Annotated in this window: 33 protein-coding genes and 2 tRNA genes; 10 read left to right on the forward strand and 25 right to left on the reverse strand. The window is 38.2% G+C overall.

From position 1 onward, the window contains the following. Positions 1 to 293 precede the first annotated feature (293 nt). The 4 genes from AC4MRQ_RS09230 to AC4MRQ_RS09245 form a co-directional block, all read right to left on the reverse strand. Complete coding sequence (locus tag AC4MRQ_RS09230; RefSeq protein ID WP_491197379.1) at positions 294 to 1,493, reverse strand: glycosyltransferase; 1,200 nt, start codon at positions 1,491 to 1,493, stop codon at positions 294 to 296. Positions 1,494 to 1,582: 89 nt separating this feature from the next. Beyond that, positions 1,583 to 2,695 carry a glycosyltransferase family 4 protein gene (locus tag AC4MRQ_RS09235; RefSeq protein WP_491197380.1) on the reverse strand — a complete coding sequence of 371 codons (1,113 nt, stop codon included), beginning with the start codon at positions 2,693 to 2,695 and terminating at the stop codon, positions 1,583 to 1,585. A 217-nt stretch (positions 2,696 to 2,912) separates the two neighbouring features. Further along, positions 2,913 to 4,115, reverse strand: a complete 1,203-nt coding sequence (locus AC4MRQ_RS09240) for a glycosyltransferase family 2 protein (protein ID WP_491197381.1) — start codon at positions 4,113 to 4,115, stop codon at positions 2,913 to 2,915. Then, entirely contained in the window at positions 4,103 to 5,008 is a 906-nt protein-coding gene (locus AC4MRQ_RS09245) for a glycosyltransferase family 2 protein (RefSeq protein WP_491197382.1), read from the reverse strand. The genes AC4MRQ_RS09240 and AC4MRQ_RS09245 overlap by 13 nt, the downstream gene beginning before the upstream one ends. A gap of 270 nt (positions 5,009 to 5,278) precedes the next feature. Here AC4MRQ_RS09245 and AC4MRQ_RS09250 point away from each other — a divergent pair, with 270 nt between their 5' ends. Beyond that, on the forward strand, positions 5,279 to 6,001 hold the full coding sequence (locus AC4MRQ_RS09250) for a class I SAM-dependent methyltransferase (RefSeq protein ID WP_491197383.1): 723 nt from the start codon (positions 5,279 to 5,281) through the stop codon (positions 5,999 to 6,001). A 245-nt stretch (positions 6,002 to 6,246) separates the two neighbouring features. On the opposite strand, the gene AC4MRQ_RS09255 is transcribed toward AC4MRQ_RS09250, so the two are convergent. From AC4MRQ_RS09255 to AC4MRQ_RS09320, 14 genes are all read right to left on the reverse strand, one after another. Next, a complete protein-coding gene (locus AC4MRQ_RS09255) occupies positions 6,247 to 7,578 on the reverse strand; it encodes an O-antigen ligase family protein (protein WP_491197384.1) in 1,332 nt (443 codons plus the stop codon). 62 nt (positions 7,579 to 7,640) lie between these two features. Continuing rightward, the gene (locus AC4MRQ_RS09260; protein ID WP_491197385.1) at positions 7,641 to 9,005 is read right to left on the reverse strand and encodes an oligosaccharide flippase family protein; all 1,365 of its coding nucleotides are present in this window, start codon (positions 9,003 to 9,005) and stop codon (positions 7,641 to 7,643) included. Position 9,006: 1 nt separating this feature from the next. Next, positions 9,007 to 11,160, reverse strand: a complete 2,154-nt coding sequence (locus tag AC4MRQ_RS09265; RefSeq protein WP_491197386.1) for a GumC family protein — start codon at positions 11,158 to 11,160, stop codon at positions 9,007 to 9,009. Continuing rightward, positions 11,157 to 11,891, reverse strand: coding sequence for a TolC family protein (locus AC4MRQ_RS09270; protein ID WP_491197387.1), 735 nt, complete (start codon positions 11,889 to 11,891; stop codon positions 11,157 to 11,159). Before AC4MRQ_RS09270 ends, AC4MRQ_RS09265 begins: the two co-directional genes overlap by 4 nt. Positions 11,892 to 11,940: 49 nt before the next feature. Next, positions 11,941 to 13,059, reverse strand: a complete 1,119-nt coding sequence (locus AC4MRQ_RS09275; protein ID WP_491197388.1) for a sugar transferase — start codon at positions 13,057 to 13,059, stop codon at positions 11,941 to 11,943. Positions 13,060 to 13,119: 60 nt separating this feature from the next. Next, on the reverse strand, positions 13,120 to 13,491 hold the full coding sequence (locus AC4MRQ_RS09280; protein ID WP_491197389.1) for a response regulator transcription factor: 372 nt from the start codon (positions 13,489 to 13,491) through the stop codon (positions 13,120 to 13,122). Positions 13,492 to 13,605: 114 nt separating this feature from the next. Further along, a complete protein-coding gene (locus AC4MRQ_RS09285) occupies positions 13,606 to 15,708 on the reverse strand; it encodes an LruC domain-containing protein (protein WP_491197390.1) in 2,103 nt (700 codons plus the stop codon). Between the two features lie 1,111 nt (positions 15,709 to 16,819). Beyond that, complete coding sequence (locus AC4MRQ_RS09290; protein ID WP_491197391.1) at positions 16,820 to 18,211, reverse strand: sigma-54-dependent transcriptional regulator; 1,392 nt, start codon at positions 18,209 to 18,211, stop codon at positions 16,820 to 16,822. Between the two features lie 4 nt (positions 18,212 to 18,215). Beyond that, positions 18,216 to 19,313 carry a hybrid sensor histidine kinase/response regulator gene (locus tag AC4MRQ_RS09295; RefSeq protein ID WP_491197392.1) on the reverse strand — a complete coding sequence of 366 codons (1,098 nt, stop codon included), beginning with the start codon at positions 19,311 to 19,313 and terminating at the stop codon, positions 18,216 to 18,218. Between the two features lie 11 nt (positions 19,314 to 19,324). Continuing rightward, positions 19,325 to 21,931: an ATP-binding protein gene (locus AC4MRQ_RS09300; protein WP_491197393.1), complete on the reverse strand. Its 2,607-nt coding sequence runs from the start codon at positions 21,929 to 21,931 to the stop codon at positions 19,325 to 19,327. Continuing rightward, a complete protein-coding gene (locus tag AC4MRQ_RS09305; RefSeq protein ID WP_491197394.1) occupies positions 21,931 to 22,467 on the reverse strand; it encodes a heme NO-binding domain-containing protein in 537 nt (178 codons plus the stop codon). The genes AC4MRQ_RS09300 and AC4MRQ_RS09305 overlap by 1 nt, the downstream gene beginning before the upstream one ends. Positions 22,468 to 22,991: 524 nt before the next feature. Beyond that, positions 22,992 to 25,040, reverse strand: coding sequence for a M3 family metallopeptidase (locus tag AC4MRQ_RS09310; protein WP_491197395.1), 2,049 nt, complete (start codon positions 25,038 to 25,040; stop codon positions 22,992 to 22,994). A 264-nt stretch (positions 25,041 to 25,304) separates the two neighbouring features. After that, positions 25,305 to 25,388: transfer RNA gene (locus tag AC4MRQ_RS09315), tRNA-Leu, on the reverse strand. 92 nt (positions 25,389 to 25,480) lie between these two features. Continuing rightward, positions 25,481 to 26,860: an MFS transporter gene (locus tag AC4MRQ_RS09320; RefSeq protein ID WP_491197396.1), complete on the reverse strand. Its 1,380-nt coding sequence runs from the start codon at positions 26,858 to 26,860 to the stop codon at positions 25,481 to 25,483. Positions 26,861 to 27,069: 209 nt separating this feature from the next. Between AC4MRQ_RS09320 and recO the strand changes: the two genes are divergently transcribed. The 3 genes from recO to AC4MRQ_RS09335 all read left to right on the forward strand — a co-directional run bounded on the left by recO (position 27,070) and on the right by AC4MRQ_RS09335 (position 29,225). Then, complete coding sequence (gene recO, locus AC4MRQ_RS09325) at positions 27,070 to 27,798, forward strand: DNA repair protein RecO (protein ID WP_491197397.1); 729 nt, start codon at positions 27,070 to 27,072, stop codon at positions 27,796 to 27,798. Positions 27,799 to 27,964: 166 nt separating this feature from the next. Then, on the forward strand, positions 27,965 to 29,107 hold the full coding sequence (locus AC4MRQ_RS09330) for a methionine aminotransferase (protein ID WP_491197398.1): 1,143 nt from the start codon (positions 27,965 to 27,967) through the stop codon (positions 29,105 to 29,107). A gap of 46 nt (positions 29,108 to 29,153) precedes the next feature. Continuing rightward, positions 29,154 to 29,225 (forward strand) — tRNA-Arg (locus tag AC4MRQ_RS09335). 53 nt (positions 29,226 to 29,278) lie between these two features. Here the strand turns inward: AC4MRQ_RS09335 and AC4MRQ_RS09340 are convergent. Genes AC4MRQ_RS09340 through AC4MRQ_RS09365 form a run of 6 tightly spaced genes read right to left on the reverse strand, consistent with a single transcriptional unit; the run spans position 29,279 to position 34,403 of the window. After that, the gene (locus AC4MRQ_RS09340; protein WP_491197399.1) at positions 29,279 to 30,118 is read right to left on the reverse strand and encodes a hypothetical protein; all 840 of its coding nucleotides are present in this window, start codon (positions 30,116 to 30,118) and stop codon (positions 29,279 to 29,281) included. A gap of 47 nt (positions 30,119 to 30,165) precedes the next feature. Further along, positions 30,166 to 30,801, reverse strand: coding sequence for a hypothetical protein (locus tag AC4MRQ_RS09345; protein WP_491197400.1), 636 nt, complete (start codon positions 30,799 to 30,801; stop codon positions 30,166 to 30,168). A 4-nt stretch (positions 30,802 to 30,805) separates the two neighbouring features. Next, the gene (locus AC4MRQ_RS09350) at positions 30,806 to 31,993 is read right to left on the reverse strand and encodes a glycosyltransferase family 4 protein (protein WP_491197401.1); all 1,188 of its coding nucleotides are present in this window, start codon (positions 31,991 to 31,993) and stop codon (positions 30,806 to 30,808) included. Beyond that, positions 31,993 to 32,352, reverse strand: a complete 360-nt coding sequence (locus AC4MRQ_RS09355; RefSeq protein WP_491197402.1) for a hypothetical protein — start codon at positions 32,350 to 32,352, stop codon at positions 31,993 to 31,995. The genes AC4MRQ_RS09350 and AC4MRQ_RS09355 overlap by 1 nt, the downstream gene beginning before the upstream one ends. A 22-nt stretch (positions 32,353 to 32,374) precedes the next feature. Continuing rightward, the gene (locus tag AC4MRQ_RS09360) at positions 32,375 to 33,220 is read right to left on the reverse strand and encodes a hypothetical protein (RefSeq protein ID WP_491197403.1); all 846 of its coding nucleotides are present in this window, start codon (positions 33,218 to 33,220) and stop codon (positions 32,375 to 32,377) included. Positions 33,221 to 33,245: 25 nt separating this feature from the next. Next, the gene (locus AC4MRQ_RS09365; RefSeq protein ID WP_491197404.1) at positions 33,246 to 34,403 is read right to left on the reverse strand and encodes a glycosyltransferase; all 1,158 of its coding nucleotides are present in this window, start codon (positions 34,401 to 34,403) and stop codon (positions 33,246 to 33,248) included. A 258-nt stretch (positions 34,404 to 34,661) separates the two neighbouring features. On the opposite strand from AC4MRQ_RS09365, the gene AC4MRQ_RS09370 reads away from it, so the two are divergent. The 3 genes from AC4MRQ_RS09370 to AC4MRQ_RS09380 all read left to right on the forward strand — a co-directional run bounded on the left by AC4MRQ_RS09370 (position 34,662) and on the right by AC4MRQ_RS09380 (position 36,981). Then, complete coding sequence (locus AC4MRQ_RS09370) at positions 34,662 to 35,081, forward strand: hypothetical protein (RefSeq protein WP_491197405.1); 420 nt, start codon at positions 34,662 to 34,664, stop codon at positions 35,079 to 35,081. A gap of 67 nt (positions 35,082 to 35,148) precedes the next feature. Beyond that, a complete protein-coding gene (locus tag AC4MRQ_RS09375; RefSeq protein WP_491197406.1) occupies positions 35,149 to 35,859 on the forward strand; it encodes a hypothetical protein in 711 nt (236 codons plus the stop codon). A gap of 402 nt (positions 35,860 to 36,261) precedes the next feature. Then, entirely contained in the window at positions 36,262 to 36,981 is a 720-nt protein-coding gene (locus AC4MRQ_RS09380; protein ID WP_491197407.1) for a DUF6261 family protein, read from the forward strand. 174 nt (positions 36,982 to 37,155) lie between these two features. Here AC4MRQ_RS09380 and AC4MRQ_RS09385 read toward each other — a convergent pair whose 3' ends face one another. Continuing rightward, positions 37,156 to 38,331, reverse strand: coding sequence for a hypothetical protein (locus tag AC4MRQ_RS09385; protein WP_491197408.1), 1,176 nt, complete (start codon positions 38,329 to 38,331; stop codon positions 37,156 to 37,158). A 149-nt stretch (positions 38,332 to 38,480) separates the two neighbouring features. Here AC4MRQ_RS09385 and AC4MRQ_RS09390 point away from each other — a divergent pair, with 149 nt between their 5' ends. The 3 genes from AC4MRQ_RS09390 to AC4MRQ_RS09400 all read left to right on the forward strand — a co-directional run bounded on the left by AC4MRQ_RS09390 (position 38,481) and on the right by AC4MRQ_RS09400 (position 41,686). Beyond that, positions 38,481 to 38,921: a hypothetical protein gene (locus tag AC4MRQ_RS09390; RefSeq protein WP_491197409.1), complete on the forward strand. Its 441-nt coding sequence runs from the start codon at positions 38,481 to 38,483 to the stop codon at positions 38,919 to 38,921. Between the two features lie 148 nt (positions 38,922 to 39,069). Next, positions 39,070 to 41,325, forward strand: a complete 2,256-nt coding sequence (locus AC4MRQ_RS09395; RefSeq protein WP_491197410.1) for a TonB-dependent receptor — start codon at positions 39,070 to 39,072, stop codon at positions 41,323 to 41,325. A 22-nt stretch (positions 41,326 to 41,347) separates the two neighbouring features. After that, positions 41,348 to 41,686: a heavy-metal-associated domain-containing protein gene (locus AC4MRQ_RS09400; RefSeq protein ID WP_491197411.1), complete on the forward strand. Its 339-nt coding sequence runs from the start codon at positions 41,348 to 41,350 to the stop codon at positions 41,684 to 41,686. Positions 41,687 to 41,808 lie beyond the last annotated feature (122 nt).

The following is a 41,808-nucleotide window of genomic DNA, read 5'->3' on the forward strand; positions in this document are numbered from 1 at the left end:
TTGAATGGTTGCATTTTTTCCCTTTTGCAAAATAAAAGGATGTATCAGCCATTTTATCCAGAATCGCGGACGAGCTTGTCCTTTGGGCATTAACAGGCGTAAAACTAATGCCTTTAAACGTGGACTGTTTTTGATATATTCTTTGAGTTTCATAATGTAAATTTTAAAGTGTTCTAAGATTCGCAAGCTCTTTCTATTTCCCGCGGATTGCGCTGATTTTCGCAGATTTTTATTCATCCAAATGTATGAAGTCATTTTCAGCGTTGATCTGCGTTATCTGCGGGGGCTAAAGTTTAAGATGAAGTGATAACATGATTCAATTCGTTTTCACGTTTTGTAATTCGTTTTCCGATTTCTTTGATATTATTACTCCAGGTATGAAGTGAGGCAAACTGGATTCGTTTTTCTATTACTGACGGATCAGAATTTTCCAACTCTTTTTGGATCAATTGAACCCAATCATTCTTTGTATCGGCCAATGAAACATAGTCAGAGAAATAATCCATAGCCTCTGTTTTTGTGGCAACTACAGCTTTTCCCATTGACAGATATTCGTCAATCTTACGTGGATAGTTACCAATGGTGACATGATTGATGAGTTGCGGGTTGATGGCTACATCAAAAGTATCCAGGTATTTTGGAAGATCTGATTCAGGTTTGGAACCCAGGAAATGGACATTGTGGAACTGGTGCAAACTGCTGTTCTGAAACGCTTCATCCTCGGGACCTACCAAAACAATATTCCAATCGGCACAATGTGTGGCCAGGTGTTCAAGAATACCGATATCAAGCCGTAAAGTGTTTAAACTACCTATGTATCCAATGATCGGGGAACTGAATTGCTTTAATTCTTCCGGCACTTGATAGGTATGATTGGCCTGGTAAGCACTTGTATCGCAACCTTGCCCCACAAAATGGCTGTTTGGATTGTGTTGTAAGGCTATCTTTTCAAGAAACTCAGAATTGGTAAGCACAAGGTCTGCTTTTTTCATGATTGATGGTTCTGCCTTGACACCGTGACGTTTCCAATAATTAACAGCCAATAAGTTATCCCTTGAGTAATAAACAAATAGGGATGGTTTCAATATTTCTTTCAAATGCTGGCTGCGGAACATATCGCTGTCGCAAATATGAATATAGTCTGAGAACCCAAGCAACTTAATGGCCTTCAGGATCTCATTCCCGAGCAGATAGCTGTTGCGTTTGTTCAGATGATCAAACCACGAGCTTAAGGGCACTTTATTAATCGATGCCATAACGCATTCCGGTTGAAGTACCCACAGATTTTCTTCCACCTGATCAAGCGATGGGGTAGACGGTTTGTTATTAGATTGTCCAAGTTCTTTCAATTTTGAGATCCTGTCGGCCGGAGGATTAACAAACAGTACATTGTTGTTTTTGGCCAGTTCGGAAGCCATGTTTTTGATATTACTTCCAATGGTGATATTCCATGATTGGATGCCGGTAATAATGATATATCTATGCTGTAACATGATGTTTCGTATTAGTGTTTGACAATTGATATTAAACGTGCTGTAAATAGTCTTGATACTTTGTACTTGATACTCTGTACCTTTCCGGGTCAGACAAATGAAGTATAGAGTCTGTCAATCTTTTCAATCTGCTTTTGAATGGTACAGTTTTCTTTTACAAAGCGCTGAGCATTATCAATTAGCGAACTGATTCTTTCAGGTTTAGCTATAAGCTGCTCAACTACTTTGGCAAGATCTTCAGGATTTTTCTCCTCAATAAATTCACCGGTGATGTTCTGACGGATGAGTTCACGTGTACCATCAACAGGAGTGGCTATCACAGGTACCTTCATGGCCATGGCTTCCAGAATTCCGATTGGGAAACCTTCCCAAAGGGATGGTAAACAATACAGATCAATTGCTTTAAGTAAGGCAGGAACATCTGTTCTGAAAGGCTGAAAAGTAACATGGTTTTGAAGCCCCAGTTGAGTGACTTTATTAATGGCTTTCTCTTTTAGTTCACCTTCGCCTACCATTAATAAATGAACATTGGGGTTCTTCTCAAGAAGCAATTTAAAACCATTAAGCATGGTCATCGGATCTTTTTGGTTGGTAAACCGGACGATATAACCAATAACAAAGGCTGATTCCTTAATACCGAGCTCCTGGCGTATATTTCTATAATTCAGCTCAGGATTAAATACATGTCCATCAATAGCATTATAGATCACTTCCGATCGCTTAAGGTTAAAACGGTCAATGCCATCCTGTTGGTTGCTTTGCGATACACATATGGTTTTATCACAATGATTGGTCAGGAAATGTTCCATTTTTTCGCGTAGATAGCGAACCACAAAGGATTGATCCTGATGGAACGACCATCCGTGTACAGTATATATCAGCGGAATGTTAAGATCTTTAGCTGATTTAAATGTGTTGGACAGGGCCCTTGTTCCATGTGCATGTACCAAGTCGATTTTCTCATTGGCCATAAGTTGTTTTACCTGGTCCCAAATTCCAAAATGAAATGGTTTCTCAGTATGGATCACATGATGCTTTACTCCTTTTCGTTTCAGAGCTTCGATCATAGGTCCGTCGGTAAATGACAATACCACTGATTCATACTTTGAAGTGTTAAGGTTACCCACCAAATCCAAAACATGCGATTCGCCACCACCTATTTTTCCTTGCCGTATGGCGTGTAATATTTTTATTCGTTTCATTTTCCTGGTGTTTTAAAGTGTGAATGCTTGAGTAATTACATTTAAACTTAATTTATACCACCCGCCTTTCGGCACCCCTCCTAAAATTCAGGAGGGGAAAGTTCTGGTCATTCTCCTCCTTTTTGAAGGAGGAGTACCACGAAGTGGGGAGGTGGTTACAATTGTTAAATGCGATTATCATGATTGAGAATTAGTTATAGTTAAGGTTTTGTAGTATTTACCTAAGTTCTGCAATGCGATGAGTGGTGTGCAGAAATCGTTTATTCGCATTTTTAATTCTTAGTAAGGCAACCATTGTCAGGATAAATCCTTTGGGTAAGGACCAGATTGAGGCTAGGGTTTTTGAGTTATAAAACTCTTTTGGCGTGGCAATAGCGACAGATGAAATACTTATCATGAATGTTACCAATCCGCACCAAAACAAACCATTGAGACTGCCTTCGAAAAATAGACTAACTGCTGTAAGTAATGTAATTAACAGGGAGACGCCCATTGCTATTACTCGCGGAGGTAAAAGGAACTGAATTATTTTATCAAGGTAATTCCGGTTCGCTTTACCTTTAAGCATTTTGTTAATGCCTGATCGCAAATAAACAAACTGAGCTGATAACCAACGTCGGCGCTGATTTACAAAGCCACCTGCATCTTGTATTTTCTCATCCAAAACAACAGCTTTTTTTGAATACCCAATGGTATCGCCCTGGTTAAGGATCATCAGTTCCAGTTCTTTATCAAATCCACCAATGGAGGTGCTCTGATCTATAAGTGACTTGAAATATTGGTATTCGGCAGCAAAGCCTGATCCAATTAAAGAAGCTGATAAACCAACCGCGCGATGACCAATTCGGAAGATGTTATTATTAACTGCCTCACTGATGGCGTCAAGGGTAGCAATTCGGGTGTTTTTATTTTTCGCCACCCGGTGCCCTTGCACTATTTTGTAGCCACTGTTTAGTTTGCTAATAATATTATCAATAAAGTCAGGAGCCAATAAATTATCGGCATCCAATACCACAGTGTAATCGTAGTCTGTCTTTAATTTGGACAAAGCATAGCGGATCGACTTCGATTTTGAGCTGATTCGGAAGTAAACCGGTATAACTGTGATCTTAAGGTAATCAAGTACCTTTTGAGTAAACGGTTTAAGCTGGTCCGCTATAACAATAACATCGCATTCTGCTTGTTTAGAAGCATGCTTCTTAGCGTTTACGGCTGTTTCAATAATCACATAGTCTTCTTTATAAGCAGGTATAAGAATGGCTACCTTTTTCCTTTGCGTAACAGGATCACTTGTGTCGTTTGCATTATCGTGATAAAAAAAACTTGCAGCTGCAAAAAACAGAAAGTAAAGACCTGATAGCAAAAGAAAAGTAAGAATCAGGTAGCCGGTGATTTGAGTAATTAATATTAGAATTTCCATTGTCTTGAGGTTTTATGAGTTAGTGCACAAAAGATTGCATCAGCATAAGCATTTAAATGATTAAGGCGCCCTGATAGGGTGTAGCGAATTAGATTGGCCGGAATTGATATAAAGGTCAAATAGAGGTAACTTAAAACCTTATCAAATCCTTTACTGTGTCGTTGCATAAACTTGATCCGGTTCCGGTTCAGAAAGTAGGTCTTTAGGGTGCTGCCTTTACCTGTTGAAATAGATTCTTTATGCAGAACAACCGATTTCGGTTGCAGATAAATTTGGTAACTGGCATTTTTAATTCTTTGACTCCAGTCATGCTCTTCATAATAAAGGAAGTAGTCCTCTTGCATTAAGCCAACTTCACGGATAATTTTTTTTGGAATCATCACAGCACAGCCATGTGCAAAATTGGTTCTTTGGGGTCGGTTATATTGTCCGATATCTTGTTGTTTATGGGCTATAGCTTTAATGCGCTGCGTTACTTTATGCATAGGTGTAAAACCGGCATACTGTATATACGAAGGATTATCCCAATACTTTATTAAAGGACTAACGGCACCGATCAATGGATTACTCTCCAATAGTTCCACCATATGGTTAATCACATCACTTTTAACGACAGTGTCATTATTAAGCAATAGAATATAGTCACCTTTTGCATGACAGATGCCAAGATTGTTGCCACCGGCAAATCCAAGATTCTTCTTTGAGCGGATAATTTTTAGATTGTTGTAGTAGTCGATGGATTCAGTTTCTGCTGATGGATCATAACCATTATCCACTACAATGATTTCTACATTTGGCCAGTCAACTTTTTGCAAGGAAGCAAGCAGTTCGTTAGTTACCTGTGCTTGTTTGTAGTTAATGGTTATTATTGATACGAGCTTCTTCGTTTTCATGACCTTACATTTTTAAGTTCGGCACATAAAATTCAAGGTGCGTGCCAACGGTTGTATCTTATTGATGTTTAATGGGATGTAAAAAAGGAGTGTTCGAAAATATTATGCGAATTCTTCATTATTGAAGAGGATGAATTGAAAGCCCTTCAAAAATGAAGATATTCATCAGGATAGATAAATCTTTGAATCTTTAAAGTATAGATAATCAATGGGATGGAAGAGGTGGCATTTTCTTTGGTATTGCATATGGGAACTTAATAATTTGATATCATGAAAAGCACCAATCCAAAGTCGAGGAATCATTTAAATATAAATACAAGTGACTATGTATTAGAAGTAGGAGGAGGTCATAATCCGCATCCACGCTCCAATATTGTGGTTGATAAATTTGTAGAATCCAACTATCACCGCCAGTCTGATATTAAGGTTTTGAAACACCAAGAATTTGTTCAGGCTGATGGAGAAGATCTCCCATTTAGAACTAAAGAATTTGACTACGTCATTTCCAGTCACGTGTTAGAACATACTGAAGACCCTGAGGCTTTTTTAAAAGAACAAATGCGCGTGGCTGATCGAGGATATATTGAAGTCCCATCATTGATCGGTGAATATTTATTTCCAAAAGAGTCACATCGCTGGTTAATTCTGGAGCTTGATAATAAATTAATCCTGATGGATAAGGAAAAATACTGGTTTAAAGGTGGGCCCGATCTGGGTTTTTTATTTCTAACCTGGCTACCCAAAGTATCCATAGGTTATAAGATACTGATGGATACCAAAGCTGATTTTATGACTGTAAGATATGAATGGAATGATAAAATAGAGTTTGAAATTAATCCGACAGATGAGAAATATATCAAGTATTTTAAAGGCTATTGGGATGAGGAGATGGTTAGGCATTATTTTCCGCACCGATCTAATTTTCATGAATTTGTGAATTCAGCCAAATCCTTTTGGAACATCATTAAACGATCAGTATTCGCGCTTAAATAAAAATATTATTGGAAAACAAGGGTGATTTTTTCTAATTGATTTCGTGTCTTAAAAGCAACTGGTGAAAGGTTATAATTACTTTTCGTTGGTTGCTTTTCTTTTTTAAACTTATCCCAAATGTTCCGGAAATTCGCTTAGCGCTTTTAATGCGCTTAGCGAATTGCAGACTTGATTGCAAACTTATCCGATGAATATCTGCATCTCGTTTATATTCATCGGATAAGTAAAAAAGTGTTACTGTGTCTCTAAGCCTCCTCCTTCTCCCACTTCCTCATCAAAAAAATAAAAGCCATGCTCATATAAACAATCAAACCATTGGGCATTTGCCCCAATGCTCCACTTCCATAGGAGGCAACCATAATGCCAAACATACCGGATAGCAGAGCGATGGCTTTGATCTTGTATCGTTCATTTTTACAAAGAACCATGCTGTAATAGCTGCCATAACCCAGGATGTATAATAGTATTAACAAATGCAGACTTAATCCTACAATACCTTGCTCGGCCCAGATCTGTACATACCAACTGTCCGTTGGAGTATCAGCAAGAAAGGTGCCCGGCGAAAAACGAAGTCCCCAGTTGCCTGCTGATCCGATTCCTCCACCAAATGGCTTGTCGGCCAGGTAGGCTTTTAACTTTTGCTGGTTTTCAAAACGCACTACCAACGACGGATTGTTGGGATCCAGACCTGTTCGGAAACGCCTTATCTCATAAACACTATTACCAATGGTCGTGAATTTCAGAAAGGCAAATACACCAACCATAATCACAACACCGGCTGCCAGAACCTTAAACTTTTTACTTAATATGCTGTAAAGAGCCAAGCCGGCAAAAGGCACAGCCAGGGCTCCCCGTGTGCCGGATATGATCATGCCATAGAATGCCATAACAGCAATCAATAACCAGAAATATCTTTTTCTCGACTGCGTATGTAAAAACAACAGTCCAAACACAACGCCTGAGTAACCCATGGAACCACCATAGGTAGCTGCATCGGTAAAAAAAGAGAAAATACGCAGGCCACCCGGCAGCAAATGTGTTTTACCGCCAATGGTAGCCAGCCAGTGATTTTCCCAAGGATCGGGTCCAATGGTTTGTTGCATAATACCTTTCAATACTCCAGCAAGTGTAAACCACGCCCACCAGTTGAGCATTTTGTCCAGATCCCGCTCTTTATCAAAAACAATGAAAACCAAGGGAACCAATAAGAACATGTATAAGGAAACGCCGCGCATGGCATAGAACCATGCCACTTTGCTGGCTGCTTCGGGATTAAAGAACTGTAGCAAGGCATAGGCGTACCAGATGATGGCAACCAGGGTTAAGCCGTTCCAGGCCTTTCTCCACTGTATTTTGCGGTTAAACTGACTGAAAATCACTGATAACCACGTGAGAACTAACAAACCGTCAACAGATAAGCCAAGTGGTCCGGGCAGGTAGCGTGAAACACCCATGGCAAAGTAGTTACTGATGAATACCAATAAAATGCCATTAGCCGGATTGATAAAGACCCAGATGAGAACGGAGATAATGAACGGCAAAAGCAGTAGCACAAAACCCAGTTGTACTTGTTCCATTGCCAAAAGGAGAACAGAGGACAAAAGGATTAGTGCCAAGAAAACGATGATTACAATCTTAGCTAAGCGCGATGATGAATTTGTTTGTGAGGGCGAAGCCATTTTTTTAACTGCCTGATATTATATAAAATATAAACACTAAAATTGTTTTGGAGATGTGCGTATTCAGTGGATGAATGCCTGACATATTTCCAACCAATCAGTATGCCGATTAGTGTAAAAAGTAATGTGGCAAGTGCCACCAGTGCGAGCGATTTAAACACGAAAACAGCGACAATATCGAACAGAATGTTAAAAACCAGCATAAACGTGATTTTATAAAAATTAAGTTTGGCTTTATTCATGGCAAATAAAGCAACACCGGTAAAGCGGTCGGCAGGTAGAAAAAGGACATAGATACTAATGATGTAAAGAATAGTTTTTTGAATAGGAAGCTGATCAGCATAATTACTACCTCCCAGAATGTTTAACAATGTTTCGGGAAACAGGAATACGGCTGTAGAAATCGGGATAAAGATTAAGGTACAAATACCAATGTAAGTCATCAAATACTTAAAAAAGTGATTGCCTTTTTCTTTTAAAGCCTGTGACAGTTTAGGGTAGGCGGTGGAGGCAAAGCTTCTTAAAACCACTTCAATCATTTCAACAAACTTAAAAGGAATGGCATAGATAGCAACGGCCTCAACACCCATAAACGGAGATAATCCCAAAATTAAAGTATCTGAACTTTTTAACAGGTTACTGCCTACATAGCTTGCGGTAGAGTACTTCCCAAAATCCAGAATCTTTTTTCTATAGGCCTTATTTCCTTTACTAATGCAGCTGGCACCATCCCATTTTTTAATGATCACAATTAAACTGGTTGCAATGTTGGCTATAGTGTAAATGACTATGAGTACTTTAACCGTCATGGTTATTTCCCAAAGGATAAGTGCAGATATCAAAACCAGTATCAAACCAGCATTCAATAATTTAAGGATGGATAAGCGGGAGAAATCTGAAACACCCTGGAATACAATTGTGGCCTGATAATATGGGACATTACAAATAGCCAATATTGGGTAAAATAAAAAGATGTAGCTGAATTCATTGTCAGGAATTATCCAGTAAAGACTCCAAAAAATTACAACAGTAATTGCGCTGGTAATCAGGCTAAGCTGATACGATGCCCCTATTGCACTCTCTTTACCTTCTTGATTGTTTAACGAGATTAAACGGATGGTAGCTGCTCCGGTCAGGCCTAAGCGGAACATATCCATAAGTGTGGCTACAGTTATAAAAATCACCCATTTTCCAAAGTTGGCTGAATCCATAAACCGCACCAGAATCAGGAAGGTAATAAATGCCAATCCGGCCTGAAAAGCATTGCCACCCAACGAGTACAGATTATTTTTAATGTTTCTATTTTTTAAGAACTGTAGTAGCATGTTAGTATCTGTTAAGTAATTGATGCTTGATAAATCGTCTTAGTCTTGATCGTGATTTTGGTATTTCACCAATCATTTCTTCCATATTTTCAGGAAGAGTCTGATTTAGAACAGCAGTCGCATGAATTTGCTTCTGCTCTTCAAATTGTTCTTTAATAAAGTCATCAGACTTTGACCAGCTTCGTGAGGCTTGAACGATAACAAAGTTGAGGTGTGCCGATTGAAGTAACGCCGGATTAGTAAAGTGCTGGTTCGATAATGCAGGGATTTCTGCTATAATGACATCATTGGTGTCAAAGTTATCCACCACATCATTATAATCGGCTACATTTAATTTCTCTTGCTGCACTTGAATGTGGTGCGAGCTGTAAGTTTTACTTTCCTCGCCAAAGGATATGTGCAGAACCTTATGGTTGTAGCCTGATAGTGCTTTTACCAAGTGATCAGCTGTATAAGTTTTACCTTCTTTTTCCAGGTGACTGAACAATTGAACTATAACAGGACGATTATCTGACGAACCGATCAATTTAGAATTGATGCTGTCGATCAGCGGTTTTAGTCCTTTCATAGTTAACAGGTTCCAATCCAGTTGTTGTTGATCTTTTCGTGGAATTAAACCTGTTACTTTATAGGCATTAAGGTTTTCAAGTCTTGAAGGCGTCTTAATTGTATTATCCAATAATTCATAGCCAAAAATACCAAGCAAGGTAAACAAGAAGGTGAAGATGGCGATTACAATAACCAATAGTTTGCGTTTGGTTGGTTCAGCATCAATTGGTAAATAAGGTTCATCCAGTAGCTTCATATTAGCCATTAGTTCTTCGTTTTGCTGCTTTAGCTTTGCAAGACCCAGGTGATGAAGAATTTCCAGGTATGATTTTTCTTTTACTTCAATTTCCCGTTCAATCCTTTTTAGTGAGGCACCCAACGGAGCAAACTGATTAAACAGTTGTTCAAATTCTTTTCTTTTGGATTCCATTGCCAGCAAACGGGCTTTAGCACTTTCATAATTAATTACGGTTTGCAACCAGTTATCAAGCAGGTGATCAATGGCAATACCATCACTTCGTCTTTCATAGAAGTATAGTGAATCAATTTTATGACGTAAACTGTTTTCCAGGTTTACTTTGTTAGTTAGTAATTCACCTTTTCGCTCAGATATCTCTTCAGAAAGACTATTTCTAATTTCCAATGAGGCGATATCCTTATTCACGGAAATCAGTGACTCTCGTAAATCGATTATTTCTTTATTTTTCAGATTGATATTATATCGCGATTGGGTTTCGTCTTCCAATCTGGCAAGAATCGCTTCTGCAGCTTCAAATTCCATGACGATATCCTGTAGCTTGATTTCGATTTTTTCTTGCTGTGACGAGATATGTTTTGTTTGCTCGTAGTAGTTAATAATCTGGTTGTCTTTGTTGAAATTAAGCAGGCGATCTTCAGCGTTATCCAACTCAGAGGCAGCCTTTCTCAGTTGTTGTTCGAAATAGGCAATTACTGAACTGGCCTGATTGACTTTCAGGTTGCTATATTCTCCTAAAAATACGCTGATAAGGATATTCAGGGTATGATAAGCAATAGCCGGATCATCTGATTTGTAGGAAAGCTCAATAATATCACTGCCATCTACCTGTTTGGTTTTTAAGGACGAAATGGCTTTATGGCTGTAATGCGGGTGGTCAAAATTTAAAAGACCATATAAATAGTTCGATTTATCCTGGGATGTGTAATTTCTAAGATTCTCATAAGTTTTCTCAGCATCATCTGCAACAACAAGGTTTTTTATTTCTTCGGGAATGTTGTCATTGAGCTCTTCATATGCAGATGGTGATATAATAGAAGCATCCACGCTATTAAGCATCAGGTGCATTGATAAAAGACGTAATGATGTTTCTTCAATTACTTTGCGCGAATTAATAATGGTGATGAGGTTATTATATGCTGTTTTGGATGCAAAGAAATCCACCCGGCTATTGTTCAGGTTGTCCAGTGAAGATCCTGAAGCGATAGCTGTAAACAAGGTTGCTTTGGTTGAATAGTGCTTAGGCTGATGACCCGCAACAATATACATGATCACGGCCATTAGGATTGGTAAACCAGTTAACCACTTAAGCTGCTTACGAATGATATTGATAACGCTGTAGATGTTCATTTTTCTGTTGCTAAATTGTTAAAATCCAAACCAGTGAAACTTTCCAGTTTTTTATATTCTGACATAAAAGTGTGCTTGGCTTTCAGATAATCGTTTTTTGCCTTTCCGGTTGTTGATGATAATAGGGCAAAATCATCCAGTTCTGTACGTCCGTTTAGCAGATCCTTTTGAGCCTTTTGGTAACTGATTTCCAAGGTTTGGTAAATTTCTAAATAGGCATGCATACTTTCTTCCAGGTACTTTAAAGCATAGTACAACTCAATAATGACATGCTCTATTTGTTTCTCAGCATCCTCGCGCTGATGTTGGGCTTTCTCTATTTCAAGCTTTCTTTTTTTCAGTGTTCGCCCTCTGTTTGTTAATGCGGATAAGGGCAATTTTAAACCAACTCCGGCATAATAAGCTGTTTGCTCGTTTCGATTTAAAGCACCTGTTGTGGCTCTTGTATCAGTAGTATTGTTCTGGACAAACAAATTGTCATACATGCCGTAGTTAGCTGCTCCTTCCAGAAAGAGGTAATTCATCCAGGTACGCTTCTCAATCTGCAAGTCCTTAAGTTTTATCTCATTTTGCTTTATCTGTTCCTTAACGAATGCTGAATTTGCTATTGCGTATTCGATAACCAACTCAATTGGAGGTAACTGAGTTGGCGAAGCATCAACGGTTTCATTGCCGTAACTTGTAAGAAAACAAGCCGAAACTAAGGTGTATATGAAAATTATCTTCTTCATAATATCCACTTTTAAGTTGCATTTTGGAGGAAAATAGAATGCTGTTGATTTAAACATTCTCATGCTGGAGCATAGCAGGTAAAGTTTTCAGAATGATAACCATATCATCCAGAAAATTGAAGTGGCGGGCATATTGGATATCAAGTAATTTGCGGTCTTCTGAAGACATATCATTGCTTTTTGCACGCTGTGATACTTGCCATAAACCGGTTAATCCGGCAGGAGCAAGGAAGCGTTCGCCCCACATATCAGTGGTTAGTTTTTCTGCCTCATATAAAGGTAACGGGCGATTTCCAACAATCGACATATCGCCTTTCAGTACATTAACCAATTGAGGCAATTCGTCAATACTTGTATTTCTGATAATTCGTCCTACTTTGGTGATGCGAGGATCATTATTCAGTTTAAAGAAAGTGCGGTCTTCTTCTTCTGTTTTCTTAGCAAGATGCTCTGCCTCACTGATAGATCCGTCATCCTGGAATAATGTTGTGTTATTTGAAGAGTTGATATCTATCGTTTTTTGCTTATTAGCAGCTTGCTTATTGTATTGACCCGAGCTCATTAACTCGTTGATACGTTTGTCTGCATCCGGATACATGGATCTGAATTTAAAGAAGTCGAAAACTTTGTATCCGGCACCAACTCGTTTAGAACTGTAAAAAACAGGACCTTTCGATTCCAGGCGGATAAATAAAGCTGTCAATGCAAAAAGAGGTGTCAGCAGAATAAGCGCGATACTTGCAAAAACAATGTCAAAGATCCGTTTCCAAATCGGAATCTTAAATTCAACATGATCTGTATCTAAAGAGGAAGTCAGCAATTCTTTATGATGAAGGAAAAAGCGAATTCTTGTCTCAATTTGCTCTGCAGGCGAGTTGATATCAAATACATCAAATACTCTGCGACGTAAGTAATTGTAAAGGTGCTTGTTGCTGCCTAAAACAATTAACACTGCATTTGTATTAAGAATGGCTAGTTGAGCTTTCTGAATAAGGAAAATCTGCCTGGCATTGTTCCCATCCACCTGAAGAAAAAGGCATTGGGTATCTTCCTCAATAGTCATATTGTCATTAACATTGCCTTGTTCAGACATGTTAAAAAGCCTGCTCTTATATAATCGATTGTATACCGATTTGTTATTGCCGTAATATTTTATCTTGATTTTCATCTGTCAGGAATTTACATGGATTTGAATATCTGTTAGTTGAGTTAAGAGATGGAGGTATTATTACCCTGCCTCCAATAATTTGTGGATTCTAACCTTTAGTTCTTCAGGATTAAATGGTTTCTCCAGATATTCCGAAGCACCGGTTTTTAAGAGCTCTACTTTTTGCTGACTTTGGTTGATGCTGGACAGTACCATTATTGGTATGTGCTTGTAAATGTCACTTGCAATAATCTGCAGTATCATACTTTTTCCATCAACCAAAGGCATCATTAAATCACTGACGATTAAATCCGGGAAGTATCCATTTTGTAATAATCCCAATGCTTCTAAGCCATTTGATGCGGTTGCCACTTCGTAGTTGGCCTGAAGGATGATTTTTACAAGTGTTCTGAACTCTTGCTTATCATCTACTAATAATATCTTCTTTTTCATCGCTCTATCTTTTTGTTTTCTAAATAATGCTGAGAATCATTATCTGCCGGCGGCTCACACTTTCTTAGCACCTTTGAGATGCTTAGAAAGTTAGAGAGGCCATTCTGTAAAGGGTTAATCATTAGGTGCTTGATATATTCTGCTCTCATCTCTGTAATTAGGAAGTGGCTGGAACCAGTCCATATAAGTATATCCCCTGCTTGTTGCCCATGGAGCCATTTGCAGATAAGCCTGGGTTATATCTTCCTTTTCGTAAGGATAGTCAAAGCTCTGCGGCAGATTAATAGCCCAAGGCAGGTATTGGTCAGAGACATAATATTTACCTTGCGAGCTGTCACTATCATCATCACCGGTGCCAAGCAGATCAGTACTAGCTAATCGTGTAGGTTGGTGATTTGGCAGATGTACTTCAATTTCCCTTTGACCATCGATGATCATAAACGGGTTATAAGGCGGAGCACCTAACTCGTTAAATGTCATTGGGCTTTTAAATTGAATACTAACCAATTGCGTATCCGGCTCAACATAAGGGGTACCAAAGGTTGTGTTTACCCCGATACCAGTTCCCGGATAGGGAAGGTTATTAAATGCGTCATCAAAGTAAATGATGGTGGCAAAATCTTGTTGTATTTCTGTGCCGTTAGTTCTTAAATTCAAGAAGTCTTTCGTTATTCTTTGGCCGCTTACACTCTCTATTCTGCTATGTGACATATTGAGTTCAATACCAAAACCATTGTGATAGGAGGCACCGATTGCCCTAACCACTATTCTGGAGTCAATAGCCGTAATTTGGTTTTCTGAATTGGTGTGCTGGCAAAAATTATAATCAATCACAAGGTCATTAAAGTCGTAATCTCCTTTAGATGGCCATAGATCTTCAAATATAAGTGTGCCATAAGTATTCTCTGCAGGATAATGGTTATTGAAAGCTTTGCCGGCATCATCAGGAAATTCATCAAATGTATCAGTAACACCGTCTCCATCAGAATCTGTTGGTGTATCCACCGGTTGATAAAATGTTGTGTTAACAGCTGTAAATGGAGTAACGGTTGTATAAAAAACAGCGTCGTTAAAATCTTCATCACTGTTCTGGTCTCTTCTAATGTCTTCAAACCCCATTAATAGTAATTCATCTTCCTCATCGTAAAGCAGAACATTGTGTTTTTTAAGATCCGGATCAGGTTCGTTATTTAAGGCAATGTCTGAATAGTGTGTATATATTCCATTGCCAATTGTACCATTGCTAAAACCTTGCGCTACAATAAACCAGGCAATGGTCGTATTGGCCGGGAAAACATTTGTGTATTCCTGTGTATCCTGATCAAGATAATGCAACTGCACTTTATCACCGGAATTTAAGCCACTGTTCCACCATCCATATGAGACATTAGGGAAAATGACGGTCAAATCGTTGATGTCATCTACACTAGCCGGAGGATTTCCAATGGGGTAGGTATAATAACCAAGTGTATTCCTCCAACCGGCACCTTCATGAACAAAAGTGACCCATACTTCACAGTCCTCAATCACATTAAGATTAGCATCATTGGAGTTATTTAAATACTGGGGATGAGTTTCGGTTAATGGACTGCCTTCAGGTAGTGAAGCATTAACCTTTTCAAGTAGTTCAGCAGATATATTGTCGCTGGTTTCTTCCAGATAATCAGGTACCCCTGAGTAATCCCAGCTTCCCAATGTATGGTAACCATTAACTACATTTACTTCTGACGGAGGAGCTCCTTTTAAACGAGAGCTTTTTGTTGTCGCCTGATTTGAATTACCACCAATGGTTACATCCATCGTTTTTGCGTTGATCTTTACGGCAGTTAAAGTCGGCAATCCAACGTAATAGCTTAAAATAAAAAGACTGTCTTGCCCAATAGTACAGTTGACAACAGTATTTAAACTACCATTGTCTGTTGTACTTCCCTTAAACATTTTGTATTGATTGGCATTGGGGTTGTACGTTCCATTTGCCAAAAGGGGATTTTCTGAGAATAACTCAAGAACAGCACCTTTAATTGGCGTACTTACTGGACTAACAGCACTGATTGTTATATCCAGACTGGTAATGGTAGCAAAATCAAACCCTTCAAAGGTAGTTTCATCAGTAATTTGCGCTTCGATTGATTCAAACTCTTTCTCTAAACAACCTGATAAAAGAAAGGTCAGAAGTGAAGCAATTGTAAATGCGGATAATAGTGTCTTCTTTTTCATGATATATCGTTTCCCTTTTAGAATCAAAGGAAATACCAAATGCTGTAATGTGCACAATATCAAATTGATGTAAAATTGTCTCTGATTGTGAGTTAATCAAATATCTTCGAAAATGAAGATGTCAATCTCCGTTTTCAAGGATGGATTGCCCTTGGTGGTGATGCCTGTTCATTCAAAATATCAGAAGTTCTTGTCAAATAAGGTATGAAACTTATCAAAACTGTTGTAGCCGTCAATACAATGGCTCATCACCACAAACGTTTGCTCTGGAACCTGTTGAGAATGATTGGTAACGCTGCCAAAATACCAGGTAACCACTAAAATTTGACAAGTCACCTGTTACAAATGAAAAACTTATGGTCCTGAATCATTTTCTACCGGTCCTGAATGAAAAATAAGTGGTCATCAGTCACTTTTTAATGGCCCTCGGTCATTTTTCGATGGTCCTCAGTTATTTTTTAATGGTCCTGAATCAATTAATGGCCGTCCATAACGAAATATGTGTGGTCCCGAATGATTTTTACCTGGTTCTTTGATCTTTTTAAACAACTCCTTATTCTTGAGAAGAAGGCTGGGAGGTAGGATGTCCAATTTGTTGTTACTGAAAAAAGTGATTTTGAAAATAAAAAAGGATTTTAATCTATTGATAACGTGAGTACGATGTAAGAACTACTGGATAGTGCAAGAAAGCAAAATAGCATCTTAGACTCTATTGTGTTATATAATGAATACCCGTGCTTTAAAAAGCTCTGAAAGAGCAATACGTAAAAGTGCAGGTCGAAGGCCTGTGGAAAAATACAAACACTACTAAAAGGACTGTAAGTCCGGCACGTTGAAAAAAAGTACAAACGTATTCAACACGTATCGACCTTTCAGGTCTGCAGCTTAACTGAATGTCTATGATAGGCCTTCGGCCTATCCTTATACGCAACGGCCTTACAGGCCTTATCAAATAAATCTTATAGTAGCCTATTGTATATACTGCAGTTAGAAGTGCATTCTTCAAAAAACAGGGTAAAAATTGGAACTTCAAATTGGACACCCTAGCTGGGAGGTGTGAAAACAGTCCCCGACACAAAGCTTTATACATCCAACAAAATCAATGTAATCTTTACACCTCACCTTCGAGTTGAATACCATATTTCTGAATACGCCGATACAGAGCATTCCATTCCAGATTAAGCAGTTTGGCAGCTTCTGATTTATTATAGTTTACTTTTCGAAGGGCTTTAACAATGGTTTGTTTTTCGAGTTCTTTCAAATCATAGATGGTTTCGCTATGATTGGTATTTGGACTCATTTGGTTAGCAGGCAAAAAGAAGTGATCGGCTTGTATTATATTATCCTGGCTCATGATGCAAGCCCGTTCAACCATGTTTCGAAGTTCCCTTATATTTCCCGGAAATGGATATTTATCAAGTGTTGTGTAAACATCAGGATGCACTTTTTTAATGGTTTTACCCAAACGTTTGGATATATTCTTGATAAAATATTCAACCAGTAGTGGGATATCTGATCGACGTTCTCTTAAAGGCGGTATATGTATTACAAAGGCACCGATTCTGTGGAACAGGTCTAACCTGAATTCCTTTCCGGCCGTGAGTTCTTCAACGCTTTTATTGGTTGCAGATACAATCCTTATATCATAGGCTTTACTATCATGTGTGCCAACTTTGGTGAATTTTCGATCTTCCAGTACTCTTAATAATTTAACCTGAAGAGACATGGGCATTTCACCAATTTCATCCAGAAAAAGTGTTCCGCGATTAGCAGATTCAAACCAGCCTGCCTTATCAGATATGGCTCCGGTAAAGCTTCCTTTCTTATGACCAAAGAATTCACTCTCAAAAAGACTTTCAGGTATGGCCGACATATTAACAGCACCAAATAGCTCATCACACCTTTGGCTTAAAGTGTGAATGCCTCTGGCAATTATTTCCTTTCCGGTACCACTTTCGCCAATGAGCAGTACAGAGGTGTCAGGGGTTTCTGCAACCAACTTCATTTGTGTTTTAACTTGTTCCAAAGCCTTGCTTTCACCGATTAACTGAACACCGATTTCACGCTCAACTTCTTCTTTGAGCATCTTGTTTTTGATGACTTCATTGCTCAGCTTATCCTGAAGTTTGGCGAATTTCCGGGTTCGTTCAATGGAAAGCCATAAGGTGGAGGCGTCAAATGGTTTTTTACAATAGTCAGCCGCACCATTTCTTAAAGCACCAATAACCGTGTTCATATCAGTTGATGAGCTGATCATGATCACTTCAATGTTCGGATAATCAGCTTTTACCTTTTCAAGCACTTTTAAGCCATCCATCTCAGGTAATTTAAAGTCAGTTATCAACAGGTCGATTTCTTCATTTTCCAAAATTCTGAAACCAGTCGATGGCGTTTCTACTGCAAAAACGTTGACTTTATCTTTTAGGTAGGAGCGTACCACATTTCGAATTATCGGATCATCATCAATTACTAATACGTTGTATTGCTTAAGTTTTACGGTCATTTACTTAGGATTTAGTTTGGTTGGAGAAAATAATGCTTAATGTTGTTCCGGTACCGGCTTCGCTTTCACATTCGAGTTTAGCTTCATTAAGTTCAACAAAATCATGAACCATTTGTAAGCCGAGACCTGTACCTGATTCCTGGTTAGTACCGTTGGTTGTGTATACTTCTTTTTTGTTGAATAAGCGATCCAAAGTTGGCTTATCCATTCCGACACCATTATCCTGTATGCTCAATTTGCAATGATTATTTTCTTTTTTGATGCTGATGCTTACAGAATCGCCTGGTTCACTGAATTTAATAGCATTGGAGTATAGATTTCGGATGATGGTTTTAACTGTAGTGGAATCAGCAAATATCCGGCAATCATCGTCAAATATGTATTCTGTCAAAATGTGCTTCTGTTCAGCTGTAGGTCGCATTAACTGATCGGTTTCCATCACCAAAGCACTCAGGTCAACTAAAGAGAATTCCGGATTAATGCTGCCACTTTGAAAGCGCGTCCAGGTAAGGAGATCACTAAGCAAATCATTTGTTTGTTTGGTAGTTTTATCGAGCTGTTCAATTATTTCATTAAAATCATCTGTTCCTGGGATAACCACTTTGTCTTTTATGGCCGAAACGATAAAAATTATATTTGAGAAAGGCGTTTTTATATCGTGGGCAATGATAGAATAAAGCCGGTCTCTTGTTGCGTTTAAGGCTTTTATTTTTTGCTTACTTCTATACAATTCAATTTGGTTATTTACCCTGGCAAGCAGTTCTTCTTTTTGAAAAGGTTTGGTTACATAATCAGCTCCACCTGATTCAAAAGCTCTCACAATATCTTCGGTTTGGTTTCTGGCTGTCAGGAAAATAATAGGGATATCACACCATTTTTTATTGCTTCTGATTTGCTTACAAACCTCAATGCCATCCATGCCCGGCATCATAATATCCAATAATATCAGGTCGGGAAGTTGAATCTCAATCTGATTCAAGGCATCTTGTCCGCTTTGTGCCAGTCCAATCCTATAGCCTTGTTCCTGAAGGATTTCAGTTGTTACCTGCAGGTTTAGAATATTATCGTCGACAATTAATATGTTGGGAAGGTCTGATTTCATAACTGTAATGATTAGAGATAGGTTTTTAGTTCTTCGATTATTTCAGGAAATCGTTGGAGATGTTCTTTTATATTGGTCAAATTGATTAACTCAACAGCTTCTTTCAAATTCTTAGAGTAATCAGTCAGAAGATAGACTTTTTGAGACTCAGCATAATCAGATAATTCAGTCGCAAAGCTTTTAATATCATACAGAATTAGGTAACCGTTAATTTTCTTCCATTGAGGAAGAAAGGTGGTTTGCAGATGCTCTATGATTGAAGGGAGTTCTTTTTTAACAGCTTCACTAAGCTTTGGTGATACAGTTTGTTTATCCTTTTCAGCTATTAGGAATTTATTAAGAACCTGAATAAGTCGCTTTCTATCCAATGGTTTGGCCAAAAAGTCATCAAATACCTGCTGGTTTGACAGCTTTTCATCATTAATTTCAGAAGCTGTGTAGGCCACTATCTTTGCCGTGGGTTGAAATTTTCTGATGTTGACTGCTAACTGATGACCATCAATATCAGGAAGTTTTATGTCCAAAAACATCAGGTCAAACCCCTGTTCTTTACACTTAAGTTCAGCTTCAGTTCCAGTGGCAGCAGTACGAATTAGTTGATTGGACGGCAGAAATTCCTTTAAAATTCTGGTATTCTCAATCGTATCATCAACAATTAAAATGCAGGCAGGCTCGAAAACAGGTAATTCAGGTAAATTTAATTCTTCATGATTATTTGGTAATGCATTTTCAGTTATTTCAATGTCAGGAATCGTAACCTTAAATTCAGACCCCACATCAACACTGCTTTCAACTTCAATACTTCCTCCCATATTTTCAACGAGTTTTTGCGATATGGTTAATCCAAGACCTGTTCCACCATATCTTCGGTTAGCCTGTCCGTATTGTTGTCTGAACGATTCAAAAATGACTTTGGTTTGTGTAGGAGAAATACCAATACCAGTGTCGCTTACCTTAATGTAAACTGTTCCTTTAATAGTATCCTTTTTAACGAAAGCAACATCAACCAATACACCTCCTTTATGAGTAAATTTAATGGCATTGGCTACAAGGTTGAAGCAGACTTGTTTAACACGGTGTTCATCAATTAGTATAGCTTCGGGAACACTGTTATCTATTTTATAATTAAGGTAGATGTTTTTCTTTTTGGCATTGGCTGAGAACAACTGAATGATTTCCAGTATTGTATTCTTCAGGTTCGTCGCATCGTTATTCAATTCAATTTTGCCGGCTTCTAGTTTCGAAAAGTCAAGAATATCATTTAGGAGAGACAAAAGTAATTTACCACTTTTCACCACCGATTTGATCATTCCCCGGTCTTTGGGCTTTTCAAGTTTTAAAGACAGCGCTTCGCTAAATCCCAGGATGGCGTTCATGGGCGTTCTGATTTCATGACTTATATTAGCCAGAAACTCTGACTTGGCATTATTGGCTTTATTAGCCCGGTCTCTTTCGGCTTTAATAGAACTTTCCATGTGTTCCCGTTCAAAAGCGGCGGATACCATACCAGAGATAGTTCTCAGAAGTTCTATATTCGTTTTCGTCCACTTTCTGGTTGTCGTGGTATCAACGAATCCAATAAAACCAATTGATTTATTTTTTATTGTTAAAGGGTAAACGACAATGGATTTAACCGATAGTTGTTTTAAAATCGGTTGCAAATCATCCGGAAGGTTAACTACATTTTCAGCATAGATTCGTCCTTCATTTGCGAGTATCCTATTCCACGATGGAAATTGGTTGTACAGAATGTTTTGAAGATTATTTTTTCCAGCTTCTACTCCCGGTTTAATCCATTCAAATGTATTATTGGTCAGTGTTCCGTCTTCTTCATCTTCGAAAACATAAACACGACTGACTCTGGCGTGTTTGCCAACCTTTTCAAGAATATTATTAACTCTGGTTTTAAAAGGTTTTAAAGTATTTAACTCCAATGCAATTTCAGATGTTAACTCTTGCTCTTTTATATTCTGTTCCAGGAAATAAGTTTGTCGTGCCAGGAGTTTTTGTGTGTTTTTTTGTTCGCTTATATCCCTGGCAACAATAATAACTTCCTTAAAATGACAATCATCTTTTGAACTTATGGATTCATTATTTTTTAGAATACATTTTTTCTTAGTACAATCAGGGCAGTTTTCGGTATAGAATTGCAGGTTGACTCCAAACCAAACCATTTTGTTTTCCTTTGTTAAGGCTGGAACTTCAATATAGCTGAGGCAGTTTTTTTGGGTAATTTGATCCTCATAAAATAAGCTTCCTTTAATTTTAAAATGGTTCGGTAAAAAATTAAAAACTGTTTTATCAATTAGTTCATGGGGCGCATATCCAAGAATTGTTTCAACAATTGGATTTACATAGGATATAGTTCCTTCAAGGTCTGTTTTGCAAATGATATCATTAATATTTTCAACCAGCGATTTGTATTCCTGCTCTCGCCTGAAAAGGGTATTACTTTTTTCCTGAAGTAAATTTTTTAAGGTGCCGTTAACCTCTTTTAATTGGGTATTGCTTTCAAATAAAGCAAGCGATTTCTCTTCAAGCAGTTTTTCAGCTTGTTCACGAGCATTGATTTCCCGGTTTAATTTTCGCTTAAGAAGCCTATAATCTTCTGCTGACATCAAAGTCTTGTTATGGTGAATACCAGTTCGCTGCCATCCTGTTTAAGAAACTCTTCATGTATGCTATATTTTTCATCAAAGTGATTCATACAGCCATTGATAAGACCTTTTGCCAGATCACCTAATTTTCTGGAGGAAGCATATTTCATAGTTAGTACATTGTCCTCAATGGAGGTTTCTATATGGGGTAATTCCGCATCAGGATAAAGCTTGTTGACTTCAATATGAATTTTTTGTGGCACACGTTCCAGAAAAGTAAAGCCATCATGAGCGTATTGAAACATTTCCGGGTATTTTTTGAGAAAAATCTTAAAAAGATAATCACCGAAATCATACAATAATTTATTGGGAGGAATATTGGTGTTTTGGCTTAAATGTGTCAATAAGCTTACAAGTTCATCAAAATCATATGTGCCTACAGAAGTGTAAGCTCCATCATTGGGAAGGTTGGACTGATTGATAATCTGGTCAACCATTTTGTAGCCAAAATTTTCCTCTGTCATATTCAGGAATTCACAAAATACAGTTCCTTTCATGTGTTTAAATTTTTTTTAAGTTGTCACATGGAACTCTCATGAAATCTTAATCATTACCTTCCCACCTGAGTCGGGACAAGTTGTGTGTAATTTTTACGATTAAAATTTACATGTTCGTTTCATATTGCTTGTTTTTAGTAACTATAGCATAGTAAATTAATGAGTAAATATTGTTCTGAATAAAATTCTGATAAGCATCGATCAATATATTATCAACATTGTTAGAAACTTAAGATACTAATATTTTAACTTAATACGTTAATATGATTCTATTTGTTTAAGAAAATTTGAATGAGTATGTCGGATCAGTACTTGTTTTGATATGTTTAACCCCTTACTGGTCGATTGAATCTGGAAGGGATGTGATGTGATTTACAGCGAGTCGGAGAGATTATAAAGAGTATAAAAAAAGAGGCTATCTCAATTTTTTGTTGAGACAGCCTCTAAGTTTTAAAAGAGTCTTTTATTGACTGTTATTTTGTAATGGTTCCCCTATAAAGGTGTTTAGTCTATTGATTTATTGCTTAACCCAATCCAAGACTTTTAATGTAGGCTTCGTTATTTGAAGGGCGGCCAAGAAACTCTTCAACAGCTTCCATGATGTCTCTTTGCTGTCCGGTGGAAAGGATCAACTCACGGAATCGCTTACCAGTAGCCTGATCTGTCAGTCCATATTTTTCAAATTGAGTATACATATCCTGTGCATATACTTCCGACCATAAATAACCGTAGTAATAAACAGGATGGGTATTAATGTGAATCCAGGCAGCCTGTGGATGAGTATCATCTACATAGACTTCCATAATGCCCAGTTCGTCATCGATTTTCTTCCATAATTCATCAGTATCAAGGGCAACTTCAGGACTGAATTTATTGTATAGGTTCATATCGTAGAAACAGTTTCGAAGCGATGAAATTGCCTTATAACCAGAGGCAACATTTTTGGCTTTCACCATATTGTCAAACAGTTCTTTTGGCAATACTTCACCTGTTTCATAATGTTTGGCAAATGAGCTTAACATTTCATAGTCCATGGTCCAGTTTTCGAAAATTTGCGACATAGACTCTATAAAGTCCATTTTGGAGCTGGCTTGAAGAGCAAATTCGCCTTTGTATGAAAGACCATCAATAATATGACCGAATTCATGGAATAAGGTGTTCAACTCTTTGAAGCTAAGAAGTGAAGGTGAAGTTTCAGTAGGTCTGGTGAAGTTACCTAACAACATGTTAGTCGGTACTTCGAGTCCTGCTTCAGTCATTTTACCGGATTTTAAACCGACACCATAAAACCAGGATTCTTTATTAGGCCTTGGAAACAGGTCGAGGTAGAAACGACCAACCAATTGCTCACCCTCAAACACTTCATACATATCCACTTCTTCGTGCCATACCGAAGCATCTTCCACTTTTTTGAATTGAAGACCAAATAGCTCAGAATAAATATCAAGTACTCCTTTCAGACACTGATCAATAGGGAGGTAGGCCCTTAATGCTTCGTGGTCAACCTGGTATTTGTTCTTTAATATCTCGTTCGTGTAGTATGATACATCCCACACTTTCAATGGACTGCCTTTTATTGTGGAGTCATCTTTCTTCTTTAGATTGCTTAATTCTTTTAGATCACTAATAGCTTTTTCTTTAGCACGATCTGTCAGATCATTGATAAATGTCCAAACGGTTTCGGGATCTTTAGCCATTTTTGGATACAGGTTATAGTGGGCATAGGTTTCATATCCCATAATGTTGGACAGTTCATGACGTTTTTGAACCAGTTGATCCAATATGGCCAGGTTTTTATCAGCAGCTCTGTTGTTGAACTTCAGATAATAGGCTTTTCGGGTTGCCTCCTTTTCTGCATTACTCATCACCGGTCCTTTAGTGGCGTTCATCACCGGGATTTCGTATTTATTTTCTGTTGTTCGATATGTGTTTTTAAAGTTTTCTGGCAACCCTGATGCACCATCTTCGTCCAATACCAAAATTGGCATTGCCGTGTTCATATTATTGGAATAATCTGAGGTGAGCTGATTGATCTCCTTTGTCAGCGCAAGATACTTTTCTCTATTATCCGCATCCAGGTTTACTCCGGATTGTTCAAAATTCAGAATAAGGTCATCAACGAGGCGTTTTCTGTTTTCTTTTAAGGTCTTGTATTCATCCGATTCTTTGACGCGAACCATTTGGTTGAAAATATCCTTATCAGAATAAATGGTGGTTGATAAGGAATCCAGCAATTTGTAACCTGCTAAACCGTTGATTCTTGAAAGGGAATCAGGAGATACCCAATATAGCATAAATGAGCGGTTTGATGCGATAGTAACAGAATTAACTACATCATCCAATGCTGCAAATACTGAATTGAAAGATGGATTTGCAGTATGCTTGATTGTTTCAACTTTGGCATCTGCTTGTTTCAACGTAAAATGTACGTATTGTGTGATATCATCGGCTGTAACATTCTCATAATCAACCGGAGCATTTAGTTCTGTCAGGAAAGGATTGTCAACCGGTTTTTCAACAGGGTTGCAACCAAAAACAAGAACCAGCACAATCAAATAGTAGAGTGATCTCATTTTGTTTGAGTGTATTAATTTATTAGTCTTTATTATTTCAGTTGCAAGATAATAAATGTTGTATTGCAGATAAACTTAATAGGTTATGAATAAAATCACCACTAGTAGATAATTATCAATGATTAGTGTAAACTAGCTAACAAAAATTACGGTTGAAGATAATGGAGGTAAGCAGTCTGATATAGAAGTAATGTCATCTATACTATTGCAGGATTGTATGTAGAAACAAAAAATCCCGATAGAAATTCTATCGGGATTAAGCGGTACCCAGAGCCGGGATCGAACCGGCACGGTATTGCTACCACTGGTGTTTGAGACCAGCGCGTCTACCAATTCCGCCATCTGGGCAACATTCTAAAGATCTTTTTGCTTTAGCGGTTGCAAAGATAAGTCAAATCCTTTTTTCTGCAAGAAAAATCTTTAAAATGTTAGTGATTTATTTAGGCTTCTGACTTAACTAGCTCTTTCTTAGTATCTATTTTTTTTGTGACGTAACCATAGATAATTAGTGATATAGCTGAAACTAAAGCAATACCTACAAATACGAACCAAATGTAATGTGCATGATCATACGCGGTTAACTTTTCGGTCACACTTAATGTTTTCGGATCTGGACAGTAAATGCTCAACAAGTAACCAGATAATCCGAATCCAACCAGGTGCGAAATAAAGGAGTGTAGGTGACTAAACCCAAGATACAATCCTTCTTCGCCTTTGGGAGCCTGTAATGAGAAGTACTCAAGGAAACGAGGGGAAATAAACACTTCAGCCAATCCCTGGAAGACGATGCCCACAATCATCATAAAGGTGACAGGGTGAACGCCAAGAATGGTTCCGTCAAACATATTGCCCGAAGCCATTGCTAAAGCAGATATCGGCATAATAAACATGCCAATGGTCATTGAAAACAATGCTGTGCGACGACGCATGAGCTCGGTTATAAATGCAACGGTAGTAAATACCACCAGAGGATTGACGTTAGCATACCAGGAAGGTGCTGCATTTTCACCCGCCATGCGAAGCACGTATTTTGGCATCGTAGCATATAATTGACTCTGAACCATCCAGAATCCTGTAATGATCAAGATAAGTGTTATTAATCTACCATTGGTAAATACTTTACCCAAAGCATTCCATATCTCATTGAGACTTTTACCTTCTCCTTTAGTGTGAGTGCTCTTGTAGAATAGAAAAACCGTAATAAGTGCGATTAGAGTCATTGACGCTGCAAAAAAGTTAAGGATAAATAATCCTTCATCACCCATTGACATACGGAGCGGTTTAACAATTAGCTTACCTGAGAAAGCGCCAATATTTACCATGGCATAGAAGATTGAGAATCCACGTGCGCGGTTGGAAACTGTTGTTTCTTTCGACACTGTGCCAGTAATCACACTCTTAATGAAAGATCCACCTACTACTACAATTAAGAGTATGGGAACAATCAGGAATTTTTCCCATGATGTTTCAAGACCGCTAAACTGTGTTGTTTCTCCATATATTACCAAACCATTGTTTTCGAAAATGGCTGGAAGAATACCCATGCCTGCATATCCAATTGTTAGGAGTAGAAAAGCTAACATTAAGGCCTTTCGAAATCCAATCTTATCAGCATAAGCACCGCTGAAGGTGGGTAATAAATATAGTAATGCCCCAAATGGTCCGGCAATCCAAGCTGCTTCAATATCTGTAAAACCTAAAATCCTTGACAGGTATAGCGTCATTGCTATAAATACACCATAATAGGCTGCTCTCTCCAACAACTCAACTGTGTTGGCAACCCAAAAAGCTTTTGAAAAGCTCCATTTCTTTTCTTCCATTATTATCCTTTTAAATTCGTTATCTCTAATCAAATGATAGTAATACTACAATCGCCAAAAATAACTACTTTCTTTTTATTCGGTTATTACATTTATCATTCATTAAACATTTGACCCCATTATCTAACCATATTATTCTGACATTTATTGTCTTTTATACCCTGTATATTGTTCTTAACAAATACTAATTTTGTGCAAAAGCATTTACAATGATACACCAAACAAAAGGCATTGTTCTCAATCATATTAAGTATAAGGAAACCAGTATTATTGTAACTGTTTATACACGGAAGTTTGGTCGTCAGGGCTATTTGGTAAATAAAGTTCGAAGCAAGCGAAATAAGGGGAATGCCGTTTTACTGCAACCAATGACACTTTTAGATATGGAAGTGTATCATCGACCAAAGTCAGATATTCAAAGAATTAAAGATTTTAGGGTAGCTCATCCTTTATGCAGCATTCCTTTTAAACAGGAGAAACGTGCCATGGCTTTTTTCTTGACAGAGTTGTTGAGTAAAGTGCTTCGTGAGGAGGAAGAAAATATTGATTTATTCAACTTTATATACCATGGTATTGAAGTATTTGATACCGGAATTGAGGGGGACTATAATTTCCATTTGTTCTTTATCTTTCAGTTGAGTCGCTTTTTGGGATTCGGACCTGAGGGAGCCTATATCGAAGCAGACTATTTCGATTTACTTAATGGTCATTTCTCCGACAATGAGCCATCGCATGGTTTCTATATTACTGGTAAGACACTCATTAACTGGCGGCAACTATATATGTTGGACATTGAAAGCTTGTCTTTGCTTAATCTAAAAGGGAACGAACGCCTTACACTTTTAGAACATTTGCTTGAGTATTATCGGTTACATATCGACACAATGGGAGAATTAAAATCGCTTCCTATTGTGCACCAGTTATTTCATGAAGATTAGTAGCTCTGTCATTGGCCATCATAAACCAAGTTAATGCCATTGGTCAAATATTTTATGCCGTTGATTTAGAAAAAACGGCCTTTCCACAAAACATATCGCATATTAAAAACATAATCCTTAAATTGATTGATCTAATCAAAGGCCTGAATCCTTTTTTGTCAATATCATGAAAATAAATTCGAAGTTTCATAATCTGGAATCCAGCTTTTTAACTAAGCTTAATCCACTCATCAAAGAGTATGATGCCATAAATCTGGCATCGGGATACACAGGTTTTCATTGTTCTCCAAAACTGGTTGAGTTGGTTGAGAAACATTTACGGGAAGGTTTAAATCGCTTTGCAATATCGGCAGGAGAGATTGAGCTTCGCAACAAAATATCTGAGAAATTACTTAATCAATACGATAAGTACTATAATCCTGAAACAGAAATAACCATCACGGCTGGTGCACCACAAGCTGTTTACACGGCCATTGCTGCATTAATAAAAGAAGGTGATGAGGTTATTGTCTTTGAACCTGCCAATGAATATTATGTACCGGCCATTGAGATGAATGGGGGACAGGTGCGTGCCATTCCGATGAGTGGCGATCAGTATCATATCGAATGGGAGCTGGTTCAACAAATGATCAGCCCTAATACCCGCATGATTATTATTAATTCACCCCATGCACCTACCGGGTGGGTAATGAGCGAGATTGACTTGTTGAGACTCCAGAAGATTATTAGTGGTACCAATATCTTCATATTGAGTGAGGAAACCTTTGAACACATGTTGTTTGATGGACACATGCACCAAAGTATCGCTTTGTATCCTAAGCTTGCTGAGCACAGTGTGATCATTTCTTCCTTCGGTGAAACTTATCATGTAACCGGTTGGCAAATTGGCTACTGTGCAGCTCCGGAAGAGATTATGCGTGAAATCAGACGAGTTCACGAGACTATGATGCATAGCGTTAACTCCCCATTTCAGCTGGCCATTGCCGATTTTCTTGACAACAAAGACGAATATGCTCAGTTAAGTTCGTTCTACCAGAAAAAGCGGGACACATTTTTAAGACTTATGGATGGTTCACGTTTTAAAGCCCTGGATTGTTCTGGTAGCTTTTTTCAGTTGTTTGACTTTAGCTCAATAAGTGAAGAAAAGGACAGAGATTTTGCCATTCAACTAATTAAAGAATATAGTGTGGCAACAATGCCGATAAGTGCTTTTATTAAAGAGCGCCCACATCGGCCACATATACGTATTAATTTTGCTAAGCCGGATGAGATATTGGAAGAGGCTGCAAAGCGATTAAAGCGTATTTAACTATTGCACTTTTAAAAGAAACCATTACTTTTGCCGCCACAATATTGGTCCCGTAGTTCAACGGATAGAATAGCGGTTTCCTAAACCGTAGATATGGGTTCGATTCCCGTCGGGACTACATGAAAGCCTGCAATTGAGAAATTTGCAGGCTTTTATGTGTTTTGAGATTTATTACTTTAACGCCTTTCTTTTTTTAGCTCGCCAGAACTGGTCATCAAATTTACGATCAAAGGGTATAAAAAAGTGTTTGGAGACTAGCTCTTTCGTTTCCTGCATCATATTAAAGCCACAGGCGCTAAAAATTCGATCACAGATTGGAAATAGTTCGTAAGACGGATAATGAAAGATAAGCTGATCCACATTTAATTCATTGTTTTCAATATTGGTATTCACCAGTAAGTATGGATGGCAACCTTCTATTTGAGCAATATCTTTGGCGTAGTTTATTAAAGCTTTTAATTCAGCTGGATTTTCGGAGTGAGTAATCAACCAGATGGCTTGATGGGGTGGTAGATTATATTGTTCGATGATGCCTTTGGGATTACTTGCTGAGGAAGGTACAGCGAGTTTTAAGCACTTAACTTGTTCAGATGATTTCAGAATAAAAGCACGATGAGCCGGTTCGGGTTCTTCGAGTATGTGGGTGGTGTGAAAATGACAAGTTGTTTTAAGGTGTTTTTCGTATTCATGCCATTTTAACCTGCGACAAACATAATGGACCTTAATATGCGTGGGAATAGATACATTGCTTAATTCACCTTTGAGGCCGCATGGGAAAGTGTCAATATAAAAAGAAGATACTCGCTCATTTGATAATAATTGCTGAACTACTTGATCTGCCTGATTAACTTCCTCCCTGGGTATTATAATCAGTCGTTTGCTATCTATAAAACGGGTGGCAGTAATGGCACTTGTCATTATTTTATAATTCTCAATGTGCCATTGTTGCATCAATTTTAAAGCACGACTGACATGCCCCAGCCCACCACCAAGTGCATAATACAAAATCATGAGCGCTTAATGTTTTTGAGTTTATGGGTCAGGTTGGACTAACAGAACTAAAAATTATTTAATAATAGTTCGGCAACCATAATGCAGCGATAGGACATTTCAATCTCATTTAATGCAAAAATCCCTGCGACTTTATCAGCACCAAGACCTACAGCATTTATATGTGTATCACCAATTTCGATAGTTGCGCGCTGGTTTTCAAAAATGATGTTACCTATCTCGTTACCTTGCTGATAAACCTTAAATAATTTGCTATGTTTCGACTTTATCTCAAAGGGGTTAGTCATTTCATTATCAGATGCTACCTTAAGCTTACTCTCATATATTTTAACTTTATATAGCAGTTCGCCATTTTCCTTTTTAAGTTTAATGGCATCGTCGTATACATTTATTTTGGCAATTACATTGCCTTGTTTATTAATATACTTTGCTTTGCCTGAGCTACCTGTTTTTCGATAAATATGAATATCTCCAAGGTTGATAAGTACATCAGTGCCAATTGAAATTTCTCCTATAGAAACATTATCGGCATTATTCAGGTAAATCGTGGTTTGATTAACCTTATTGCTGGTTTTTACCTCCGAAGAATTCTCCTTATCGGTTGAATCGTTTTGCTTTTTGCTTCCCATTCCACATGCGGAAAGCAGCACTGATAATAATAGGATATAACTTAATCTGGTCATAGTATTAGATTTGAATTGTTTGCATCTTGTGTTGCGATTTTATTCGGCTAATCAGCGTATTATCATGATTGTTGGAAAAGAACTGATTGTACAAATAAGCCTCTTGATCAGCAGTGTAATTACTTGCAATAAGGTTTTCAAGGTTATATCCCAGTTGGGCCCTTTCGTTATCACTCATATTTACAGCTTTAAAGATCTGCCGGGCGCAAGCCTCTTTATCTGCCGGGTGAAAAGTCAGTCCGTTTTCCTGATTGTTTAACAGGTCTTTCATGCCATCAATGTTACTGGCTATTATTGGTATTCCTAATATGCCGGCTTCCATTAGTACGTTGGGCATGCCTTCGTAAAAGGATGGTATAGCTATCCAATCGCACACGGTATAGTATTTCAATAACTCGTTGCGGTCCATAAAGGGCAAAAGACTTGTTTGTAGTTGATGTTTCTCAATGAGTTGTAATATCTTCTCGTCGTCGATGTTGCCGGTTAATATCAGGTGAACTTTCTCTTTCATTCCTGATTTTAGTAATGCTTCGAGGAAGAACCGGATACCTTTTTTCTCTTTTAATACGCCAAATAAACCGATGGTCACCGTACCAGGCACGGTGCTGTTCTTTCTCCATTCACACATACTGTCAATTTCACTTTTAAGCGGAAGCCAGTTATGACTGTCAATGCCGTTTGGAATATAATGGACATTGGTATCGGGATAAAGCAGCTGTATTCTTTGGGCCTTATCCAGGCTATTGACACAAACCTCTTTGGAGCAACTAAAAGCCTGGTCTAAATAATACTTTCGCTTGGGTGAGAAAACCGAAATATCAAAATCATTGCCCCTGATAAAAGTATACAATGGCTTATCCAATAACCGGGCATAAACTGGTGCACCATTCATGGGCAGGAGGCCTCCAAATGCTACAATGCCATCGTACTCAAGTCTTGTATCCGGGTTACTTAAAAAATTCAGACCCAGATTCAGAGTGTGGGAAATGTCATGGTGCTTTGGAATAGCTGTGTAGCTGCCATTGAGCTTTTGTTCGGTGAAAAATGGCTTTTTGCGATTGGTGAAATGAAGAACGTGAATCACGTAATTCAGCTTCCGCAGGGAGGCGATAATCCGGTTACACGACTCGGCCATGCCACCTTTATTAGGCGGATAGTTCTCAGTTGTCCAAAGGAGTTTTTTCTGTGTCATTAGCTATCTAAAAAGTCATCATCATTCCCGTCCGACATATCATACATCTCGTCACTGGTGTCTTCAAAGCCTGAATAGTCCGACTCATCAAAGCCATAGTCGTCATAGTCATCGTAATAGCTTGATCGCATGGCCCAATAGCTCATATAAAAGTAACGGTCGTCATCGTAATAGCGGCCAGACAATGCCGCTTTTGACCCATTTTTTGATTTTGTAAAGCATTTAATGCAAACTGTTTTACCATTTAATTGCTCGGCGTGAGTGCTACACATTCTTATGCCGCAATCTGAACAATGCTGGGTCGCCATCTTTTTGCAACTGATTTGTCGGAATATTCCTTTTTTTATATCGCATCTCATATTTTGAAATTTTATTGTGGGTTTAAATTGGTTTAACAACTTTATATAACTGCTGAATCGCATGAATGGAAGGATTCAACGGGGCCGTATCGTCTTTTTCTAATCCTTTAAATACAACCTTGCTTTTTACCTTAATGGCCTGGTTAGTTTCGCTGATTGCCAATGGCATATCTGTTGTAATAGCTCCATTTCGTGTATAAATAGATTTAGGAAAGGTAAGGCAGATATTAAGTTTGACGATTTTCTTATGTTTGGTTTTGTATTTTGTTTTGCGGCTGGTTACTTTTTTAATACTAATCCTTTTGCCCAGATTAATTAGTTCAAAAGCCAAATCGGTATTGTCAGAAAGCGTGGCGTTGCCTTTTAAGGATGTTTGTTTGTAATACGAGATGGTTCTATAATCTTTTACAAAGCCATTGATTCGAGGTGGCATTTCCTGTTTGTCGTATCGATAAGCATGTTCAAACAGGCTTTTGGCACAGAGTGATAAGTTTATTTTGCCTCTGTCGTGCATTTCTTCTTTTAAAACACCTAAAAACGGGATGGTAAATAAGCGTAAGTTATTATCCAGATCGCCTTTTTTTAATATGAAGAACAGGACGATTGAGGTGATGGCAAGTGGCAGAAATACCACTTCGATAATTATCAATATTGTAGGTGCTTTATCAATTAGGAAGAAGAAGGAAAAGAAGGCGACCAAGAGGCTGATGGCTATAATAACCCCTAATACTTTCCTTGATTTATCACCGGCCGTATCCATTTTTCCAATATTGACCAGTTCTTTAAGCAGGTGCGAAACCTTAAAGCTACCTTCCAGTTCAAGCGACTGAAGGAATTTTTTCTGCGATGGTGAGAGCGCTGCTCTCATTTTAAAATACCTTAAAAGCATCTTGTTATAATTTGGTTGTGTATACGGATTCTAATTTATTTTTTACAACATCCCAGTTGGCAACAGTTTGGATGTATTTCAAGCCATTTTGGGCAAGTTTTTGCCGCACCTGCGGATATTCGATTAATATACGGATGGCCCGGCTTAACTCCTGTGGCCTGTCTGGAGGAACCAGCTTACCAGTAACATTATCGTCTAGTATTTCGCGACTTACGGGCAGGTCAGAAGCTATGACAGCGGTGCCACAAGCCATCGATTCGTATATCTTTAATGGTGAACACCCTTGTTGTATGTTTCTGCTGCATTCGCGCAAAGGGGCAATGCTCAGCATCGCATTTTTAATCCAGGTGTTTAAAACCGGTTTATTCAGTTGATGATGCCAAATGGTGTTTTCGGCTATGCCTAATTTATCGGCCAGCTTTATATAGGGTTTGCTTACCTTTTGTCGGTTAGAGCTGCAAATAACCAGTTTTAAATCTGGTATGTCTTTTAAGCCGGCAAAGGCCTTGAGTAAAGTGTCTATACCTTGCCAGTTTTGCAAGGCTCCAAAGTAAAGGATGTAGCTTCCTGGTAAGTTATCCTGCTTCTCGAAGGGCGGATTGGCATCGGCTGCATTGGGTATAATATCAATTTTATCTTGGCTGACACCTCTCGACATAAGCATTGTTTGGATGACACCGGATGGAGCAATGATATGTGTTGAGCGGGTTAAGCATAGTTCTTCGAGTCGTTCGATCTTACCTAAGGTGGCCCGCGTTAAATTGGGGTAACGATAGGGCAGCTCAATGGATGGCAGACCATTGACTTCGAAGAGTGTTTTGGCTTTGGTTGACGAGTTAAAAATACCCAGGCCACTCCATATATCGCGAAAGTGAATGTGTTTTATTTCGGTATGATCACGCAGTGTGTGCTCCAGATGGTGACTATACTCAAAGGCTCGGTTAAGGTAATGCGGTATTCGTTTTGAAAAACGAATGATGTCAGTATTACCTTCCGATTCAAAATCGGGATAGGTCTCATTACCCAGGGTGTAAAGCAGGCCGTTTCCGTAAAAGTCGAACAGGTACCTGGCCATATGGGCAATATGGGTGGAAGCACCTTTGGAGGTAGGAAACAAGTCAAAAGCAGCGTATAAGGCTTTGTAGTGTTGTTGATGAATCATATGCGCTACTAAGATATATTTTTTGCGCGATGAATTAAGGTGGAGATGCTAAAAAGCCTGCAATGGTGAGATTGGCAGGCTTTTGTATATGCAAGGAATTTCGCTCAAATTACCCAAAACTTTCATCCCCAAATACCATTCCTTCATCTTACAAAACCTGCCACTTATCAATAAAAACTAAAATAGTACCATTCAAAGGTGTTACGTTTTGCGTTTTCTGCAATTAACTTATAAAAACTAACACTAAATCCCTATAGAATGATCATACCGTTACTATGCACCCGAAACACCTTCCCAAGCCCTTGTGCAGTCAGTGATCGTTTTGCTGTTATAACACCGTTTTTAAAGCCAATCGATTGGCTGTACAAGGGTTTTAAAATTGCCGGTGCAGGCGTTGTAAAGCGTCACAATGGGGTCCATTGCAAGTTGGAGGTACCTGTAACGCGTAACAAGCCCCTCTATTGCACTTCAGCATATGATGTTCACCGTAGTAACACCACGCAAGACAGTTTAGAGCACTGGTTCCGGTTAACAAGGCCTTCCGTAGCCTGTGGGAGGTACCTGTTACAGTTGACAAAGCTTCTGTGCTCCCGGGGAACCACCTGTAACGCTTTACAAGGCTCGTTTTTTGCCATTACCTGCCTTGTAACGCTTCACAACACCTTTAATGGGACATAAACGTCACTGTAAAACAGACAATAACACCAGAAATTAATCATCTCCATATAATTTAAAACAATAACCTATGGCAAGAATAAAAAAGCCAAGATCAGTTATCGACAGTCTGATATTTTTAAAGAAGGCTATCGAAACCCACACAACAGACAGCGAGAGCGGTGTGTCTTACCTATCGGCCGGTATCGTTGAGAAAACCCAGACCTTTACCCCACTGCTTGAGCAAGGCATGGGCGACAAAGCCCGTTTTGTAAGCAATGCTCAAAAAGAAAGAAAGGAAAAGAATGAATCCATTGATGAACTAAAGACTTATATTCGCGATTTTTGGGAGGTGGCTAAGCGCCGTATCTACCGCGAGAATTTACCGGTTGAGCTGTTGGCTCACTACCAGTTGCCGAAAAGTGGTAATTTACCCTATCTGAACTCTGACGGGCAGGCACTTGAGATGGCTCCTTTATTGATAAAAGGTGATGCCGATGCTGTTGGTAAAGGCTATCCGGCCATGGTGAACCCCAGCGCTGAGGCTTTGCAGGAAGTGTTGGATAAGGCACGAAGGGAAGCTGCTGATGTATCTAATGCCGACCGTGAGCTGGACGAAGCACAGGAACGGGTATCGGACTTAATGCCTGAGGCCAAACGCCTGATAGATCGTATCATCGCCGAACTTGAATTTAATCTATACGATAAAGACGATAGTAGCAAGCGACGTATTATGCGTAACTACGGTGTTAAATATGAGCTGGCCAAAGACGAAGAACCGGATGAATTGATAGACGAATAAACTTTAGTTAAGGAGATGATAAAAAAGCCACCTTAGGATAATCCGGGGTGGCTTTGGTTGTTTTATACCCAAAGTATATTGCAGAATTAATTTACTCTGCATCTTCTTTAGCAGGGATGTAAAACTTAAGCTAATAAAATTGACGTCATTAAGATGTATACTTTTCCTGAAGGATCAAATGTGGGCTTGTATTCTGATCATTCCTGATAGGGAAAGATGTATTGATGTGTTTAAAACACGATAATAACTTAAAAAGTAAAAGATACATAAATGTCAAGCATTAAAGTTATGTTTTACAACACGTTGTTTAGTGCTCAAGCGTTAGTTAGTATTCCATATCTTAATAAATGTAATGTATAATGCATATGATATTTTAACTACTAACCATTGAGACATTTCATTATGATTGAGAAAATTTCATTTAACAGTCGTATTACAGAGGTTAATTCAATTGCAATGCGCATGTTGTATGCCTACAAGGATTCATTGATTCACGAAGATCAGCACCTGGATGCAATAATGAATGATGCCGGTTTGCTTTCTGCTAAATTAGGAGTGGCAATTAATCGTATAAAGAGTCAATTACAGTTAGAGGAAAAAGATGAGCAATGTGAGCAGGCTGTGTATGATCTTTATTGCTTGCTAAAGGGGTTTACACATCATCCAATCCCGGAGTTACAGCAAGCAGCCGTTGCTATATTGGAAGTGTTTGATCATTATGGATTGAGTAATTTGAAGGAGAGTTACGATATACAATCATCCTTAATTCATTCATTGTTGGATGATCTGGCCAAGCCAGAGATGCAGGCTCATCTGGAATTACTATCAGGAGCAGTTGAATGTATGAAGGCCATTCGGTTAAAACTGCAGGATTTTGAGACTTTTCGTTTGGCATTTGAATCAGATAAAATTGAAGAAAGTACTTACGCCAATGCTTCAAGTATCAAGAAGGAGTTGATAAAACTAATTAATAAGCAATTGTTAGTTTATCTTAAAGCAATGTCAATCGTGAATAATAATGCCTATTGTGAGTTTACGCGTGTTGTAACTCAAATTATCATTGATAATAATTCCAATGTACGAAGACGGCGGGAGATGCAACCCGTGGAGATAGAAAATTAAGGAATATTATCAACTAACCCTAAATATATGTAGCAAAAGGTCTTGTTATTACTAAATGTATTCAGGTTGATTAACTTATTTTATTTGGTTGGTTAGGGGTCGTCGAATGTAGCCGGAATTTTCTGGTTATACTCATTGCTAAGGCTTCATTCGGCGATTTTTTCTTAGGCCTGTTTAATTAATAATTCCCCACGCTGCAAAACGCGTATCTTCTTTAAAGTATGACAGTGGGAAAAATCCCTTCGAAATTTTGCCATTCCGAACGAAGATTGGGTGTTCCTTCATCTGCCTTTTCATAAATTCTGGTGCCTCACCAGCTTTGAATGAGGTGATTTGCCAGGTTCCGCGACAGTCATGAACAAAGTGTTTCTTAATATGAATATTCACCAAGCCCATATTACATCGTAAGTTTGCTTCTACTAGTGGATAGAATTTGATTTTACCATGTTCATTCACAAACATAGAATCAATACCAATTGGTCCTGTATATTGTTTATGAATTTCCAATTGTTTTAAGCTCTCAATAATGGCGTTTTCAGTTTGCCTTAACCAAAGCGTATCACCGGGAAGTATGTTATTGAGCTTTTCCGGGATATGAAAATATTCTTTAGAGAAATGGCCCTGTGTGTCAGCGTCAAAATAGTTGATGCCATGAAAAATATATTGCCCACGATCAGTGATTTGAAATTGAAGTGATGCGTCTTGCACTTTATTGTAGATGGGTTCAACAACAAGAGACTTGTGTTTTTTTAATTGCGCCTGTATCCAATTATAGCCTTGTTGCAGTTGCTGTTTATTTCTAATAAACAATAGACCACGTCCTGATGAGCTCCACAAAGTTTTTACAACAATGCCTGCTGGCTGAGAGCGCAAGCTCTCTATAATTTCATCGATACTGTGAATTGCTTTTGGTAATTGTGGTATTGTAACAAAGGAAGGCAGATTCTTTTTATTTAGCTCATTAACGAGGCTGACGCTCGTTAATCGACTAAAAAAGTTCCGTTGCTCCATTAAGAGATCTGAAGTATATCCTCCAATGCTTTTTGTATTCTTAAATTTTTGTATCACTACGGGGCTCCATCCCCAGGGAATAATTCGTCCGTATTTTTTCTCAAGCGATTCGCTCAAGGAAATGAAGGTGGGCAATTCTATTCCAAACTGCTTCCAGAAAGTATGCAACGAAGAATCCTTTGTTTCGCAAATAAGATCATCATCTTTGTCACCCAGAAATGCCATTAAAGGACTAATGTCATGCTCAAATTTGGCCAGTAAAGTTGGTGGCATGTAGCTAAATGTGCCATTTTCAACAGCAAGATCGCAGGTAGGATTATATAGATATAAGTTTGTCATTAGAGAACAAAAATATACTGATCAATTGAGATGCCGAAGGTTTTGGGAGTTTATTCGATTAATGTAATTAAAGAAAGAGTGATGTAAATCAGTTGTTAAAATTTTGTAGAGTAGTATAAAAATTAGTTTTTTTGTCCTTAATGAAGACCATGAAGTTGAAATATAAGTTGATAAGTATCCTGATAATGATGGCTATTCTGCCATCGATATTAGGCGTGCATATATTTCATCATCAATGCAATGGTTGCGAAGAGAACGAAACGTTCACTCGTATCATAACAACCGCACACTCTCATGATCATGCCTGCAGCGAGTGCGAATGTGATCAGGTTTGCACTTCATGTAAGGAGCATAACCATCATTCACATGATGAAGCATGTCAGCATCAATTTAAAAAAGCATCATTCGATGGAAAGACAACTGTTGCTAAATTTAAGTTTCAGGCAGAGGTTATTGAATTATTAGATTACAACCACTTATTAGCAGATGTTGTAACTATAAATAGAATACCTTCTTATATTGTTGACGACGCAATTCTAAAAGTTCCAGATGATCCTTCACCTGAGGAGAATTGCGTATTTCTTTTATGATTCATCTTACTTTCTAAGGACAATCGTCCTATAAAATCTTGTTGAGCTAAGTTATATCAGGCTCAATGCAACCCCTTATTAAAATAACTAACCGCGAACGTTGATTGAGGAACAAAGTATTCCTGCAATCATGTATAAATTATTTAAGATGAATCGAATAACAATAGTTTTTCTATTATTACTATTTATAGCATCACCTGTTTTTTCTCAGGCAAACAAAGAAATTACAGGTGTTGTGAAAGCCAATGAAAAGGATCAATTAACCGGACTTGTTGGAGCAAATGTTTATTGGGCTAATACACAAGAAGGTACGGTTACCGATTACAATGGCGAATTCGCCATCGAACAGAAGAAAGGCGACAAGAGGTTGGTCGTTAGTTATATTGGCTATCAACCGGATACCTTATTAATTAATAATGATAAACACCTCGAAATAATTCTGAAGAGCGATGAGCTAGACGAAGTGTTGGTAGCCGGTAAAAAAGCTGGCTCGCACATGTCGAGACTTGACCCGATGACCAAAGTGAATATTACTGGTGCTGAATTGTGTAAAGCAGCCTGTTGTAATTTAAGTGAGAGTTTCGAGACTAATGCTTCAGTGGATGTATCATACTCTGATGCTGCTACTGGTGCTAAACAAATTCAGCTTTTAGGACTGTCAGGCAACTATGTGCAGATGATGACCGAGAACATTCCTAATTTTAGAGGCTTGGCAACACTCTATGGGCTGAATTACATACCAGGTGCCTGGATGGAGTCAATACAAATATCAAAAGGAACATCAACGGTTATTAATGGATACGAGGCTTTAACAGGGCAAATCAATGTTGAATACAAGAAGCCTGTTAATTCTGAGAAATTCTTCTTGAATATGTATGCCAACAATACAGGTCGTTGGGAGAGTAATGTGAATGGATCTATTCATATCAATGATAAGCTCACAACAGCTATATTGGCGCATTATTCTGAGGATCAAAAGTCAACTGATGATAATGATGATGGCTTTCGGGATGAACCACTTTTAAAGCAGCTCAACTTTATTAACCGTTGGGATTACAATAATAAAAACGGATTTACTTCACAGATTGGAATTAAAGTTCTGGATGAAAATAGGCTGGGAGGCCAGATGGGATTTACAGGCAGAAATCCTGAAGATCAAAATATAGGTTCCGAAGATCAACTTTATGGCATTAATATCGATACCCGTCGTTATGAAGGATTTTTTAAGGCCGGTTATTTATTCGATGATGAAATAACGAGTTTGGCATTGGTAGCCAACTATGCATATCACGAGCAAAATTCATTCTATGGCCGTAAGGTTTATGATGCCAATCAGGAATCGTTCTATGCTAATTTAATTTTTCAATCGATAATTGGTAATGAGAATAATAAGTACAGTGCAGGGGCAAGTTTTCAGGCCGATCAATTTGATGAAAGTCTGATGATGAATTTTCTGCAGCCTGATGGTATTCAAAACCTGAACAGGGAAGAGCTTGTACCAGGAGCCTTCTTTCAATACACTTATAGTATTCCAGAGCGTCTGACAATCATCACTGGAGCACGCGTCGATTTTCATAATCTATATGGAACATTATTCACACCAAGAATACATGCAAAGTATAACATTACTAAGAACACCATCGTAAGAGCTTCGGCCGGTAAAGGGTATCGGACACCTAATGTATTGGCTGAGAATAGTTACCTGTTGGCGAGTTCCCGTGGTATAATTATTGCTGATGATCTGGATCAGGAAGATGCCTGGAATTATGGGGCAAATATCACACAATATATCAATATAGGAGGTCGCGAATTGACATTAAATGCAGAATATTATAGAACCGATTTTCAAAATCAATTGGTGGTTGATGCCGACCAAAGTGTTGATGCTGTTTATTTCTATAATCTGGACGGCAAATCTTACGCAAATAATTTTCAGGTAGAAGGTAAATATGAGTTGTTGCGTGGATTGGATGTTGTTGCGGCGTGGCGATTCAATGATGTAAAGTCAACGTATAATGGCGAGTTAATGGAGCGTCCGTTAATTAGTCGATCAAAGGGATTATTTAACCTTTCGTATTCAACACCACTTAAAAAATGGCAGTTTGATTTTACAACGCAGTTTAATGGTAAAGGTCGCGTACCTTCTACGGGGGATAATCCTGTAGAATATCAGCGTCCATCATCATTTGATGCCTACCAGATTGTTAATTCACAGGTGACAAAGTATTTCAAAAAGTGGAATATATATGCTGGAGTTGAGAACCTTGGTAATTTTAAACAAGATGGACCTATTATTGCTGGGGATGATCCTTTCGGAGGGTATTTTGATAGTTCATTAATTTGGGGGCCTATAATGGGGCGACGCTACTATTTGGGTCTTCGTTTTTCAATAGATAGAGAGTAATAACCAATTTAAAATTTAAAATATGAAAAAATTACTTGTATTAATAATTACGACATTAATGGTTGTAAGTACTTATGCTGAGGACAAAAAGAAAAAGGTAAGTGAAGTGACTTATAAGGTGGAGATGGATTGCCAAAGTTGTGTGAATAAAATCACCAAAAACATTCCTTTTGAAAAGGGAGTAAAAGATTTAAATGTTGATTTTGAGGGGCAGACTGTGACAGTAAAATATAGGGAAGACAAAACTTCGAAGGAGAATTTAGTTAAAGCATTTAAGAAGCTGGAGTTTGAAGTTGATGAATTAAAGGAAGGCGAATGTACAGAAAAGAAAAAGTGCTGTAGTGGCTGTGGAAAGAATTAATAAATAAAAGGCTCCTTCGGGAGCCTTTTTTCTAACCCTCCTTTAATCAAAGCCCAGGCAGATTTCGAACCCCTTCAAAAACTTTTCCCTTCCAACTTTCATTAAATCAACACATAGGCCTC

It is taken from the genome of Carboxylicivirga sp. (assembly GCF_982718395.1).

What these genes read in the sequence shown, in the direction of transcription:
- AC4MRQ_RS09285 (WP_491197390.1), bottom strand. Translation starts at nt 15,708, where the DNA reads ATGAAAAAGAAGACACTATTATCCGCATTTACAATTGCTTCACTTCTG.
- AC4MRQ_RS09295 (WP_491197392.1), bottom strand. Translation starts at nt 19,313, where the DNA reads ATGAAATCAGACCTTCCCAACATATTAATTGTCGACGATAATATTCTA.
- AC4MRQ_RS09375 (WP_491197406.1), top strand. Translation starts at nt 35,149, where the DNA reads ATGGCAAGAATAAAAAAGCCAAGATCAGTTATCGACAGTCTGATATTT.
- AC4MRQ_RS09255 (WP_491197384.1), bottom strand. Translation starts at nt 7,578, where the DNA reads ATGGAACAAGTACAACTGGGTTTTGTGCTACTGCTTTTGCCGTTCATT.
- AC4MRQ_RS09310 (WP_491197395.1), bottom strand. Translation starts at nt 25,040, where the DNA reads ATGAGATCACTCTACTATTTGATTGTGCTGGTTCTTGTTTTTGGTTGC.
- AC4MRQ_RS09320 (WP_491197396.1), bottom strand. Translation starts at nt 26,860, where the DNA reads ATGGAAGAAAAGAAATGGAGCTTTTCAAAAGCTTTTTGGGTTGCCAAC.
- AC4MRQ_RS09245 (WP_491197382.1), bottom strand. Translation starts at nt 5,008, where the DNA reads ATGAAAACGAAGAAGCTCGTATCAATAATAACCATTAACTACAAACAA.
- AC4MRQ_RS09290 (WP_491197391.1), bottom strand. Translation starts at nt 18,211, where the DNA reads ATGACCGTAAAACTTAAGCAATACAACGTATTAGTAATTGATGATGAT.
- AC4MRQ_RS09360 (WP_491197403.1), bottom strand. Translation starts at nt 33,220, where the DNA reads ATGAGAGCAGCGCTCTCACCATCGCAGAAAAAATTCCTTCAGTCGCTT.
- AC4MRQ_RS09280 (WP_491197389.1), bottom strand. Translation starts at nt 13,491, where the DNA reads ATGAAAAAGAAGATATTATTAGTAGATGATAAGCAAGAGTTCAGAACA.
- AC4MRQ_RS09270 (WP_491197387.1), bottom strand. Translation starts at nt 11,891, where the DNA reads ATGAAGAAGATAATTTTCATATACACCTTAGTTTCGGCTTGTTTTCTT.
- AC4MRQ_RS09390 (WP_491197409.1), top strand. Translation starts at nt 38,481, where the DNA reads ATGAAGTTGAAATATAAGTTGATAAGTATCCTGATAATGATGGCTATT.
- AC4MRQ_RS09240 (WP_491197381.1), bottom strand. Translation starts at nt 4,115, where the DNA reads ATGGAAATTCTAATATTAATTACTCAAATCACCGGCTACCTGATTCTT.
- AC4MRQ_RS09235 (WP_491197380.1), bottom strand. Translation starts at nt 2,695, where the DNA reads ATGAAACGAATAAAAATATTACACGCCATACGGCAAGGAAAAATAGGT.
- AC4MRQ_RS09385 (WP_491197408.1), bottom strand. Translation starts at nt 38,331, where the DNA reads ATGACAAACTTATATCTATATAATCCTACCTGCGATCTTGCTGTTGAA.
- AC4MRQ_RS09395 (WP_491197410.1), top strand. Translation starts at nt 39,070, where the DNA reads ATGAATCGAATAACAATAGTTTTTCTATTATTACTATTTATAGCATCA.
- recO (WP_491197397.1), top strand. Translation starts at nt 27,070, where the DNA reads ATGATACACCAAACAAAAGGCATTGTTCTCAATCATATTAAGTATAAG.
- AC4MRQ_RS09400 (WP_491197411.1), top strand. Translation starts at nt 41,348, where the DNA reads ATGAAAAAATTACTTGTATTAATAATTACGACATTAATGGTTGTAAGT.
- AC4MRQ_RS09370 (WP_491197405.1), top strand. Translation starts at nt 34,662, where the DNA reads ATGATCATACCGTTACTATGCACCCGAAACACCTTCCCAAGCCCTTGT.
- AC4MRQ_RS09350 (WP_491197401.1), bottom strand. Translation starts at nt 31,993, where the DNA reads ATGACACAGAAAAAACTCCTTTGGACAACTGAGAACTATCCGCCTAAT.
- AC4MRQ_RS09345 (WP_491197400.1), bottom strand. Translation starts at nt 30,801, where the DNA reads ATGACCAGATTAAGTTATATCCTATTATTATCAGTGCTGCTTTCCGCA.
- AC4MRQ_RS09365 (WP_491197404.1), bottom strand. Translation starts at nt 34,403, where the DNA reads ATGATTCATCAACAACACTACAAAGCCTTATACGCTGCTTTTGACTTG.
- AC4MRQ_RS09250 (WP_491197383.1), top strand. Translation starts at nt 5,279, where the DNA reads ATGAAAAGCACCAATCCAAAGTCGAGGAATCATTTAAATATAAATACA.
- AC4MRQ_RS09330 (WP_491197398.1), top strand. Translation starts at nt 27,965, where the DNA reads ATGAAAATAAATTCGAAGTTTCATAATCTGGAATCCAGCTTTTTAACT.
- AC4MRQ_RS09305 (WP_491197394.1), bottom strand. Translation starts at nt 22,467, where the DNA reads ATGAAAGGAACTGTATTTTGTGAATTCCTGAATATGACAGAGGAAAAT.
- AC4MRQ_RS09380 (WP_491197407.1), top strand. Translation starts at nt 36,262, where the DNA reads ATGATTGAGAAAATTTCATTTAACAGTCGTATTACAGAGGTTAATTCA.
- AC4MRQ_RS09300 (WP_491197393.1), bottom strand. Translation starts at nt 21,931, where the DNA reads ATGTCAGCAGAAGATTATAGGCTTCTTAAGCGAAAATTAAACCGGGAA.
- AC4MRQ_RS09265 (WP_491197386.1), bottom strand. Translation starts at nt 11,160, where the DNA reads ATGAACATCTACAGCGTTATCAATATCATTCGTAAGCAGCTTAAGTGG.
- AC4MRQ_RS09275 (WP_491197388.1), bottom strand. Translation starts at nt 13,059, where the DNA reads ATGAAAATCAAGATAAAATATTACGGCAATAACAAATCGGTATACAAT.
- AC4MRQ_RS09355 (WP_491197402.1), bottom strand. Translation starts at nt 32,352, where the DNA reads ATGAGATGCGATATAAAAAAAGGAATATTCCGACAAATCAGTTGCAAA.
- AC4MRQ_RS09230 (WP_491197379.1), bottom strand. Translation starts at nt 1,493, where the DNA reads ATGTTACAGCATAGATATATCATTATTACCGGCATCCAATCATGGAAT.
- AC4MRQ_RS09340 (WP_491197399.1), bottom strand. Translation starts at nt 30,118, where the DNA reads ATGATTTTGTATTATGCACTTGGTGGTGGGCTGGGGCATGTCAGTCGT.
- AC4MRQ_RS09260 (WP_491197385.1), bottom strand. Translation starts at nt 9,005, where the DNA reads ATGCTACTACAGTTCTTAAAAAATAGAAACATTAAAAATAATCTGTAC.